General features: G+C 74.1%; 48 protein-coding genes, 1 tRNA gene and 1 pseudogene (1 of these 50 only partly in view). 23 read left to right on the top strand and 27 right to left on the bottom strand.

Going from position 1 to position 56883, the window contains the following annotated elements; genetic code table 11:
- Positions 1 to 919, top strand: partial view of an ArnT family glycosyltransferase gene (locus tag ACRWNP_RS13030; RefSeq protein ID WP_431961296.1) — the 3' portion only. Its footprint begins 797 nt before the window's first position; only the last 919 of its 1716 coding nucleotides appear in the window; its start codon lies beyond the left edge, outside the window; the stop codon is at positions 917 to 919.
- Between the two features lie 69 nt (positions 920 to 988).
- Here ACRWNP_RS13030 and rph read toward each other — a convergent pair whose 3' ends face one another.
- Positions 989 to 3589: a rifamycin-inactivating phosphotransferase gene (gene rph / locus ACRWNP_RS13025; protein ID WP_431961295.1), complete on the bottom strand. Its 2601-nt coding sequence runs from the start codon at positions 3587 to 3589 to the stop codon at positions 989 to 991.
- A gap of 542 nt (positions 3590 to 4131) precedes the next feature.
- Between rph and ACRWNP_RS13020 the strand changes: the two genes are divergently transcribed.
- Positions 4132 to 4257 (top strand): hypothetical protein, encoded by a 126-nt coding sequence (locus ACRWNP_RS13020; protein ID WP_431961294.1) that lies wholly within the window; start codon positions 4132 to 4134, stop codon positions 4255 to 4257.
- An 80-nt stretch (positions 4258 to 4337) separates the two neighbouring features.
- On the opposite strand, the gene ACRWNP_RS13015 is transcribed toward ACRWNP_RS13020, so the two are convergent.
- The 3 genes from ACRWNP_RS13015 to ACRWNP_RS13005 all read right to left on the bottom strand — a co-directional run bounded on the left by ACRWNP_RS13015 (position 4338) and on the right by ACRWNP_RS13005 (position 6129).
- Entirely contained in the window at positions 4338 to 4610 is a 273-nt protein-coding gene (locus ACRWNP_RS13015; protein ID WP_431961293.1) for a UBP-type zinc finger domain-containing protein, read from the bottom strand.
- Positions 4611 to 4696: 86 nt separating this feature from the next.
- Positions 4697 to 4870: a GNAT family N-acetyltransferase gene (locus tag ACRWNP_RS13010; protein WP_431961410.1), complete on the bottom strand. Its 174-nt coding sequence runs from the start codon at positions 4868 to 4870 to the stop codon at positions 4697 to 4699.
- 50 nt (positions 4871 to 4920) lie between these two features.
- The gene (locus ACRWNP_RS13005; protein WP_431961292.1) at positions 4921 to 6129 is read right to left on the bottom strand and encodes an RNA-guided endonuclease InsQ/TnpB family protein; all 1209 of its coding nucleotides are present in this window, start codon (positions 6127 to 6129) and stop codon (positions 4921 to 4923) included.
- A 25-nt stretch (positions 6130 to 6154) separates the two neighbouring features.
- Between ACRWNP_RS13005 and tnpA the strand changes: the two genes are divergently transcribed.
- Positions 6155 to 6571, top strand: coding sequence for an IS200/IS605 family transposase (gene tnpA / locus ACRWNP_RS13000; protein ID WP_431961291.1), 417 nt, complete (start codon positions 6155 to 6157; stop codon positions 6569 to 6571).
- Between the two features lie 120 nt (positions 6572 to 6691).
- On the opposite strand, the pseudogene ACRWNP_RS12995 reads toward tnpA, so the two are convergent.
- From ACRWNP_RS12995 to ACRWNP_RS12980, 4 genes and pseudogenes are all read right to left on the bottom strand, one after another.
- Positions 6692 to 6988 (bottom strand): annotated as a pseudogene (locus ACRWNP_RS12995) (GNAT family N-acetyltransferase); the annotation flags it as partial.
- 136 nt (positions 6989 to 7124) lie between these two features.
- On the bottom strand, positions 7125 to 7697 hold the full coding sequence (locus ACRWNP_RS12990; protein ID WP_431961289.1) for a Clp protease N-terminal domain-containing protein: 573 nt from the start codon (positions 7695 to 7697) through the stop codon (positions 7125 to 7127).
- A 2-nt stretch (positions 7698 to 7699) separates the two neighbouring features.
- Positions 7700 to 7909, bottom strand: a complete 210-nt coding sequence (locus tag ACRWNP_RS12985; RefSeq protein ID WP_018557908.1) for an HTH domain-containing protein — start codon at positions 7907 to 7909, stop codon at positions 7700 to 7702.
- Between the two features lie 67 nt (positions 7910 to 7976).
- On the bottom strand, positions 7977 to 8336 hold the full coding sequence (locus ACRWNP_RS12980) for a DUF6204 family protein (RefSeq protein ID WP_431961288.1): 360 nt from the start codon (positions 8334 to 8336) through the stop codon (positions 7977 to 7979).
- 203 nt (positions 8337 to 8539) lie between these two features.
- On the opposite strand from ACRWNP_RS12980, the gene ACRWNP_RS12975 reads away from it, so the two are divergent.
- The 9 genes from ACRWNP_RS12975 (at position 8540) to selB (ending at position 20714) form a co-directional block, all read left to right on the top strand.
- Positions 8540 to 8917: a DUF2255 family protein gene (locus tag ACRWNP_RS12975; RefSeq protein ID WP_431961287.1), complete on the top strand. Its 378-nt coding sequence runs from the start codon at positions 8540 to 8542 to the stop codon at positions 8915 to 8917.
- Positions 8918 to 8952: 35 nt separating this feature from the next.
- Positions 8953 to 9624: an SDR family NAD(P)-dependent oxidoreductase gene (locus ACRWNP_RS12970; protein WP_431961286.1), complete on the top strand. Its 672-nt coding sequence runs from the start codon at positions 8953 to 8955 to the stop codon at positions 9622 to 9624.
- 171 nt (positions 9625 to 9795) lie between these two features.
- Positions 9796 to 10536, top strand: a complete 741-nt coding sequence (locus ACRWNP_RS12965) for an SDR family NAD(P)-dependent oxidoreductase (protein ID WP_431961285.1) — start codon at positions 9796 to 9798, stop codon at positions 10534 to 10536.
- A gap of 68 nt (positions 10537 to 10604) precedes the next feature.
- Entirely contained in the window at positions 10605 to 11795 is a 1191-nt protein-coding gene (locus ACRWNP_RS12960; RefSeq protein WP_431961284.1) for a cysteine desulfurase family protein, read from the top strand.
- Between the two features lie 84 nt (positions 11796 to 11879).
- On the top strand, positions 11880 to 15173 hold the full coding sequence (gene fdh, locus ACRWNP_RS12955; protein WP_431961283.1) for a formate dehydrogenase: 3294 nt from the start codon (positions 11880 to 11882) through the stop codon (positions 15171 to 15173).
- Complete coding sequence (locus ACRWNP_RS12950) at positions 15170 to 16189, top strand: 4Fe-4S dicluster domain-containing protein (RefSeq protein WP_431961282.1); 1020 nt, start codon at positions 15170 to 15172, stop codon at positions 16187 to 16189. The genes fdh and ACRWNP_RS12950 overlap by 4 nt, the downstream gene beginning before the upstream one ends.
- Positions 16186 to 17205, top strand: coding sequence for an NrfD/PsrC family molybdoenzyme membrane anchor subunit (gene nrfD, locus ACRWNP_RS12945; protein ID WP_431961281.1), 1020 nt, complete (start codon positions 16186 to 16188; stop codon positions 17203 to 17205). The genes ACRWNP_RS12950 and nrfD overlap by 4 nt, the downstream gene beginning before the upstream one ends.
- Before the next feature lie 364 nt (positions 17206 to 17569).
- Positions 17570 to 18916 (top strand): L-seryl-tRNA(Sec) selenium transferase, encoded by a 1347-nt coding sequence (selA, locus tag ACRWNP_RS12940; protein ID WP_431961280.1) that lies wholly within the window; start codon positions 17570 to 17572, stop codon positions 18914 to 18916.
- Position 18917: 1 nt separating this feature from the next.
- Entirely contained in the window at positions 18918 to 20714 is a 1797-nt protein-coding gene (selB, locus tag ACRWNP_RS12935; protein ID WP_431961278.1) for a selenocysteine-specific translation elongation factor, read from the top strand.
- 22 nt (positions 20715 to 20736) lie between these two features.
- Here selB and ACRWNP_RS12930 read toward each other — a convergent pair.
- Positions 20737 to 20829, bottom strand: a tRNA-Sec gene (locus ACRWNP_RS12930).
- A 122-nt stretch (positions 20830 to 20951) separates the two neighbouring features.
- Here ACRWNP_RS12930 and selD point away from each other — a divergent pair.
- Together selD and ACRWNP_RS12920 are read left to right on the top strand one after the other, a co-directional pair.
- Positions 20952 to 21980, top strand: coding sequence for a selenide, water dikinase SelD (gene selD / locus ACRWNP_RS12925; RefSeq protein WP_431961277.1), 1029 nt, complete (start codon positions 20952 to 20954; stop codon positions 21978 to 21980).
- 453 nt (positions 21981 to 22433) lie between these two features.
- The gene (locus ACRWNP_RS12920) at positions 22434 to 22940 is read left to right on the top strand and encodes a hypothetical protein (protein WP_431961276.1); all 507 of its coding nucleotides are present in this window, start codon (positions 22434 to 22436) and stop codon (positions 22938 to 22940) included.
- Between the two features lie 198 nt (positions 22941 to 23138).
- Here ACRWNP_RS12920 and ACRWNP_RS12915 read toward each other — a convergent pair whose 3' ends face one another.
- The 5 genes from ACRWNP_RS12915 to ACRWNP_RS12895 form a co-directional block, all read right to left on the bottom strand.
- A complete protein-coding gene (locus ACRWNP_RS12915) occupies positions 23139 to 23645 on the bottom strand; it encodes a tetratricopeptide repeat protein (protein ID WP_431961275.1) in 507 nt (168 codons plus the stop codon).
- Between the two features lie 414 nt (positions 23646 to 24059).
- Positions 24060 to 25025 (bottom strand): RNA polymerase sigma factor, encoded by a 966-nt coding sequence (locus ACRWNP_RS12910; RefSeq protein WP_431961274.1) that lies wholly within the window; start codon positions 25023 to 25025, stop codon positions 24060 to 24062.
- 357 nt (positions 25026 to 25382) lie between these two features.
- Positions 25383 to 26042: a class I SAM-dependent methyltransferase gene (locus ACRWNP_RS12905; protein WP_431961273.1), complete on the bottom strand. Its 660-nt coding sequence runs from the start codon at positions 26040 to 26042 to the stop codon at positions 25383 to 25385.
- Positions 26043 to 26067: 25 nt separating this feature from the next.
- Positions 26068 to 26949, bottom strand: a complete 882-nt coding sequence (locus ACRWNP_RS12900; RefSeq protein ID WP_431961272.1) for a diacylglycerol kinase family protein — start codon at positions 26947 to 26949, stop codon at positions 26068 to 26070.
- Positions 26950 to 27027: 78 nt separating this feature from the next.
- Complete coding sequence (locus ACRWNP_RS12895; RefSeq protein WP_431961271.1) at positions 27028 to 28620, bottom strand: FAD-binding oxidoreductase; 1593 nt, start codon at positions 28618 to 28620, stop codon at positions 27028 to 27030.
- Positions 28621 to 28692: 72 nt separating this feature from the next.
- On the opposite strand from ACRWNP_RS12895, the gene ACRWNP_RS12890 reads away from it, so the two are divergent.
- The gene (locus ACRWNP_RS12890) at positions 28693 to 29292 is read left to right on the top strand and encodes a TetR/AcrR family transcriptional regulator (protein ID WP_431961270.1); all 600 of its coding nucleotides are present in this window, start codon (positions 28693 to 28695) and stop codon (positions 29290 to 29292) included.
- Complete coding sequence (locus ACRWNP_RS12885) at positions 29289 to 30851, top strand: glycerol-3-phosphate dehydrogenase/oxidase (protein WP_431961269.1); 1563 nt, start codon at positions 29289 to 29291, stop codon at positions 30849 to 30851. Before ACRWNP_RS12890 ends, ACRWNP_RS12885 begins: the two co-directional genes overlap by 4 nt.
- A 12-nt stretch (positions 30852 to 30863) precedes the next feature.
- On the opposite strand, the gene ACRWNP_RS12880 is transcribed toward ACRWNP_RS12885, so the two are convergent.
- From ACRWNP_RS12880 to ACRWNP_RS12870, 3 genes are all read right to left on the bottom strand, one after another.
- On the bottom strand, positions 30864 to 31028 hold the full coding sequence (locus tag ACRWNP_RS12880; protein ID WP_431961268.1) for a hypothetical protein: 165 nt from the start codon (positions 31026 to 31028) through the stop codon (positions 30864 to 30866).
- On the bottom strand, positions 31025 to 31210 hold the full coding sequence (locus ACRWNP_RS12875; protein ID WP_431961267.1) for a hypothetical protein: 186 nt from the start codon (positions 31208 to 31210) through the stop codon (positions 31025 to 31027). The genes ACRWNP_RS12880 and ACRWNP_RS12875 overlap by 4 nt, the downstream gene beginning before the upstream one ends.
- A 284-nt stretch (positions 31211 to 31494) precedes the next feature.
- Entirely contained in the window at positions 31495 to 32349 is an 855-nt protein-coding gene (locus ACRWNP_RS12870; protein ID WP_431961266.1) for a serine hydrolase, read from the bottom strand.
- 563 nt (positions 32350 to 32912) lie between these two features.
- Here ACRWNP_RS12870 and ACRWNP_RS12865 point away from each other — a divergent pair.
- Entirely contained in the window at positions 32913 to 33275 is a 363-nt protein-coding gene (locus ACRWNP_RS12865) for a DUF1330 domain-containing protein (RefSeq protein WP_431961264.1), read from the top strand.
- 299 nt (positions 33276 to 33574) lie between these two features.
- Here ACRWNP_RS12865 and ACRWNP_RS12860 read toward each other — a convergent pair whose 3' ends face one another.
- Together ACRWNP_RS12860 and ACRWNP_RS12855 are read right to left on the bottom strand one after the other, a co-directional pair.
- On the bottom strand, positions 33575 to 34144 hold the full coding sequence (locus ACRWNP_RS12860) for a DinB family protein (protein ID WP_431961403.1): 570 nt from the start codon (positions 34142 to 34144) through the stop codon (positions 33575 to 33577).
- A gap of 64 nt (positions 34145 to 34208) precedes the next feature.
- Entirely contained in the window at positions 34209 to 34388 is a 180-nt protein-coding gene (locus tag ACRWNP_RS12855) for a hypothetical protein (protein WP_431961263.1), read from the bottom strand.
- A gap of 1079 nt (positions 34389 to 35467) precedes the next feature.
- On the opposite strand from ACRWNP_RS12855, the gene ACRWNP_RS12850 reads away from it, so the two are divergent.
- Positions 35468 to 36442, top strand: coding sequence for a TAXI family TRAP transporter solute-binding subunit (locus ACRWNP_RS12850; protein ID WP_431961261.1), 975 nt, complete (start codon positions 35468 to 35470; stop codon positions 36440 to 36442).
- Here the strand turns inward: ACRWNP_RS12850 and ACRWNP_RS12845 are convergent.
- The 3 genes from ACRWNP_RS12845 to ACRWNP_RS12835 all read right to left on the bottom strand — a co-directional run bounded on the left by ACRWNP_RS12845 (position 36421) and on the right by ACRWNP_RS12835 (position 40267).
- Positions 36421 to 37800, bottom strand: coding sequence for an ATP-binding protein (locus ACRWNP_RS12845; RefSeq protein WP_431961259.1), 1380 nt, complete (start codon positions 37798 to 37800; stop codon positions 36421 to 36423). The genes ACRWNP_RS12850 and ACRWNP_RS12845 overlap by 22 nt on opposite strands.
- Positions 37797 to 38480 (bottom strand): winged helix-turn-helix domain-containing protein, encoded by a 684-nt coding sequence (locus ACRWNP_RS12840; protein WP_431961258.1) that lies wholly within the window; start codon positions 38478 to 38480, stop codon positions 37797 to 37799. The genes ACRWNP_RS12845 and ACRWNP_RS12840 overlap by 4 nt, the downstream gene beginning before the upstream one ends.
- Before the next feature lie 425 nt (positions 38481 to 38905).
- Complete coding sequence (locus ACRWNP_RS12835) at positions 38906 to 40267, bottom strand: MFS transporter (protein WP_431961401.1); 1362 nt, start codon at positions 40265 to 40267, stop codon at positions 38906 to 38908.
- 571 nt (positions 40268 to 40838) lie between these two features.
- On the opposite strand from ACRWNP_RS12835, the gene ACRWNP_RS12830 reads away from it, so the two are divergent.
- Together ACRWNP_RS12830 and ACRWNP_RS12825 are read left to right on the top strand one after the other, a co-directional pair.
- Positions 40839 to 41555: an STAS domain-containing protein gene (locus tag ACRWNP_RS12830; protein ID WP_431961257.1), complete on the top strand. Its 717-nt coding sequence runs from the start codon at positions 40839 to 40841 to the stop codon at positions 41553 to 41555.
- Positions 41556 to 41653: 98 nt separating this feature from the next.
- Positions 41654 to 42064, top strand: a complete 411-nt coding sequence (locus tag ACRWNP_RS12825; protein ID WP_431961255.1) for a DUF5133 domain-containing protein — start codon at positions 41654 to 41656, stop codon at positions 42062 to 42064.
- 10 nt (positions 42065 to 42074) lie between these two features.
- On the opposite strand, the gene exaC is transcribed toward ACRWNP_RS12825, so the two are convergent.
- Positions 42075 to 43598 carry an acetaldehyde dehydrogenase ExaC gene (exaC, locus tag ACRWNP_RS12820; protein ID WP_431961254.1) on the bottom strand — a complete coding sequence of 508 codons (1524 nt, stop codon included), beginning with the start codon at positions 43596 to 43598 and terminating at the stop codon, positions 42075 to 42077.
- A gap of 171 nt (positions 43599 to 43769) precedes the next feature.
- Between exaC and ACRWNP_RS12815 the strand changes: the two genes are divergently transcribed.
- The gene (locus tag ACRWNP_RS12815) at positions 43770 to 45062 is read left to right on the top strand and encodes a GAF domain-containing protein (protein WP_431961253.1); all 1293 of its coding nucleotides are present in this window, start codon (positions 43770 to 43772) and stop codon (positions 45060 to 45062) included.
- 111 nt (positions 45063 to 45173) lie between these two features.
- Positions 45174 to 46226 carry a sulfite oxidase gene (locus tag ACRWNP_RS12810; protein ID WP_431961399.1) on the top strand — a complete coding sequence of 351 codons (1053 nt, stop codon included), beginning with the start codon at positions 45174 to 45176 and terminating at the stop codon, positions 46224 to 46226.
- A gap of 18 nt (positions 46227 to 46244) precedes the next feature.
- Here the strand turns inward: ACRWNP_RS12810 and ACRWNP_RS12805 are convergent, their stop codons facing one another.
- Positions 46245 to 47369 carry a hypothetical protein gene (locus tag ACRWNP_RS12805; protein ID WP_431961252.1) on the bottom strand — a complete coding sequence of 375 codons (1125 nt, stop codon included), beginning with the start codon at positions 47367 to 47369 and terminating at the stop codon, positions 46245 to 46247.
- Positions 47370 to 47795: 426 nt separating this feature from the next.
- Positions 47796 to 48542, bottom strand: a complete 747-nt coding sequence (locus ACRWNP_RS12800; protein WP_431961251.1) for a GNAT family N-acetyltransferase — start codon at positions 48540 to 48542, stop codon at positions 47796 to 47798.
- A gap of 203 nt (positions 48543 to 48745) precedes the next feature.
- Between ACRWNP_RS12800 and ACRWNP_RS12795 the strand changes: the two genes are divergently transcribed.
- Positions 48746 to 50518 carry an MOSC domain-containing protein gene (locus ACRWNP_RS12795; RefSeq protein ID WP_431961250.1) on the top strand — a complete coding sequence of 591 codons (1773 nt, stop codon included), beginning with the start codon at positions 48746 to 48748 and terminating at the stop codon, positions 50516 to 50518.
- A 133-nt stretch (positions 50519 to 50651) separates the two neighbouring features.
- Here the strand turns inward: ACRWNP_RS12795 and ACRWNP_RS12790 are convergent, their stop codons facing one another.
- Together ACRWNP_RS12790 and ACRWNP_RS12785 are read right to left on the bottom strand one after the other, a co-directional pair.
- A complete protein-coding gene (locus ACRWNP_RS12790; protein WP_431961249.1) occupies positions 50652 to 53183 on the bottom strand; it encodes a right-handed parallel beta-helix repeat-containing protein in 2532 nt (843 codons plus the stop codon).
- 12 nt (positions 53184 to 53195) lie between these two features.
- Positions 53196 to 56883 (bottom strand): hypothetical protein (locus tag ACRWNP_RS12785; RefSeq protein ID WP_431961248.1); only part of this gene is annotated, 3688 nt, incomplete at its 5' end.

Raw genomic sequence — 56883 nt, 5'->3', positions numbered from 1 at the left:
GCGTGCCGCGGTCGCGGCGGGCGGGGTCGGGCTCGTCGCCGTCGCGGTGGTGTGGGCGGCCTACCTCGTCGTCGACCCGCGGCTGCGCTGGACGGCGCCTGACACCCTGCCGGCCCTGCACGGCCTGCGGGGGCTGGTCGTGGACGCGCTGCCGCTCCCCCGGGCGTACCGCGACGGGATGGCGGTCCAGTTCGGCTTCGAGAACGCGACCTTCGACGGCTTTCTCTTCGGCCGGCACTACCACGGGGCGCTCTGGTACTACCTGCCCGCCGCGGTGCTGGTGAAGACCCCGCTGGGCACGCTGGCCCTGTGGCTCGCCAGCACCGCGGCCCTGCTCGCCCTCCCCCGGCTGCGCGCGGCCGCCCCGTACCTGCTCGTCCCCGCGGCCGTGCTGACGGCCGCCGCCATGACCGGCTCGCGGGACTTCGGGGTCCGCTACGTGGTCTTCCTGCCGATGTTCGGGGCGGTCGCGGCGGCCTGCGTCGCCGCTCTGCGCAGGCGGTGGGCGGACGTGGGAGCGGCGGCGCTCGTCGCCTTCGTCGCCGTCAGTTCACTGCGGACCTTCCCGTACTACCTGCAGTACTCCAACGAGGCCTTCGGCGGCACGTCGAAGACCCATCTGCGCCTGCACGACTCCAACGTCGACTGGGGCCAGGACCTGGGCCGCCTCGCCGACCGGCTCCGCGAACGCTACCCCGGCGAGCGGGTCTGGCTGGTCTACAAGGGCAGCGGCGTGCCCGCCCACTACGGCATCCGCTCCGCCGACCCGCGCAAGGTCCCCGCGGACCGGGTCCACGGGCTGCTGGTGGTGTCGGACTCGTCGGTCGCCAAGGCGGAGGGCCGGCTGGCGGAGCTCATCGCCGGCAGCGAGCCGATCGACGAGGTGGGGCACTCCATCACGATCTACCGTCGCGGCTGACGCCCGCGCCGCCCCGTCGGAGGGGCGGCGCCGGGCCCGGCGATGGACAGGGCTTGCCGGTGTGGTCGGTCACGACAGGATCTCGACGTACCCGTCGGTTCCGTGCACACGGATCCGCTGCCCGTCCCGGATCAGCCCGGTGGCCCGCTCCACGCCCACGACGGCCGGCAATCCGTACTCCCGCGCGATCACCGCGCCATGGGTCATCAGGCCGCCCACCTCCGTCACCAGGCCCGCGATTCCGACGAACAGCGGCGACCAGCTGGGGTCGGTGAAGGGCGTGACCAGAATGTCGCCCGCTTCGAGATCCGCCTCCGCCATGTCAAGGACGACGCGGGCCCTTCCCTCCACGGTCCCGGCGGACACCGGTACGCCGATCAGCGCGCCGGCCAGTACGCCGTCGCGCCGGTACGCCCCGGTCAAGGCCTCGCCATCCGATGTGAGCACCCGGGGCGGTGTCAGCGCGTGATACGTCCGGAATGCGTCCTTGCGCTCCTGGATGAGCCGGCCGTCCACCCGGTGCGAGCGCACGACGTCGTGGAGTTCGCGGAACGTGAGGTAGAAGATGTCCTCCTTGTCGGGAAGCACGCCGGCCTGCACGAGGCGCCCGGCCTCCTCCAGCAGGGCCTGCTTGTAGACGAAGTAGCGGCTGACGATGCCGTACTTCGGGTACTCGCGGTACCCGATGAAGGCTCTGACCCGGTCGATCATCCGCTTGGCCTCGCCGGCCTTCCGGTCCCCGTCCGGCAGGGCCCGCAGGCGTGACAGCACGTCCCGTTCCTTCTGCCGCGCCTTCTGCCGCCCCTGCTCGAAGCGCCGCTCGGCGGCGCCCGGCCCGAAGTTCCTGACGTTGTCGAGGATCACGGGCACGAGCGTCGTGGGGCGCTCGCGCCAGCGTGGCCTCGTGATGTCGATCTCGCCGACGCAGCGCATGCCGTACCGGTCGAGGTAGGCCTCGATGGCGTCGCGCGCCTCGGTCCCGCCCGGCAGCTTCGCCAGTTCGTCCAGGAAGCCCTCGTCCTCGCCGACGCCCTGCAGGAACGCCACCACCTCCGGCCGCGGACGGATCACGTCCGCGACGTCGAGCAGCGCCAGCCCCATCTCCGACGTGACGTTGCCGGGGGCGGACAGCGTGAGCGTGTCGGCAGCGTTCTTCTCGCCCAGCCACTCCTCCAGCTTGTCGTTGAGCCACCACGTGGCCTGCATCCCCGCCGTGATGGCCTGGATGTTCAGCGGATCACCGAGGACCCGTTTGTGCTCCTCGAAGGCCTCCAGCAGGAAGTCGAACAGCGCCGGTCCGGTCTTCGTCCGGATGTCGCGCTCCAGGGCGGCGACGGACGCCCGGCTGCGCTCGACCAGCTCGGTGACGATGGCCGGATCGGTCGCGAGCGGAGCGGGCGGGCCGCCCGCCGGCGGCCCGCCGGGACCCGCGTCCGGGAGCGACGGGACGAAATCCCCGCGGTCGAGGACGGTCTCCAGGGCGTTCCTGATCAGCGGATCCCCCTTCCCCATGGCGTCCAGGAGGGCGGCGCGGCTCGCGGGCGAGGCCAGGCGCCGGGTGACATCGACGAACAGCCTCCCGCCTGCCTCGTGCATCGGCACCATGGCCGTCAGTTGCCACATGGAGAAGCCCAGGGGCTTCAAGGGGTCGGTCATCATCTGACCGTGACCGACGGAGACGTAGACGTGGTTCTCCTGGTCACCGCTCTCGGGGACGGGGAACAGCGTTGTGACCGGCCGGCTCTGAAGGATCCGGAAGTCGTCGCCGACCAGGCACCATTCGATGTCCTGCGGGCGGCCGAAGTGCGCTTCGATCCGCCGTCCCAGCCCCACGAGCCGCACGACCTGCGCATCGGTCAGCGCCGGCTGGCGCTGCCGCTGCGCGTCGATGGCCACTTCCCGCGTCCCGCCGCCCGGCAGGGCGTGAACGGTCCGCTTCTTGGCCGCGATCGACTTGGTGACGATTTCGCCGTGGCGCACCGTGAAGACGTCCGGGTTCACCAGGCCGGAGACCAGGGCCTCGCCGAGGCCGAAGCCGGCGTCCACGGTGGCGGTCTTCCGGTTGCCCGTGACGGGGTCGGCCGTGAACAGGATGCCGGCCGCGTGCGGGAAGGCCATCTGCTGCACGACCACGGCCATGTGGACCGTACGGTGATCGATGCCGTTCCGCCGCCGGTAGGTGACGGCCCGCTCGCTGAACAGCGAGGCCCAGCACCGGCTGACGTGCCGGAGGATCGCCGCCGTACCGACGACGTTCAGGTACGTGTCCTGCTGCCCGGCGAAGGACGCCGTCGGCAGGTCCTCCGCCGTCGCGCTGGAGCGGACGGCGTAGGCGGCCCGCTCGCCGAACCGGCCGAGCGCGCGGGTGATCGCCGCCGCGAGATCGTCCGGGATGGCGATCCCCTCGACGGTCCGGCGAATCCGCGCGCTGAGCGTGCGGATCGCCTCCCGGTCGTCCGGGTCCAGGCGCGACAACTCATCGAGCCGGTCGCCGATCGACGGCGCTTGCGCCATGATCCGCCGGAAGGCGTCCGTCGTCACACAGAAGCCGGCCGGTACGCGGACGCCCTCGATCCGCGACAGCGCGCCCAGGTGCGCTCCCTTGCCGCCGACGACCGGCCCCCGCGTCTCGTCGACCTCCTGGAGATCCAGCACGTACGGCCCGGTCATCGCGACACCTCCGGGGCAGCCGTGCTCCCTCGCACCGCGGCGGCGGATCGGATCGCCGGCGCCGCCGGCCCGGCCGGGCCTCCTGTCGAGCCTGGTTCGGAGTCACCGCTTCCCCCGCACACCGACAACAACACACGCACGTCATACCCTCGTTTCCGCAGGTTGTGGCATCGGCCGACGATTGTGCGCCGTGACCCGGGCCTTGCCGCAAGCCCCCTGGTGCGCTATAGCTTGGTAGTGGCAGGGAGAGCGATCTCCCTGCCTTTGTCGTGTCACCCGGCCGGCGTGAGCACCAGGGGCGGCGAGGGCGGCCCGGGGTCGGCTTCGTGCCGGGGATGTCGAAGACCACGAACCGGTCGCCCGAGGTGCGGGGCTCGCGGGACCGCCGGGGAAGAGTCTCGCGGTAGTGCGCGACGAGCCGCTCCTCCGCCGAGAAGGCGAGCGCCGTGCCGAACAGCCCACCGTCCGGGCCGCGTCGTGCCTGGGCGGCGCCCCGCTCGGGCAAGCGTCACGGGAGGGGGCCGGGGCACGGTGCACCTGCCATGGCCGTCGGCCTCGGCCAGCGCGCCCCCGGGGAGCGGCTGCCCGCCGCCGGGGAGATCGCCACGGCGCTGGACGTCGGGGAGGTCACCGCGCGCAGGAACGGCTCGTCGCCGACGACGTACTGAGCCACGTCATGCGCGGACCGGACCCGGAGGAGGCGGTGCTGCAGCGGCAGCAGCGGTGGGCGTGGGCCGCCGGACCGGCCTCAGCCCATGGACTCGTGGACGAAGCACCAGCGCCAGTTCTCGCCGGGCTGGTACGAGCGGATCACGGGGTGACCGGTGGCCTCGTAGTGCCCGGTGGCGTGCCGGCCCGGCGAGCTGTCGCAGCATCCGATGTGGCCGCAGGTCAGGCACAGCCGCAGATGGACCCAGTCGTGGTGCCCGGCGGCCAGGCAGTCCGCGCAGCCGTCGACCGGGGGCGTGGCCGTGACGTCGGCCGGGGCGTGTTCGAGCTCGGGACATGCTGCTGGTGTCACGCGGGGCCCCCTGCGTCGTCTGCGGATCACTGCGGTGGAGGCCCAGGCTACGTCAGCCCCGCGCTCGGCGCGGCCGGGCCCGCGGCTCAGTCGAGGAGTTCGCCCTCCAGGAGGCCCATGGTGAACATGTCGTACCACCGGCCGTCGCGCCGGAAGACCTGCCGCAGCCGCCCCTCCTCGACGAAGCCGACCTTCCGGTAGACGTGGTGGGCCGCCTCGTTCTCGGTCACGACGGTGAGCGAGATCTTGTGCAGGCGCATCTTCTCGAAGCCTTGACATCCTCGCCGCCCTGAGGGACGGCGATTCCCGCCTACCGCGCCGTTGAAGGCTGCGGTGCCGATTGGGTTCCTGCTTCGCCGCGCGGTGCCGGGACGAGTCCCGGTCTTACCCGCGCTCCACAGGCTGACACGGCCAGTCCGGCCGCCTTGGCAACGTTGACCGCCGCGTTGATGTCCCGGTCCAGGACGGCCCCGCATGCCCCGCAGGTCCACACACGGACGCGCAGGGGCTTGGGGCCGTCCTTGACGCCGCACTGCGAGCACACCTGAGATGTGGGCTCGAAGCGGCCGATCCGGACGAAGGTGCGCCCGTACCGGGCGGCCTTGTACTCCAGCATGCTCACGAACGCCGACCATCCGGCGTCGTGCACGGACTTGGCCAGGCGTGTACGCGCGAGTCCTTTCACCGCCAGGTCCTCCACGGCGACCGCTTGGTTCTCGCGGATCAGCTTCGTGGACAGCTGGTGATGGAACTCCCGGCGCGCGTCCGCGACCCGGGCGTGTGCCCGTGCGACGCCGACCCTGGCCTTGTCCCTGTTCTTGCTGCCCTGCTCCTTGCGCGCAAGGGCGCGCTGCGCCTTCTTCAGGCGCTTCTCTGCCCGGCGCAGGAAGCGCGGGCTGTCGACCTTCGTGCCGTCCGAGAGGACCGCGAAGTGCCCGAGGCCGAGGTCGATGCCCAGCTCGGGCGTTGTCTGCGGCCATGGTTTCCCGGGGCCGGTCTCCACGACGAAGCTCGCAAAGTACCGGCCCGCCGAGTCCTTGACCACCGTCACGGTGGCTGGTGTCGACGGCAGCGTCCGCGACCACTTCACCTTGACGTCGCCGATCTTCGGCAGGCGCAGCTTCCCGCCGGTCGTGATCGACCAGCGAGCGTTCGCGGTGAAGCGTACGGCCTGCCGGGTGTCCTTGCGTGACTTGTACCGGGGCGCACCCATGCGCGGGCGCTTGCCTTTCAGCCCGTCGAAGAAGTTCTTGTACGCGGTGTCCAGATCCCGAAGGGACTGCTGGAGGACGACCGCCGACACCTCGCCGAGCCAGGCCCGTTGCGGGGTGTTCTTCGCCTCGGTGATCAGCGCCTTGGACAGGTCGCCGGTCTTGGGGAACGGCAGCCCCTGACTGTGGGCGGTCTCCCGAGCGCGGAGCGCGTCGTTGTAGACCACCCGCGCGCACCCGAACGCCCTCGCCAACGCCATGCGCTGACCCGCGCTCGGGTACAGGCGGAAGCTGTACCGAAGCTGCACACGGACCACGATACGCAGTTGGTTTATGCGTATCGATGAGAACATTCGTACAGGTCGTCACCGCATCTTCCGCATGCATGCCCACGTGGTTTTCGTGACGAAGTACCGGCACTCCGTCTTCGACGACCGGCACCTGACGCGGTGCGAGGAGATCATGCGGGCCGTGTGCGAGGACTTCGAGGCCGAGCCGGCCGAGTTCAACGGCGAGGCCAACCACGTCCACCTCCTGGTCAACTTCCCGCCGAAGGTCGCCGTGTCCAGACTGGTGAACTCCCTCAAGGGCGTGTCCTCGCGCAGGCTCCGCCAGGAGTTCCCCGATATCGTCCGCCACTACTGGCGGGCACAACATCTGTGGTCCGGCTCGTACTTCGCCGGATCGGCCGGCGGTGCGCCGCTCAGCATCGTGAGGCAGTACATCGAGCAGCAGAACCGGCCGCTCTGACCCGGGCTGAGGCGAACAGCGCGGATCCGTGCACACAGCTGAGGCCAGAGCGGGCCAAAGATTCGCTTCACCACCGGGCTGAAGCCCGGTGCACTGCGAATAGACCCGGTAGCGGCACATCGTGCGCAGGGCGTCGGTGGCGTAGCCGCGGCCCCAGTACTCCTTCTCGCCCAGGTAGATGTCGAGTTCGGCGCAGCCGGTCTCGGGCTCGGCGTCGCGCAGCCGCACCAGGCCGATGAGCCGGCCGTCCTCCCGCGCCTCGATGCCGTAGAGCACGTCTGCGTAGGCGTTGCGGGGCCGCTCCTCCATGCGCTTCCTCACCTGCGCGAGGGGCTGGGCGTAGTCGTCGTCCATCCAGCGCATGACCTCGGGGTCGTGGTTCCAGCGCCACAGCGCCTCGGCGTCCGAGGGCTCCATCGGGCGCAGGTTCACCAGTCGTCCGGGCACCATGGGGCGGCCCCTCCTTCGGATCGGCATGATCGACGTCGCGGAACCCCGGCAAGGTTGGCACCGCCGCCGACGGCTCAACCGAATTGCCCGTCGCCGCGGGCGTTCAGCTCGCCTTGGCCCGGCCCTCGCCGTCCGCGGCGAGCACGCGCTCGACGTCGGCCCACGAGGCCCCGTGCTCGGCGAGGACGTCCGCGACCACTCCGGGGCCGATGGTGAGGGCGAGCAGGATGTGCTCGTCACCGATGTGGCGGTCGCCCCGCGCCACCGCGGCCCGCAGGGAGCGCTCCAGGACGCCCTTGGCCCCACGGGTGAACGGCCGTCGTCCCGCGGGCCGCCACCGCCGGGGTCCGCGGCCGGTGGCCAGGGCACCGTTGCCGTGGACATCCTCCACGCGGGCCACGATCTCGGCGACGTCGATGCCGAGACCCGCCAGCGCCTCGGCGTCGGCCCGTGAGACCCCGCCGCGCCGACGGGTCTGCGCCAGCGCCTCCTCCAGGGCCTCGCGGCGCCGGTCGACGCCCAGCGCGGCCAGCACGGAGGCGGCGCGGGTGCCCTCCCTGTCGAGCAGCGACAGCAACAGGTGGTCCTCGGTGATCGCCGGGGCCTGCGTCCGTCCGGCGTGCCCGACCGCGCCCTCGACGACCTCACGCGCGCTCTTGGTGAACCTCTCGAACATCCTCAATGCCTCCCGTACTTCTTGTGGACGGCCTGCCTGCTGACGCCGAGTTCGTGGGCGATCTCCTGCCACGACCACCCCTGCGCCCGCGCGCTCCTGACTTGTACGGTCTCCAGCTGCTCCAGCAGCCGCCGCAGCGCGGCGACGGCCCGCAGCCCGACCCTCGGGTCGCGGTCACCCGCCCGCTCGGCGAGATCGGTTGCCTCGGTCATGCCTGTCAATTTACGTTGACAGGCATCGAAGTGTCAACCCGAGTTGACAGACGGGAGGGCGGCGGCCTCAGGCATGACTTCGCGCGGCGGCGCGGCGCTGCCGCTTGCCCAGCGGCGCCAGGGAAAGATCCTCGGCCTGGGACCTGAGGTTCTTGTAGCCGTAGTCGCGCCCGTCCAGCCACGCCCTGGCCGCCTCCTCGGCGCGTTCGGTGGCGTCCAGGATGTCCTCCTCCGCCTCGCCGGAGTCCAGGAAGCGGAAGGTGAAGGCGGGACGCGCCGCGATGTCGTAGGTGAGGTGGCCCTCGGGGGTGAAGGCGGCGCGCAGGACGTCGTGCTCCGGTGCGCGGGCGAGGAGTTCGGCGCGCTGCTCGGCGGTGAGTCCGTCGAAGACGCCGCGGACGGTGACGCGGAAGGTGCGAGTGCTCATCCGCCGACCTTAAGCAGCGCCTTCCGTCCCGCTCCACCGCATTTCGCGGGGCGCGTGTCCGCGCGGTAGAAGCGGCCCGGCCGGTGGCCGGCGAGCCCGTGGACCCGTCTGGCCCCGCGCGGCTACAGGCCGGGGCCGAAATTGTCGATCATTGCATCAGGACGCACGGAACTGGTTCCCGACACCGCCGAGGAGTCGCGCCGATGACCACGTGGACGAAGGACGAACTGGACCGCATCGAGCACGCCGACGAGCTCGCCATCGCGCCGCGGCAAGACCCCGGCACTTTGGACCCGCCGACCACCATCCGGGTGGTCCGCGACGGCGCCGACCTGTACGTACGGGCCTACCGCGAGCGCGGCGGCGCCTGGTTCCGCGCCGCGCAGGCCCGGCACGAGGGCCGGATCAGCGCCGGCGGCGTCGAGCGCGACGTCACCTTCCTCGAGGTCGACGACCCGGACGTCAACGAGCGGCTCGACGTCGTCCATCGCGGCAAGCACGGCCGCCGCAGCGCGGAGTACGTCGAGTCCCTGGTGGCCGGGACCGCGCGCGCCGCCACGCTCAAGCTCGTGCCGCGCTGAGCGCCCGCGCAGCGGAACACGGACACGGGACAGACATGACGACCATGGTCATCGTCGGGGCGGGGCAGGGGCTCGGTGCCGCCGTGGCGCGCCAGTTCGGCCGCGACGGCTTCGACCTCGCCCTCGTCGCCCGCGACCAGGACCGGGTGGACACACTGGCGGCCGCCCTGGACAAGGACGGCGTGACCGCACAGGGGTTCGCGGCCGACGTCCGAGACCCGGCCGGCCTCGAAGCCGCGCTGGACGCCGCCGCGGCCGCGCTCGGGCCGATCGAGGTGCTGCAGTACAGTCCCGCGCCGCACGCGGACTTCATGAAACCCCTCCTGGAGACCTCGCCCGCCGACTTCACGGGACCGCTGGAGTTCTCCCTGTACGGCGCGGTCACGGCCGTCCTGGCGGTGCTGCCCGACATGCGCTTCCTGGGCCGCGGCACGATCCTCTTCGTCAACGGCGGCAGCGCGGTGCGGCCGCTGCCGGCCCGCGCGGGGACCTCCGTGGCGTACGCGGCCGAGAGCGCCTACGCCCGGATGCTGCACGAGACGCTGGCCACCGAGGACATCCACGTCGCGCAGCTGATCATCCCCGGGGTCATCACGCCCGGGCATCCCAGCAACGATCCCGCCACGCTGGCGGCGGCCCTGTGGGCGATGCATCAGGACCGGACGGGGTTCCGGCACTTCGCGGGCGTCCTGGAGGGCGAGGGCTGAGCACAGGGGCGTCGGCGCGGCGGCCGCGGGCGGGTGGGAGGACCGACCCGAACGGCCGCCCCGTCGGCGAGCCGACTTCGGGGGTGACGGTGCGTGAGGTAGACAACGAGCCCGGACACGGACGGTGTGTGTCCGCCGATCGCGCCGCGGCGCCGCCCCGAGGAGCCAGCCGTGACCCAGGAGTTCTCCGGATCCACCGCGCTGGTCACCGGGGCCACCGCCGGCATCGGACGGGGGGTCGCGCTGCGACTGGCGGCGCTGGGCGCCGAGGTCGTCGTCCACGGGCGGGACGCGGAACGGGGTGCGGAGGTCGTCGCGGAGGTGGGCGCCGCGGGAGGGCGGGCCCGGTTCGTCGCCGCCGACCTGTCCGATGCCGGTGACGTGCTGCGCCTGGCCGAGGCGGCGGGAGCGGTGGACGTGCTGGTCAACAATGCGGGCGTCTACCGGTTCGCGGGCGCCGCCGACTCCACGGCCGGGATGTTCGACCTGCACATGGCCGTCAACACCCGGGCGCCCATGCTGCTGGTCGGGGCCCTCGTGCCCGGCATGGCCGCGCGCGGCCGTGGGGCGGTCGTCAACCTGAGCACGCTGGCGGCGAGCGCCCCCGCGCGGGGGGCCGCCGTCTACGGAGCCTCCAAGGCGGCGCTGGAGATCATGACGCGCGTGTGGGCCGACGAGTTCGGGGCCCGCGGGGTGCGCGTGAACGCCGTGGCCTCCGGGCCGGTCCGCACTCCGGGAACCGTGGAGATGGGCGAGGACGTGCTCGCGGCTGTCGCCCGCAACACCGTCCTGGGCCGCGTCGCCGAGGTCGACGAGATCGTCGAGGCGATCGTCTTCCTGGCCTCGGACCGCGCGGGGTACGTCACCGGCGCCGTCCTCGACACGTACGGCGGTCGGCAGGCGATCGGCTGAGGGCGGGCCCCGCCCCGTCGCACCGGCCCCTGCCCCTGCCCCTGCCCTCCGGAACCGAAGGGACTCCCGTGAAGGTGCCGCCCCATCCGGGCCTCGACGGGGACACCGTCTACCTGGACCACAACGCCACCACGCCCGTCGACCCGAGGGTGATGGAGGCGCTGGTGCCCTGGCTCACCACCGGGTTCGGCAATCCCTCCAGCGGGCACGCGTGGGCCGACGGGCCGGCAGCGGCGCTCGCGCGGGCCCGCCGCCAGGTCGCGAGGCTCATCGGTGCGGCGGCCGAGGGAATCGTGTTCACCGGGTCGGGCTCGGAGGCGAACAACCTCGCGCTGCGAGGCGCGGTGCTGGCCGCGGGTGCCGACCGTCCGCAGGTGATCACCCAGGTCACCGAGCACCCGGCGGTGCTGGAGACCTGCCGCGCGCTGCGACGGCTGCACGGGACCCAGGTGACGTATCTGCCGGTGGACCGGGAGGGCCGCGTCGAGCCGGCCGCGCTGGCCGCTGCGCTCACCGGGCGCACCGTGCTGGTCTCCGTCATGGCCGCCAACAACGAGACCGGCACGCTGCAGCCCGTCGCGGAGCTCGCCCGGCTCGCCCGCTCGCGGGGCGCGCTGTTCCACTGCGACGCCGCCCAGGCCGCCGGGAAGGTCCCGCTGGACGCGGGCTCGCTGGGGGTGGACCTGCTGACAGTGGTGGGGCACAAGATGTACGCGCCGAAGGGGGTCGCCGCCCTGTACGTGCGCCCGGGGCTGCGCCTGGAGCCCCTGGTGTACGGGGGCGGCCAGGAGCACGGGCTGCGGGCCGGCACGGAGAACGTCGCCCTCGCGGTCGCCCTGGGGGCCGCCGCCGAGCTGGCCGCCGCGGAACTCGCCGACGGCGCCGACGGACGCGCCGAGGCGCTCCGCGACCGGCTGCACCGGGGCCTGACCCGTGCGTTGCCCGGCCGGGTCCACCTCAACGGGTCCGTCCGCCATCGCCTGCCCACCACGCTGAACGTCAGCATCGATGGTGTCCCGGGCCACGAGCTGCTCGCCGCGGTGCCGCGGATCGCGGCCTCCACCGGCTCGGCCTGCCACAGCGGCAGCCGCGCCGCGTCCCCCGTGCTACGGGCGATGGGCCTGAGCGACGACCGGGCCCTGACCGCCGTACGGCTGACGGTAGGGCGCTGGACCACCACCGGCGACATCGACCTGGCGGCACGGCTGCTCACCGCCGCCGTCACCGCCCTCCCCGCACGCGCCGGCTCCCCCACCTGAGACCCCCCACCACAGGACTTGCGAGCGGCCCACCGCCCGGTAGCGTCGGGAGGAGGTGGGACCACCGCACGGAGGAGCAGGCGGATGGGCGTGAAACGGTGGATCGACGCCTGGCCGGTGTACCGGCAGCTCACCGGGACGGACCCGCTGGGCCGGGGCAAGGCCGCGCAGTCGGCCCGCTCGGCCGGGCTCGGGGCCCGTACGGAGAGCGCCGACCGGGTGGCCGGTTCGGTGTGTCCCTACTGCGCCGTGGGCTGTGCGCAGCGCGTCTTCGTCAAGGACGGGAAGGTCGTCCAGATCGAGGGCAACCCGGACAGCCCCATCTCCCGCGGCCGGCTGTGCCCGAAAGGCTCGGCCAGCAAGCAACTGGTCACCGGGCCCCAGCGGGAGCAGCGGGTCCTCTACCGCCCGCCGTACGGCACCGCCTGGCAGGAGCTGGACCTGGACACGGCCATGGACATGGTGGCCGACCGCGTGCTCGACGCACGGCGCAAGGGCTGGCAGGACGCCGACGCGGACGGGAACAAGCTCCGCCGCACCATGGGTCTGGCCAGTCTCGGCGGGGCGACGCTGGACAACGAGGAGAACTACCTCATCAAGAAGCTGTTCACCGCCCTCGGCGCCCTGCAGATCGAGAACCAGGCCCGTATTTGACACTCCGCCACGGTTCCCGGTCTGGGAGCCTCGTTCGGACGTGGCGGCGCCACCGACTACCAGCAGGACCTGATCAACTCCGACTGCGTCATCATCATGGGCTCCAACATGGCCGAGGCCCATCCGGTCGGGTTCCAGTGGGTCATGGAGGCCAAGGCGCGCGGCGCCAAGGTCTTCCACATCGACCCGCGGTTCACGCGCACGAGCGCGCACGCGGACCAGCACGTCACCATCAGGGCGGGCACCGACATCGCCTTCCTCGGCGGCGTGATCAACCACATCCTCACGCACGACCTGTACTTCCGGGAGTACGTCGAGGCCTACACCAACGCGCCCTACCTGCTGAGCGAGCAGTACCAGGACACCGAGGACCTGGACGGGCTGTTCAGCGGCTACGACCCGCACACCGCGGCCTATGACGCGTCGAGCTGGTCGTACGCGAGCGTCCCCATGGACGCGCGGCCGGGCCACCACCTCAAGGAGGTGTCCGCCCCGTATCAGCACGGCGCGGGCGGCCCGTTCATCCAGGGTGCCGCGGGCGGCATCGAGTCCGACCCCACGCTGGAGCACCCGCGCTGCGTGTTCCAGGTGCTCAAGCGGCACTTCTCCCGCTACACCCCCGAGATGGTGGAGCGGATCTGCGGCGTGCCCCAGGATCTGTTCCTGGAGGTGTGCCGGGCCTGGACGGAGAACTCCGGGCGGGAGCGCACCGCCGCGCTGGTGTACAGCGTCGGCTGGACACAGCACTCGGTGGGCGTGCAGTTCATCCGGGCCGGGTCGATCATCCAGTTGCTGCTGGGCAACATCGGGCGCCCGGGCGGCGGGATCTTCGCGCTGCGCGGCCACGCCAGCATCCAGGGCTCCACGGACGTGCCGACCCTGTTCAACCTGCTGCCGGGCTACCTGCCGATGCCGGACGTGACGCACGAGGACCTGACCACCTACCTGGACGGGATCCGCGGCCGCGGGCAGAAGGGGTTCTGGGGCGCCGCCGACGCCTACATGGTGTCGCTGCTCAAGGAGTACTGGGGCGACGCCGCGACGGCGGAGAACGACTACTGCTTCGACTACCTGCCCCGGATCAACGGCGACCACGGCACCTACCGGACCGTGATGGACATGGTCGACGGCGGCAAGGTCTTCGGCTACTTCCTGCTCGGGCAGAACCCCGCGATCGGCTCGGCCCACGGCCGGCTGCAGCGCCTGGGCATGGCGAACCTCGACTGGCTGGTCGTCCGCGACCTCACCATGATCGAGAGTGCCACGTTCTGGAAGGACGCGCCGGAGGTCGAGACCGGGGAGATCGTCACCGAGCGGTGCGGCACCGAGGTGTTCTTCTTCCCCGCGGCCTCGCACGTGGAGAAGGCCGGCACCTTCACGCAGACGCAACGGATGCTCCAGTGGCGCGACCAGGCCGTCGAGCCGTCCGGGGACCAGCGGTCGGAGCTGTGGTTCTTCCACCAGCTCGGCGTACGGCTGAAGGAGAAGCTGGCCGGCTCGACCGACGAGCGCGACCGTCCCGTGCTGGACCTGGCCTGGGACTACGAGACGGAGGGCGACGAGCCCTCCGCCGCGGACGTGCTGCGCCACATCAACGGCATCGACCTGCGCACCGGGCGGACGGTCGACGGCTACCTCGACCTGAAGGCCGACGGCAGCACGATCTGCGGCTGCTGGATCTACAGCGGCGTCTACGCCGGCGAGACCAACCAGTCCCGGCGCCGCACCTCCCGCTTCGAGACCGGTCCGTACGACGCGGAGTGGGGCTGGACGTGGCCCCTCAACCGGCGTGTGCTGTACAACCGCGCCTCCGCCGACCCGCAGGGGCGGCCCTGGAGCGAGCGGAAGAAGCTGGTCTGGTGGGACGCGGAGGCGGGTGAGTGGACCGGCCACGACACCCCCGACTTCGAGAAGAACAAGCCGCCGGACTACAGGGCTCCGCACGGGGCGTCCGGCATCGAGGCCCTCGACGGCGACGACGCGTTCATCATGATGCGCGACGGCAAGGGCTGGCTGTTCGCCCCGGCCGGCCTGGCGGACGGCCCGCTGCCCACGCACTACGAGCCGCACGAGTCGCCGATGCGCAACCTGCTCTACGGCCAGCAGGGCAACCCGGTGCGCAAGGTCTACGGCCGGCCCGACAACCCGTCCAACCCCACGCCGCCCGAGGCGCACTCCGCGGTGTTCCCGTACGTGTTCACCGCGGCGCGGCTGACCGAGCACCACACGGCGGGTGCGATGAGCCGGCAGCTGCCCTACCTGGCGGAGCTCCAGCCGGAGTTGTTCGTGGAGGTCTCGCCGGAGCTGGCGGCCGAGCGGGGGCTGCGCCATCTGGACTGGGCCCACGTGGTCACCAGCAGGACCGCGGTCGACGCGCGCGTGGTGGTGACCGACCGGATGGCGCCGCTGCGGGTCGACGGACGGGTCGTGCACCAGGTCTGGATGCCGTACCACTGGGGCCAGACCGGCCTCACCAAGGGCGACGTGGTCAACGACCTCATCGGCGTGGTGGCCGACCCGAACGTGTTCATCCAGGAGAGCAAGGTGCTGACCTGCGACGTCCGGCCCGGGCGGCGCCCGAGGGGACCCGACCTGCTCGAGTACGTCGCGGACTACCGCCGGCGGGCCGGCATCACGGCGGAGACCGGCGCCCGGATAGCGACGGCGGGCGGCCGCGTCGAACGGGCGCACATCGAACCGGACCGGCCGGAGGAGCCGTCATGACGCAGGACAACAGCTTCTACGGGCCGCTCGCGGACCCCGCCGGGAACGCCGGCCACCGCGACCACCCGCCGCGGGTGGGCTTCTTCACCGATACCTCCGTGTGCATCGGCTGCAAGGCGTGCGAGGTGGCCTGCAAGGAGTGGAACGCCATCCCCGAGGACGGCATCGACCTGCTGGGCATGTCGTTCGACAATACCGGCATGCTGGGCGCGAGTTCGTGGCGGCACGTCGCCTTCGTCGAGCAGCAGCGCCCGCTCGGCCGCCAGGACGCGGGCCTGGCCGGCCTGCCCCTCGGCCCGTCCCGCACGGAGGAGACGGCCGAGGTGGTGGCCGACGCCCTGGAGGTCGCCAAGCGGGGCGGCGGCGACCTCGGCACGGCCCCGGTGGACCTGGGCTTCCCCTCCTTCGACCTGCCCGGCGCCGGGACGGGCGCGGAGGCCCGCACCGAGTTCCGCTGGCTGATGTCCTCCGACGTGTGCAAGCACTGCACGCACGCCGGCTGCCTGGACGTATGCCCCACCGGCGCGCTGTTCCGCACCGAGTTCGGCACGGTCGTCGTCCAGCCCGACATCTGCAACGGCTGCGGCTACTGCGTGTCCGGCTGCCCGTACGGCGTCATCGACCGGCGGCCCGACGACGGCCGGGCCTGGAAGTGCACGATGTGCTACGACCGGCTCCGCGACGACCTGGAACCTGCGTGCGCCAAGGCCTGTCCTACCGACTCCATCCAGTTCGGCCCGCTGGACGAGTTGCGCGAACGTGCCGACCGGCGCCTGGAGACACTGCACCAGGCCGGGGTGACCGAGGCACAGCTCTACGGCCGCGACCCCGACGACGGGGTCGGCGGGGACGGCGCGTTCTTCCTGCTGCTGGACGACCCGGAGGTGTACGGGCTGCCGCCGGACCCGGTCGTGCCGACCCGCGACCTGAAGTCGATGTGGAAGCACGCGGGCGTGGCGGCGTCGGCGCTGCTCGCGGCCTCGGCCGCGGTGTTCCTCGGCGGGGTGCGGAGGTGAGCGGCGACCGGACCGTGCGGCACGGCCGGGGCGGGCGCGACGACGACGGGAGCCGCGAGCGCTCCATGGTGCCGAAGGCGACGTTCCGCTCCTACTACGGGCGTCCGGTGCTCAAGCCGCCGGTGTGGGAGTGGAAGGTCCCCGCCTACCTGTTCACCGGCGGGCTGTCGGCCGGCGCCGCCCTGCTCGCGGCGGGCGCGGACCTGACGCGGCGTCCCGAACTGGCCCGGGCAAGCCGGGTCGGCGGCTTCGGTGCGCTGCTGGCGAGCGTGTACCTGCTGGTCGCGGACCTCGGGCGGCCGGAGCGCTTCCACCACATGCTGCGGGTCGCCAAGCCGAGTTCGCCCATGTCGGTGGGCACGTGGATCCTGGTCGCGTACGGGCCCGGCAGCGCGCTGGCGGCCGCGGCCGAGGTGCTGCCCGCGGGCGTGCGCGCCACACTGCCCGGGAAACTGCTGCGCGCCTCGGCTCGCCCGGCCGGGCTGTCGGCGGCCCTCTTCGCCCCCGGCGTCGCCTCGTACACGGCGGTGCTCCTGTCGCAGACGGCCGTACCGGCGTGGCACGACGCCCGCCGCGAACTGCCCTTCGTCTTCACCGGGTCGGCCGCGGCGAGCGGCGCGGGGCTGGGCATGCTGCTGGCCCCCGTGGCCGAGGCGGGGCCCGCCCGGCGACTGGGTGTGGCCGGCGCGGCGGCCGAAATCGTCGCCTCCCGGCTCATCGGCCGCCGACCGGGCCTGGTGACGGAGGCGTACACCATGGGCCGCCCGCACCGGCTGCGCAGGGCGTCGGAGTACCTCACCCTGGGCGGCGCGGTGACCGCGCTGACCCTGGCCCGGCGCAGCCGCGCCGCGGCGGCCGTGGGCGGGCTGGCCCTGCTGGCGGGCAGCGCGCTCCAGCGCTTCGGCACGTTCGAGGCGGGCGTCGTCTCCACGAAGGACCCCGCCTACGTGGTCAAGCCCCAGCGCGAACGCCTCGACGCCCGCACCGACGGCGACGGCGCCCCCGGCGGGGGGTGAGCCCCGGTCGTCCACCTTTCGCGGGCCCGTGGTCGGCGCGGCGGCCGAGATCGTGACCTTCCGGCTCGTCGACCCGCGAGCGGGCCTCGCTGACGAGACGACGCGCGCAAGGTGCCGGGGTGCGCGTCCACCCCCGCCTTGCCCCTGGTTACAGGCCCTCCCCGGGGGCTCCACCCGGGGTACGACCGCCTGCTCGGGCCGGTCCTTCCGGCCCCGATCGGGAGGGGAAAGGTGCCGCCGAGGCAACCGCGGGCCCCGGATCACCATCCCGCGGCCCTGGGCTCCGCGCCGGTGTGGCGGGAGCGCGCCACGGCATCAGGCGCCGTACGCTGGGCCGCAGCAAGGCCGGACGAAGGTGCTGCCGATGGACCGCGACCAGACCGCCACCGCTGCCTCCCCGTCGGCCGACGTGCGCCGCCGGGTGCCCCGCACCGACGCGCTGCTCGCCGACCCCCGGCTCGCCGCCGCCGCGGAGCGGCTCGGGCGGACCGTGGTCAAGGAGGTCGTGGCCGGGGTGCAGGAGCGGGCGCGTGCCGGAGAGGCGCCCGTCGACGAACTCGCCGAACTCGCCGTCGCGGCGCTCCCGGCGACCGCCGCCGGGCTGCGTCCGGTGCTCAACGCAACCGGGGTGCTGCTGCACACCAACCTCGGCCGCGCCCCGTTGTCGCGGGCGGCCCGCGACGCCGTGCTGGCCGCCGCCGGGACGACCGACGTGGAGCTGGACCTCGCCACCGGCGCGCGCTCACGGCGGGGGCGCTCCGCGCTGCGGGCGCTTCTGCGGCAGGTGCCGGACGCCGAGGCGGCGCATGTGGTCAACAACGGCGCCGCGGCGCTGGTGCTGGTGGCCACGGCGCTGGCCCGGGGCCGGGAGATCATCGTCAGCCGCGGAGAGCTGGTGGAGATCGGGGACGGCTTCCGGCTGCCCGACCTGCTGGTCTCCACCGGCGCCCGGCTGCGCGAGGTCGGGACGACCAATCGCACCGCGCCGGAGGATTACGCCGCGGCCGTGGGGCCGGACACCGGGTTCATCCTGAAGGTGCACCCCTCCAACTTCCGCATCACCGGCTTCACCCGCGACGTGCCCGTGGCGGAACTGGCGCGGCTCGGCGCGCCGGTGGTGGCCGACATCGGCTCCGGCCTGCTCGTCCCCGACCCGGTGCTGCCGGACGAACCCGACGCGACCGGGTGGCTGCGCGCGGGGGCGTCCCTGGTCACCGCCAGCGGTGACAAGCTGCTGGGCGGGCCGCAGTGCGGCCTCGTGCTGGGCCGCGCCGACCTGGTGCGGCGGCTGGCCCGCCATCCGCTGTCCCGCGCGCTGCGCGTGGACAAGCTGACCCTCGCGGCCCTGGAGGCGACCCTCCGCGGCCCCGCCACACCGACCCGGAGAGCACTGCACGCCGACCCCGCACGGCTGCGGGAGCGGGCCGGGCGTCTCGCCGCCGGGCTGCGCGCCCACGGGTTCGACAGCCACGCGGCCGACTCCCAAGCGGTGGTCGGCGGCGGCGGCGCGCCCGGCGTCACCCTGCCCAGCGCCGCCGTGTCGCTGCCCGCCGCGTACGCCGCCCTGCTGCGGCGGGCCGATCCCGCGGTGCTGGGCCGGGTGGAGGACGGCCGGTGCCTGCTCGACCTGCGGGCCGTGCCGGAGGAGGCGGACGAGGAACTGGCGACGGCCGTGCGCCGGACCGGCACCCTGCCGGGGACGGGGAGCTGAGATGCATGTCGTCGCCACCGCCGGCCACGTCGACCACGGCAAGTCGGCACTGCTGCGGGCCCTGACCGGAATGGAGCCCGACCGCTGGGCGGAGGAACGGCGGCGCGGCATGACGCTGGACCTCGGGTTCGTGTGGACGCGGCTCCCCGGCGCCGGCGACCTGGCCTTCGTGGACGTACCCGGACACGAACGCCTGGTGGGCAACATGCTCGCCGGCGTCGGCCCGGTTCCCGCGGTGCTCTTCGTGGTCGCCGCCGACCAGGGCTGGCAGCCGCAGTCCGAGGAGCACCTCGCCGTCCTGGACGCCCTCGGCGTACGCCATGGCGTCCTCGCCGTCTCGCGCCGCGACCTGGCCGACCCCGACGCCACCCGGAAGGAGGCCAGAGCCCGCATCGCGGAGTCCTCCCTCGGCGAGGTGGAGTGCGTGGCCGTCAGCCCCGTCACCGGCGCCGGGCTCGACGACGTGCGGGCGGCCCTGGTCCGGCTGGCGGGCGGCCTGCCCTCCCCTGATCCCGCGGCGGACGTGCGGCTGTGGGTCGACCGCTCCTTCACGGTGCGGGGCCGGGGCACGGTCGTCACCGGAACGCTGGCCGCGGGCACCGTCCGGGTCGGCGACCACCTCCACCTCGCCCGCGACGGACGGCCGTTGCGCGTGCGCGGCCTGGAGTCCCTGAAGGAGCCCCGGCAGGAGGTCGGCGCGGTCGCCCGGGTGGCGGTCAACGTGACCGGACCCGGCGCCGGGTCCGTGCGGCGCGGGGACGCGCTGCTGACCCCGGACCGCTGGCTGACCACCGACCTCGTCGACGTGCGGCTGCGCGGCGACGCCGCTGGCGACCTGCCCCGCGAGCTCATGCTGCACGCCGGTTCGGCCGCCGTGCCGGTGACGGTCCGTCCGCTCGGCGACGACAGCGCGCGGCTGCGACTGGCCACGGCGCTGCCCCTGCGGGTCGCCGACACCGCCCTGTTGCGCGACCCGGGACGTCACCGTATCCCCGCGGGGGTCACCGTCCTCGACGTCCGTCCGCCCCGGCTGACCCGCCGTGGCGCGGCGGCGGCACGGGCCGGTGAGCTGCGGGCCCGCCCCGAAGCCGCGGACGGGGCGGCGGAACTGCGCCGCCGAGGGCTGGTCCGGCGCGCGGACCTGCTCGCCATGGGCGTACGGCCACCGGGCGACCCGGTGACGGGCGACTGGCTGGCGGACCCCGGCCACTGGACGGCGCTGCGCGACCGGCTGCGCGCGACGGTCGAGGAGCACGCCGTACGCAACCCCCTGGAGCCGGGCATGCCCCTGGAGGCGGCCCGTCAGGCGCTCGGGCTGCCGGACCGTTCCCTGGTGGAGGCGCTCGCCGCGGCCGCGCCCGGCCTGCGCCAGGGCGACGGCCGGCTGTACGGGAGCCGCGCGCGCCCGAGGCTGCCTCCCGCGGCCCAGGCCGCCGTCGAGTCGGTGCGCGCCGACCTGGCGCGTACGCCGTTCCGCGCGCCCGAGGCCGATCGGCTGGAGCAACTCGGGCTGACCCCGAGGCTCCTCGCGGCGGCCGAATCCGCGGGGGCGCTGCTCAGGATCGGCGAGGGCATCGTGCTGCTGCCGGGCGCGGACGCGCGGGCGGCGGCCGTACTGGCGCGCCTGGGGCAGCCGTTCACCGCGAGCGAGGCACGCCGGGCGCTGGACACCACCCGGCGGGTCGTCATCCCGCTGCTGGAGCACCTCGACCGGCAGGGCCGCACCGTCCGCCTGGACGGTGCCCTGCGCCGCTGCGCGGGCTCCCCCGACGCGGGGCACGGGCGCGATGCGCGGTGACGCCCGGGGGCCGGCCGGCCGGCGGAGACGGACGGGAATCGAACCCGCCTGCCCGAGTTGCTCGGACACCTCGGTTTTGAAGACCGGGGGGGCCACCAGGCTCCCTGACGTCTCCCTGCCGGGCCGGACGCCCATCGAACCTCCGGCCCCCACCCAAGTCAACGCGCCACACGGCGGTGTCACCCGGGCACGGGCCACCGCGGTGCCGGTGCCCACCGCGAGAGGACCACGACGGTCATGACGGGAACCGGCGTCCGGCAGGACAGCGTGCGGCTGACGCAGTACGCCCACGGCGGCGGCTGCGCCTGCAAGATCCCCCCGGGGGAACTGGAGGAGATGGTGGCCGGGCTGACCCCCGGGGGCCCGGCGGACTCCCCCGGGAGGGACCTGCTCGTCGGACTGGACACCGGCGACGACGCGGCCGTGGTCCGGCTGCCCGGCGGTCCCGGCGCGCGGGCGGTGGTGACCACCGCGGACTTCTTCACGCCGGTGGTCGACGATCCCTACGACTGGGGCAGGATCGCCGCGGCCAACGCCCTCTCGGACGTCTACGCCATGGGCGGCACCCCGCTCGTGGCGGTGAACCTCCTGAGCTGGCCGCGGGACCTGCTGCCGCTGGAGCTGGCCCGGGAGGTGCTGCGCGGCGGGCTGGACGTCGCGACCCTGGCGGGCTGCGCCGTCGGGGGCGGCCACAGCGTCGACGACCCGGAGCCGAAGTACGGCATGGCCGTCACCGGCACCGCCGACCCGGACCGCCTGCTGCGCAACGACGCCGGCCGGCCCGGGGTGCCGCTGTCGCTCACCAAGCCCCTGGGACTGGGCGTGCTCAACAACCGCCACAAGACGACCGGCGAGGTCTTCCCGCAGGCCGTGGAGACCATGACCACGCTCAACCGGGACGCCGCCGAGCGGGCGCTGGCCGGGGGCGCGGTGTGCGCGACCGACGTGACGGGTTTCGGGCTCCTGGGCCACCTGTACAAGCTCGCCCGCGCCTCCGGGGTGACCGCGGTGGTGCACGCCTCGGCGGTCCCGTACCTCGACGGGGCCGGGGCGGCCGCGGCGGACGGCTACGTCAGCGGCGGCACCCGCCGCAACCTCGCCTGGGTCGCCCCGCACACCGACTTCGGCGGCGCGGACGAGGTGACCCGGCTGCTGCTGGCGGACGCCCAGACCTCCGGCGGCCTGCTGGTGGCCGGGGAGGTGCCCGGTGCCCCCGTCATCGGGGAGCTGGTACCCGCAGGTGAGCACCGGCTCGTCGTCCGCTGATCGCCGCACGGAAGGCCCGACGAGCCGGAACAGTGGGTTGCCACGCTGTTTCTCCGGACTCGCCCACCAGCCCGGAGCACATCGTGACCATCACCCACGCCGACGTACGGGCCGCGGCCGCCCGCATCGCCGGGCACACCCGCCCCGCCACGCGGCGTGCTCGCCGGGTGGACCCGGGTGCCGATCGGCTTGAAGGAGCGGGTGCCGGAGTGCTCGCTGCGCTCCCCCGGCTGGAGTGTGCGGGCCGTCAGCTTGTCACCTGCCCGGCTTCGACGAGCCCGATACGAGGGCCATTGGGCGGGGCGAGCCGCGACCCCGGACCACGCGGCGCGCAGGCCCCCGGTTCCGGTGGCGCGCTGCGGGGTCCGGCGCCTTACTGGGAGGTATGCAGGCGACGACCCGCACACCCTTCCCCCGGCGCGACGGCACACCTCCCCGTGGCACGGTGACCCCGTGACGGACCGTGACGGCTTCGGACGCGCGCACGGAGTACTGTGCGGGGCGGCCGCGGGCGCGGCGGGCACGACGGCGCTCAACACCGTGGGCTACCTGGACATGCTGCTGCGCGGCCGCTCCGCCAGCTCCGCCCCGGCGACCACCGTCGAGCGGCTCTCCGAGGCCACGCACGTGCCGATCCCCGGCGACGACGGCGCCCGCCGCAACCGCATCTCCTCCCTGGGCGCACTCACCGGCATCGCGGCCGGGGCGGGCATGGGCGCGACGCTCGGGCTGGCCCTGGGTTGCGGCTGGCGCCCGCCGGCCGCCGCACTGACGGCGACGGCGACCGTGGGCGCGCTGATCGGCACCAACGGCCCGATGACCGTGCTGCGCGTGACCGATCCGCGCACCTGGTCGCGGTCGGACTGGATCTCCGACATCGTGCCGCACATCGCGTACGCCCTGGTCACCACTGCCGTTCTCACGGGGCTCCGGGCGGGACGCGTACGCATGCCGCGATAGGCGCCGGCAGTGGTGGGCGCGGCGCCGGGCCGGCGGGCCGATGGGATCGGTGAGCTCCATCGCGATCCGGCGCGGGACGGGGCGCGCGAAGGGACGCCGTCCGAAAGTGACCAGGAGGCCTTCGACGACGTGCCGGCGACGGTCGTCCGCACCGACGTGCGGGGCGAGGCAGGACGCGGGACGCCCCCCGCCCCGGGTTCACAAGGTGGCGTCGAGATCCTCGGCGTAGTACGCCACGGCCCCCCGGTAGCGTGCGATGTCCGGGTCGGAGCTGCTGTCCGCCAGCAGCGTCAGCAGGATTCGCATGGCCTCGCGGTGTCCGCCGGTGTTGTACAGGGCCATCGCCAGGAAGGTCCGCAGCGCGCCGTCGTGGGGGAAGTCGATGAGGGCCACGCGCAGCAGGCGCACGGCCTCGTCGTACCGGCCGAGGACCCGGTAGGTGCTGCCCAGGCCCAGCAGCGCACCACGCCGGTCTTCCTCGGACAGCCCCGCCCCGCGCAGGGCCAGCTCGTAGAACGGCACCGCCTCCGCCTCCAGGCCGAGTACATCGTGCGCCCACGCCGCCTGGTAGGCCACCTCCGCGTCCCCCGGGAACCGCTCGGCGAGGGCGACCAGCCGCTGCCTCGCCGCCTCCGCCTCCCCGTGCTCACGCAGCGCCACCGCGGCCGCCAGCAGTTCGTCCCGCCCCTGATCGTTCTCGTTCATGAGCACATCCTGGCAGCTCCGCACCGGGGCGACACACGACCCCGGCAACAGTACGGACGTGAAGGAATACGCCCGCTGTCGACCGCTTGCTTCGCTTGGGACGCCATGCCACGGAAAGCCCGACTCCGCTTCACCTGGAGTGGTTTGACACCTCGCAAGACGCCGGCGGGGGCTGGGAACCCGGTATGGGTGGCAGAGCCGCGCATTGTCCGCGCGCACCGCGACGCCGGGGTCGACAGCGACCAGGCACCGGGCGAGCACGGCAGCACAACGAACTTCGGGGTGTCGGCCGCCCCCACGGCCACGGGAGCGGCGTCGTCTTCAGCGCGAGCCCCTCGCAGTCATCCGCTTCCACCGCTGAGACGCGGCCACTGGACGCGGCCACCCCGCCCCGGACACCCGTCCCGGCTCGGTTCACGCGGCCGCGGCGCCAGGGATCGGCACGGGGCGGGGGTGGTGGAGGCGCAGGCGCTCGACCCTGCCCGCGGGGTCGTGGGTCATCAGCCAGGCCACGGCGGGCGGGCAGTGGTCGGGGTTGTCCGGCGGGTTGGCGATGTCCATCTCCCAGACGGTCAGCGAGCGCCCGGCGACGGCGTGGGCGAGGCGCTGGCGGACACCGGCGGTCAGGTCACAGTCCATGCCTCGGATCAGCAGGTCCCTGCCTCCCACGCGCTCCTTTCCGCTGAGCAGGGCGACCTCGGGGGACCAGCGTTCCCGCAGGAGATCGGCGAAGTGGCCGCGTTCGGCCGCGGCGAGGGTCTCGTGCGCCTCGGTCCTGCTGGCCCGGGTGCGCCGCGCGGTGTCGTCGTGGGCGCCGTCCGCGGTGTCGGCGAGGGCCCGGGCGAGCTTGGCCCGGGCCTGGCTGAGCCGGCTGCGGACGGTACCGACGGGCAGCCCGCAGGCGGCGGCGATCTGCTCGTACGAGCTGACGCCGGCGGTGAAGTGGCGCAGCACGAGCGGAAGCCGCAGCGTTGGGGAGAGCTGCTCGATGGCCTCCCAGATCCAGTCCCGCAGCGCGTTGTGCTCCAGCCAGCGCTCGGGGCCGGAGTCCGCCGCGCGCACGACGAGGTCGTCGAGGGGACCGGTCGGGACCGTGCCGCGCAGCAGGGAACGGGCGCCGTTGCGGACGACCATCCGCAGCCACGGCCCTACCGCGGCGGGGTCGCGGACGTCGCCCACGCGGCGCAGCGCCGTCAGCGCGGCGTCCTGCAGCACGTCGTCCACGTCGGGCCCCGGGCCCAGGATGCTCAGGGCGACGGCGCGCATACCGGCCCGGTGCCGCTCCAGGAGCAGGCCGAGCGCGGCGACGTCACCGACCTGCGCTGCCCGGGTGAGCGCGACGTCCTCGGCGCCGGCGGCCACGGACTCGTCCAGACTCATTGCGTCCCTTCCGCTGTCGTCCCTCTCCGGCGGATGCTACGGCGCCGGCGCGACGACCCGGAAACGCCTCCGGCGCGGAAGGGCTCGACAGCCCGCCACGGGAAGCGCGGCCGCCGGCGGCGCACGGCCGACCGGATGGCCCGGGCGCGCGCCGCGCCCTGCGGCAGCCGGCGGGTCCGGGAGAGGAAGGTCACCGTGCGTCGTCGTTCCCGATCACGCCGACAACGCCATGACCTCACGTTACGGCCGGACAAGCCCGCCGCGCGGGTTCCGGCGGCTGGCGCGGTTCGGTGGCCGGGGTGTTCGGCTTCCCCGGCGAGCGCGTCGAGCTGAACCCCAACAAGCCGGCCCACCCCATCAGGGGCGTTCGGGCCGCTCCGCGAGGAGCGTGACGACACGGCGCTTCGCGCCCGCGGCGGGCTCCTGGACCAGGCGCGCCGTGACGGTGAGCCCGGCCTCCTCGAGCAGCGCGGCGAGCCTCGGTGCCGGCAGCATGTGGAGCCCGTACGAGACCGGGTGGCCGCCGTACGCGCGCTCCGGACGCAGGTGCTCGTCCTCGCCCACCCAGCCGGCGAGCATCAGATGGCCACCCGGCGCCAGGACCCGCCGGAACTCGGCGAACACGACGGGCAGCAGTTCGGGCGGCGTGTGGTGGGTGGAGTAGTAGGCGAGGACTGCGCCGAGTTCGCCGTCGCCGATGTCGAGCGCCGTCATGGACCCCACGGTGAAGCGCAGGTGCGGATGGGCCCGCCGGGCCACCTCGACCATCCGCGGCGACAGGTCGACGCCGTACGCGGGCACCCCCAGGCCGGCGAGGTGCGCCGTCACGTATCCCGGGCCGCACCCCAGGTCCGCCAGCGGTCCGCGGCCGGCGGTGCGGACGGTCTCGGCGAAGGCGGCCAGCATGGCGCGGGAGAGCGGATCCAGCCCGGCCGGGGTGCTGACCTGTGCGGCGTAGTCGGCGGCGACGGTGTCGTACGACTCCCGTACCGCGGCGAGGTAGGCGTGTTCGGGCACCGGGCGAGCCTAGCCGTCCCGGAGGTCAGCACAGGACCTGGAGTGCTCCGGGCCTGATCCGCGCGGTGACCGGGAGGGCGGCCTCCACCTCGCCGTCCGCGCCGTAGGGGACCGCGCGGTCGGCCTCGATGCGGATCTCCTTGCCGCGCACGATCTCGACCTGGGGGCGCGCGACGTGCGCGCCGGTCTTGAGTTCGTTCATCAGCGTGAAGAAGAGGCGGCGCGGCGCGTCGTGGATCACGACGACGTCGAGCAGGCCGTCGTCGACCCGGGCGCCGGGCGCGATGGCCCGGCCGGAGCCGTAGTAGCCGGAGTTGGCGGCGACGACGGTGTAGCCGCGGCGTTCGTGGACGACGCCGTCGACGGTGACGCGGTAGGCGGCGGCGCGCCAGCCGGCCACGGCGCGCAGGCCGCCGGCGTAGTAGGAGGCCGGACCGCGCAGCAACCGGGCGGTGTTGGCGTGGTGGTTGGCGACCGCGTCGACGCCGGCGTAGACGCTGCCGAGGACGACGCTCCGGTCGTGGACCGCCGACTCGACCTCGATGGTGTCGACGGCACGCGGCTCGTCGTGCAGCAGGATCCGGGCGAGTTCGGCGGGACCGCGGGGCAGGCCGAGGGCGCGCGCGAAGTCGTTGCCGCGGCCGGCGGGTACCAGGCCGAGGACGGTGCCGGTGCCGCTGAGGGCGCCGCCGATGCCGCCCACGATGCCGTCGCCGCCGACGGCGAGGACGACGTGACCGCGCTCGCCGGCCCGGCGCGCCAGTTCCTGCGCGTGCCGGAGGCTGTCGCTGTACGCGGTCTCCAGTTCCGCGCCCGCCTCCCGGAGCAGTTTCGCCAGCGGGAGGAGGGCCGCCGCCCCGGTGGAGCCCCCGGCGGTGGGGTTGACGACGGCCGTGAACTGTCGCATGGGCGTGCCTCCGGGGCGGGGACGGCGGATCGGCGGGCGGGTGCGGAGGTGAGGTCGGTCCGGGCCGGTGGTGGCCGGTCAGCGGGTGGGCAGCAGGATGCCGGGGTTGAGGAGTCCGTCGGGGTCGAGCGCGTCCTTGACGGCGCGCAGGGCCTCGATGCCGAGCGGGCCCGCTTCCCGGACGTACCAGTCGCGGTGGTCGGTGCCGACACCGTGATGGTGGGTGATGGTGCCGCCAGCGGCGAGGATGGCCTCGTTGGCGGCCTCCTTGGCGGGGGTCCAGTGCGCCACGGGGTCCTCGCCCTGCGCCGAGACGACGGTGAAGTAGAGCGAGGCGCCGTTCTCGTAGACGTGCGAGATGTGGCACATCACCAGCGGCGGGGTGCCCGCCGCGGACAGCGTCGCCGTGAGCGCCTCGCGCACGGAGTCGTACAACTCGGGGATCCGGGACCAGAAAGTGGCCGTCTCAAGTGTCTCGGCGAAGGCACCCGCGTCGAGGAGCGAGTCCCGCAGATAGGGGGCGGAGAAGCGGCCGTGCGCCCAGCGCTCGCCGGGCTCCTCCCCCAGGTACTCGCCGCCGCACGCGCGCAGTACGGCCGACGCCTGCTCCCGGCGCAGCGCGGTGTCCTCCGCGGTGCCCTCGTAGCCGGCGATCGCCGTGCAGCCGGCGGACGCCGGGGTGCCGGAGCCGATGGCCCCGGGCTGGGCGAGGCCGACCATCGTCTCGGTCTCGTCGGACAGGCGGAGCACCGTCGGGCGCGGCCCGTCCTGGGCGAGCCGGCGCAGGGCCGCGGTGCCGTCGGCGAAGGAGGCGAAGCGCCAGCCCTCGTAGACCTTGGCCTGGGGAAGCGGGCGGATCCGCACCGTCACGGAGGTGATGACGCCCAGCCCGCCCTCGGAGCCGAGGATCAGCTGGCGCAGGTCGGGGCCCGCCGCGGAGCGGGGGGCCCGGCCAGCGTCGAGGGTTCCCCGCGGGGTGGCGACGGTCAGGCCCAGCACCATCTCGTCGAAGCGGCCGTAGCCGGCGGAGGCCTGGCCGCTGGAGCGGGCGGCGGCGAATCCGCCGATGGTGGCCCACTCGTAGGACTGCGGGAAGTGGCCGAGGGTGAAGCCCTGTTCGGCCAGGAGCGCCTCGGCGTCGGGGGCGCGCAGGCCCGGCTGGAGGATCGCGGTCCGCGAGACGGGGTCCAGCGACAGCAGCCGGTTCATGCGGCGCAGGTCCAGGGCGAGGAAGGGGCGCCGCCGTTGCGGGGCGAGGCCGCCGACGACGGAGGTGCCGCCGCCGAAGGGGACGACGGCCAGGCCGTGTTCGGCGCAGACGGCGAGCACGGCGAGGACCTCGTCGTGGCCGGCGGGCAGCACGACGGCCGCCGGGGTGTCGTCGACGTCGCCGCCGCGGATGCGCAGCAGGTCGGGGGTGGACTTGCCGCGCGTGTGGCGGATCCGGGTCTCGGCGTCCGTGCGCACGTGGGCCGGGTCGCCCACGCAGTCGACGAGGTCCTGACGGGCCGCCTCGGTGAGCGGGGACCCGGGTACGGCGATGTCCTCCAGGGCGGCGGGTTCCGCGCCGCGGGGCTTGACGCCCAGCAGATCGCGCAGCAGGCCGATCACGGTGTCGGGCAGCGGGGCCGCTTCGGCCGGGTCGCCCCAGCCGCTCCACAACATGTCCACGGGCTCGTCCTCACCGGTCGTTTCCGGGGGTGCGGTCTCCTGCGGCCCCCGCTGGGCGTTACACTGTGACACATGACGCCTATTCGTCACAACCAGTCGGACAGCGACCCGGTGCTCGACGCGGTCCACGACTGCGTCCTGGCCGTCGGCGTCCGCCGCACGACCCTGACCGACGTGGCCCGCCGCGCCGGCGTCTCCCGCATGACGCTCTACCGGCGGTGGCCCGACGTACGCACCCTTGTCGGCGACCTGATGACCCGGGAGTGGGTCTCGGTCGCGGTGGAGGCGATGCCCGAGCGGCGCGCGGGCACCGGCACGCGGACGCGTCTGGTCGAGGGACTGGTGGCGGGGGTGCGCGCCTTCCGCGCCCACCCGCTGTTCGTCAAGATCCTCGACGTCGACCCCGAACTCCTCCTCCCCTACGTACTGGACCGCCGGGGCGCCAGCCAGGACGCGCTGCTGAAGCTGGTCTCCGGGGCGCTGGCGGAGGGCCACGCCGACGGTTCGGTCCGCGCCGACCACCTGGACCGGCAGGCCCGTTCCGTGCTGCTGGTCGTCCAGTCGTTCACGCTCTCGCTGCGCACGATGACCGACGAGGACGACCCCGACCTGAACTCCGCGGCCTTCCTCGGGGAGCTGCGGGACATCCTGGAGAGGACCCTCACCCCATGAGCCCCACGAGCAGCCCGGCCCCCTCCCCCGCGTCCTCGCTCACCGCCGCCCGGCGCGCCCGCGAACTGACCGGACTCGCCGCCGGCGAGCAGGTGGACGTCCTCGTCGTCGGCCTCGGCGCCACCGGCGCGGGCGCCGCCCTCGACGCGGCGTCCCGCGGGCTGTCGGTCGCCGCGATCGACGCCCACGACCTGGCCTTCGGCACCTCCCGGTGGAGCTCCAAGCTGATCCACGGCGGCCTGCGCTACCTGGCCTCCGGCCAGTTGGACGTCGCGTACGAGAGCGCGGTGGAGCGCGGCGTGCTGATGGAGCGCACCGCCCCCCACCTCGTCCGGGCCCAGCCCTTCGTGCTGCCGCTGACGCCACTGGTCTCGCGCGGCCAGGCCGCGCTGGCCTGGTCCGGTTTCCGGGCCGGCGACGCGCTGCGCCTGTCGGCACGGACGGCGCGGGCCACGCTCCCGGCGCCGCGCCGGCTGTCCGCGGTGGAGACCCGCCACCTCGCCCCGTCCCTGCGCACCGCGGGACTGCGTGGCGGCCTGCTGTCCTGGGACGGCCAACTCGCCGACGACGCCCGCCTGGTGACCGCGATAGCGCGCACCGCCGCGGCACACGGGGCGCGCGTCCTGACGCGGGTGCGCGCGCTCTCGCTCAGCGGCTCGGGCGCCCTCGTACGCGACGAGCTGACCGGCGAGGAACACACGATCCGGGCCCGCGCGGTGGTCAACGCCTCCGGCGTGTGGGCGGGCGGCCTGGTCGACGGCGTACGGCTGCGGCCGTCCCGGGGCACGCACCTGGTCCTGCGCTGCGAGGGCCTCGGCGGCCCGCCCGCGGGCCTGCACATCCCGGTCCCCGGCGAGTCCAACCGCTTCGTGCTCGTCCTGCCGCAGGGCGACGGCCGGGTGTACGTCGGGCTGACCGACGAGCCGGTCGACGGCGCCGTCCCCGATGTGCCGGAGGTGCCCGAGACGGACATCGGCTTCCTGCTCGACGTGCTCGGCACGGCGCTCGACGTCCCCGTCCACCGCGACGACGTCGTGGGGGCGTTCGCCGGGCTGCGCCCGCTGCTCGACACTTCCGCCGACGGCTCGGGCCGCACCGCCGACATCTCGCGCAAGCACGCGGTGCTCACCTCGGCCGAGGGGGTGGTGACCGTCGTCGGCGGCAAGCTCACCACCTACCGCCGCATGGCCCAGGACGCCGTCGACGCGGCCGTCACGGCCGGGGGGCTCGGCGCCGGCCCCTGCCGCACCACGTCGCTCCCGCTCGTGGGCGCCGCCGCGCCGCACGTGCTCACCGGCCTGCGGGCCCCGCGCCGCCTGGTCCAGCGCTACGGCACCGAGGCCCCCGCCGTGCACGCCCTCGGCGCCAAGGACCCCGCCCTGCGGGAACCGGTCGTCGCCGGCCACCCCGTCACGCGGGCCGAACTGGTGTGGGCGGTACGCCACGAAGGCGCGCTCGACGCCGGCGACCTCCTCGACCGGCGCACCCGTGTCGGGCTCGTCCCGGCCGACCGCGAGGCGGCGCTGAAGGCGGCCGAAGAGGCACTGTCCGGGGCGTGAACCCATCCGGGGTCACCGGAGGGCGGCGCCTCCGGGTGCGCGGTCCGCGGCGTCCCAGCCGGGTTCGAGGCGGTCGAGGAGCGTGCGCAACGCGGGGTCCGTATGCTCCTCGTCGCCTTCCATGAGGGGAGCGAGCAGCAGCAGACGGGCCTCGCCGCGTGCACGTTCCCCGCTCATGCCCAGCCCCTCGAACACAGGGATGAGGAGTCGCGCCCACTCGGCCACCTGTCGCGCGTGTACGGGCCGTGGCGATCGGGCTTCAGCGTGGCGGCCGCGATCAGCTCGAAGTACAGCGGCAGCAGCGGACGGCGCTCGGGCCTGCGGATCTCCTCCCACAGCGCCTCCGGCAGGCGGCGCATACCCGCCGCGTCCCGGGGGGTGCCCGTGGCGGCGAGGACCTGGCGAAGCGCAGCATCGGCCTGCTCGTGTCCCGGGCGAGCGCCTGGTCGACCCGGCGTTCCTTGCCGCCGAAGCAGTGGAGGAGCATCCGGTCGCTGGTCCCGCGCCCGGCACCGTCCCGGCCGCGGACCCCTGCGCCGCCGCGGAGCCCGCCGTACCCGGGCCCGGCTGGACCGCACGTCCGGACTGGACGGAATGTACAGGCCCCGCGTTCCGTCGCCGAGGCGGCGGGCCCGGCGCGTACTCAGGCCGCGTCGAGGTCCTGGTGGATCGCGCGGGAGACCGCCTCGACCGTCGCAACGCCGGAAGCCATCGTCGCGTCGTCGTCGGTGAGCACCGTGATGCTGTAGTCGTGGCCGCCGCCGGTGAAGGCGCCCAGGCTGTGCACCCGCCAGCCGTGGGTGGCGCGGGAGAGCCAGCCGTTCTTGACGTGGACGGCCACGGAGTCCGGGGCGCCCGCGGGGGTGCCCCAGCGCTGGGAGGGGACGACCTCGTTCATGAGCCTGAGCGCATAGGCGCGCGCGTCGTCGGCGAGCACGGGGTTCGGCGCCGTGAGCAGGTCCATCAGCTTCTGCTCGTCCCCGGCGGTGATCCGGGTGAGGCCCCAGGCCCCGCCGCCGGCCGCCACGGTGTGGCTCATGCCGGCGGCGGACAGGAAGTCGTTGACCTCGGCGACGCCGAGCTGCTTCCACAGCGCGGTCGTGGCGTCGTTGTCCGACTTCGTGATCATGGCGGTGGCGAGCCCGGCCTCGCGGGAGGTGAGGTGACGGTGGTGCTGCCGTACGTCCCGGAGGAGGGTCGCCAGGACGGTGACCTTGACCGTGCTGGCGGAGTCGAAGTGCTGGTCCGCACGCAGTGTGCACGACGTGCCGGTCGTGCGGTCGTGCAGGGAGAGGGCGGTGCGGGCGGTGCTGCCGGCCAGGGCCGTCGTGATGTCCCGCTGCAGCTTCGCGGCCAGTCCGGGCGCCGCCGAGCTGCAGCTCACCTGGGGCGTCGCGGCGACGGCCTGCGCCGTCGCGGCTCCCGCGGCCACGGGGACCGCCACACCTGCGACGACCGCGGCGGCCACGACGCGCCGGGATATTCGGGTATGACCCATGTCACTCCGTCCATCGGGTTGCTGCCGTCCGGCTGACTGCCCAGTGTGGGCGGACGGTTGGGCAGGACGGGATGTGATGTCGGCTACGCGAAAGGGGCGGCGAGGGCTGCCGAGGGCCCGTCGGCGCCGTGTCACCCGGTCGCCGGAGCGTTCACCGGGGTATGGCACAGGGGGGTCCGCGGGGCGGCGACAGGGCGGCGGCAGAACACCGTTGCGGGGCGGCCGCCTGGCGCCGCCTGCGCCCCAAGTCCGGCGCGGCGAGCCGTCGTTGAGCGGCGGGTGCTGCGCTGTAGCGGCGGGCGCTACGCGTCGCCACCGGCCGGGAGGGCGAGCAGCCACTCCGGCCGTCGGTCATCCTTCCGGGCGAGCCCCGCTCCACGCGTCGAACACTTGTCCGACCCGTGGCGATATGCCCCTGATGTGATGAAGCTCGCATCCCGCGCGGGCCACCCGCCCCGCGTCCGCGCATTACCTCCGGCGTAATCGACCGGCCCGCGAGGGCCCGGCAGGATCAGGGACATCCGGCAGGACGGACACCGGACACCACGACCCAGGGAGCAGCCATGACCGCCTACGCCGTCGGCCACCTTCGTCCCGGAAAGCCCCATGAGGAGGTCTTCACCTACATGGACCGCATCCAGGACACCATGGACCCCTTCGGCGGCCGCTTCCTCGTCCACGGCGCGGCCGTGGAGGCCGTCGAGGGGCAGTGGCCCGGGACCATCGTCCTGATCGGGTTCCCGGACATGGACCGGGCGCGCGCCTGGTACCGGTCGAGCGCCTACCAGGAAATCCTTCCGCTCCGCACCCGCCACCTGGAGGGCGAGGTCATCCTCGTCGACGGCGTCGGCGCCGGCTACGACGTCACCAGGACGGCCGCGCGGCTCAGGGAGGAGGCCAGGCGGACGGGCGCGCTGCCGGCGTGACCGGCCGCACCCCACGATGCCGCCGGCCTCGGTTCGGTCACGTCGAGGGGCGGGAAGTGCGCTCCGAGTTCGTCGGCCGCCGCCCGGCCGCGGCGCTCGTCGCGGCCGCCGACGTGCACGCTGCGCCCCAGCTCGATCAGCCGGCGGGCGGTCTCCCGGCCGAGAGCTCTCGTGCCTGTTCCTCACCCTCTTCCGCCCTGTACGGGTAGCCCGGCGCGTGAGCCCGCCTGATCACCTGAGGGGTGTGGACTCCCACGGATCGCGCGACGGCCCCGGGCCGGGAAGGGCTCAGGCCCCCGTCACTGGCCCACCCGGCCGTCGACGCACTCACGCAACAGGTCGGCGTGCCCGCAGTGCCGGGCGTACTCCTCGATCCGGTGCACCATCAACTCCCGGACGGTGATCCCGTCCTTGCCCACGTGCGCGCCCAGATCCGGATGCTCGGCGAGCGCCGCGTCGGTGGCTGCCTGCTCACGTTCCAGATCGCGGTACGCGGCCTCGACCACGGCCTGATCGGCGGCGGCGCCCTCGAAGTCCGCGTCGCGCCGGCCGTACAGCTTCGGCAGCGGCTCGGCGTCGCTGATCCAGTTGCGCCAGTCCCGTTCCACCTCGGCGAGGTGCCGCACCAGGCCGAGCAGCGACATCGTCGACGGCGGGACGGAACGACGGGCCATTTGCTCCGCGTCCAGGTCCTGGCACTTCATCCGCAGGGTCATGCGGTAGTTCGTCAGGAAGTCCTGGAGGGTGGCGAGCTCACCGTCCGGACTCGGGCCTTCGCTGTTGCGGGGGTCGTCGTCCGGGTCGACCCACATGTCGGGGTAGACGGTCGCCCTGGTCCAACGTGGCACTTGATCGCTCATGCCCCGCATGATGGTTCGTGACGCCACGGGTCCGCCACCGAGTTTGTGCGGCGGAGGACGCCAGGGCCTGTCGTCACACGCATGCCTGCCCCGCGCCGCCTGGCACGGCGCCTCGCGTAGCCGCCGGTCGGGCGCCGGCGCGGACGAGCGCCATGCGCGCGGTGACCTGCCCGCCCTGCTCGACCGTCTGGAAGCCGGTGTTGCCGTTCAGGCCGGTCTTCGTGAGGCCCGGTCCGCGCGTCCAGCACTTCATGGCGGAGTCTTTGTCCCTCCCCACGTCGAGGCCTCGCTGGACGTCACGGAACTGCTGACGCTCGTCCAGCGCGGCTGATCCCCGCCCGTCACCCTGGGCGATTCACCCGTTCGGCGGCCCCTCGGTCGCGGCTTCGGGGCCGTCGGCATCTCATGGGCGTGACCGCATCCGCGTTCGAGTGGGAGGTCGCCGATGTACGACATGCGCGCCGAACCCATAGCGACGGAAGCCGGATCCGCCCAGTTGTGGCACGTTCTCCGGCTTGACGGAAGCGCCCTGTGCGGCCGTGCCCTCGCCGGCCGGCCCGTTCCGGCACCCGACGACGACTGCCGAGACGAGTACTGCACCCCCTGCATGACCGCGGTAGCCGCAGCGGCGTCACGTCGCGGCAGGCTCCGCCCCCTGGTCTGAGTCCCCCTCATCCCCGGCCGGCGGGGTTGGACCTGTCGGCTCCCCACGCCGCAAGTGGTACCACCGCCCGGCGTACGGAGGCTGCCGCTGCCGTGTTCGATGAAGCGGCGGTCCGACGGACGGCCGCATGCCCCTTGGGGGAGACGGGGTCGATGCGCCGCAGCATGCGGATTCCGGCCGGCGGTACGGGCCGGAGCGCGCCAGCGGGGTGTGCGCGGGAGGGGAAGTCAAGGCCGTCCGGTACCGGGGCGCTGCCCACGCCCGCGGCTACCGGTTCGATGGCCAGGGGCCATTCGTCGGCCTCGCACACGGTGCGGCGTACGAGCCCGGCGTCCTGGCGGGCCTGGTCGGCCTGGACGCGGATCGCCCCGTCCGATGGGGGGTCCACGCAGCGCTCGACGGCCAACAGGCAGGTCGAGCGTGACCTCCTCCTCGGCCGCGAGCGGATGATCGGGCGCGCACCGCATCACGATCGGTTCGGCGACGAGGCGCACACGCCGCGCCGGCACCCGCCGTGATCGGCTTCGCCGCCGTCCTGTCGGTGGGCACCGTCCTCGCGTCGTGACCAGCCTGCGCGGCGGCACTGCCGGCCGCTGACCGGGGACCCGGCCCCGGACGCCGCGCGTCCGGGGCCTGACACCGCAACGGAAAGTGGCTAGCCTGCCCGGATGATCCGCGCCGATACGCCCACCACGACCCGCCGGAGCCTGCTCGCCGCGGGCGGCGGGGCGCTCGCGGCGCTGGTGACGGCGTGCCGAGGACAGTCGGGCCCGGTGACCCGGCTGAGAATCGCGACGGGGGCGGTGGGCGGCCCGTACAACGCCTTCGGGCAGGCCCTGGCACAGGCCGCGGGGACGGGCGGGCAACGCCTGGAGGTCGTACCGCTGGCGACCGCGGCGAGCGTGGACAACCTCCGGAAACTGGATGCCGGTTCCGCGGAGCTCGCACTCACGATGGCCGACGCGGCCGAGGACGCGGTACTGGGACGCGAGATGTTCCCGCGCCCGGTCGCGGTGACCGCGCTGGCCCGCGTGTACGTCAACTACACGCATGTCGTGGTGCCGGCCCGGGGGCCGGTGCGCACGCTGGCTCAGCTCGCCGGGCGGCCCGTGGCCGCGGGCGCGTCGGGCTCGGGCGCGCAGGTCGTCGCGGAGCGGCTGCTGCGTGCGGCCGGGCTGACCGGCGCGCGGGCGGTGCGGGCACGCCAGCTGGAGGCGGCGGAGTCCGCCGCGGCGCTGCGCGACGGCGAGGTCGACGCGCTGATCTGGTCGGGTGGGGTGCCGACGCCGCTTCTCGCCGACCTCGCCCGGGAGCTGCCGCTGCGCTTCCTGGCCCTGGACGGTCATGTGGCGGGGCTGCGCGCCGTCTACGGGCCGGTGTACTGCGCGGTCACGATCCCGGCGGGCGCCTACGGGCTGCGGGAGCCGGTCGGCACGATCGGGGTGAGCAACTACCTCACGGCCCGGGCCGATGTGCCGGACCACGCGGTGCGTGAGCTGCTGGCCGTGGTGTTCGACCGCCGGCGGGTGCTGTTGGCGGAGGTGACGGCGGGCGCGCGCCTGGAGCCGCGGTTCGCGATCTCCACCGGGAGCGTGCCGCTGCACCCGGGGGCGGCGGCGTACTACCGCTCGGTGTTCGGCTGAGGAGGCAGGCGGAGCTCGAAGCGCAGCCCGTGCGGGGCGGCACCGCGAACGGTGAGGCTGCCGCCGCTGCAGCGGGCGATCTCGTCGGCGATGGCGAGGCCCAAGCCGCTGCCGGGCACGTTCTGGTGCCCGGGGACCCGGGCGAAGCGCCGCAGCAGGACAGGCAGATGGTCGGGTGGAACGCCCGGCCCGTCGTCGCCGACACACACCAGCAGCCGGTCCTCGCGGCGGGCGGCGTGGACGTCCACCCGGCCCCCGGACGGCACGAACTTGACGGCGTTGTCGAGGAGCGCGTCGAGGACCCGGCCGACGGCGTCGGGCAGCGTGCGGGCCCGCAGCCCGTCCTGGACGTCCGCACTGAGGCGCAGCCCCGAGGCGCTGAACACCGGCTCCCAGGCGGCGACGCGTCGTCGTACCGCCGCGGTGACGTCCTCGTCGGCGAGGGGGGCGTCGCCCGCTTCGACGCGGGCCAGGGCCAGCAGCCCGTCGAGGAGTTCCCCGAGCCGCTCGGCCTCGTCCAGGGCGCGGGCGTGCTCGGCGCGACCGGGGCCCGGGGTCAGGTGGGGCTCGACGTTCTCCAGTTGCAGGACGAGGGTGGCCAGGGGGTTGCGGAGCTGGTGGGAGGCGTCCGCGACGAAGTCGCGCTGGCGGCCGATGGAGTCCGCCACGGCCTCGGCCATGGAGTTGAAGTGGCGCCGCAGACGCCGCAGTTCCGGCGGCCCGGAGTCGGAGACCGCGCGGGACTGGAGGCTGCCGGAGGCGAGCCCCTCGACGGCGCGGTCCAGGTCGCGGACGGGGCGCAGCAGCCAGCGCGCGATCCCGGCGGCCACGAGCGCCGCGGCGGTGAACGCGGCGAGGGCGCCGACGCCGATCAGCCACCAGCGGACGGCGACGTCACGCCGGGCGGCGGCGGTGGGCACGGTGAGCAGCACGGCGCCACTGACCCGTTCGTCGCGGCCCACCGGCTCGGCCACCACGACGCTGCGCGGCCCCCACGGGCGCAGCGTCGGCAGCCGTTCGGTGGACCGCCCGGTCAGGGCCCGGCCGCTCGCCTCGGTGAACGCGCCGGCGGGGCTGCGGGAGCCGGAGCGGGCCAGGGTGCGCCCGGCGGTGTCGACGACGGTGACGCCGGCCCCGTAGAGCTGCGCGTAGCGCCGGATCTCGGCGGCCAGTTCGGCGCGGTCCGCGGCGCTGCGCGCCCGCTCGGCGAGGTCGGCGAAGCGTACGGCCTCGGCGCGGCGCTGCAGCAGCAGGTGCTCGGTGCGTTCACGGGCGTAGGCGTCGGCGAGTGGCAGCGACAGCAGGAGAGCCGCGGCGCCCATCAGGGCGGTGAGGACGGCGAGGAGGCGGCGCGTCACCGGCCGTCCCCGAGCCGGTAGCCGAAGCCGCGGACGGTACGGATGAGGGCAGGACGGCCGGTCTTGGCCCGGATGCCCGCGACGTGGACGTCGAGCGAGCGGGACGCGGCGAGGAAGGCGTCGCCCCAGATCCGGTCGAGGATCTCCTCGCGGGAGTGGGCCTCACCCGGCCGGGCGGCGAGGTGGGCGAGGAGGTCGAACTCGCGCCGGGTGAGGCGTACTTCGTCGTCGGCCACGGTGACGGTACGGCCGACGGGGTCGATCTCGGTGTCGCCGACGGTGACGGGCGCACCGGGCGGCGCGGGCCGGTCGCGCCCGGCGGCGGCCGGGCAGGTGCGGCGGCGCACGGTGTCGATCCGGGCGATCAGTTCCGCCATGCGGAAGGGCTTGACCACGTAGTCGTCGGCCCCGGCGCGCAGCCCTTGGACGATGTCGCGTTCCCCGCAGCGGGCGGTGACGACGATGAGCGGGGCACCGCAGACGGCGCGCAGCCGCCGCAGCAGCTCCAGCCCGTCCAGGTCCGGGAGCCCGAGGTCGAGCAGGACGAACTCCGCCTCGTGCACGAACCGCAGGGCGTCCAGGGCCCGGCCGACGCGTCGCACGGTGTGCCCGCGCTGGGCGAGTGCCGTGCCGAGTGCGTGGGCCATGCGGTCGTCGTCCTCGACGAGAAGCGCGTGCATACGGGGTGTCCTTTGGCGGTGGTGGGGAGGTGGCGGTAGAGCCGACGGTGCGCCACCGCCGACTTGGGAAGGTCTGCGAACTCGGTCAACCGATCTTCGCGGACGACTGTTCGGAAGTGGAGGTGGAGGGGCACGTGGGCCCCCTGTGCGGTTGATCGTCAGTCTGCGAGGAGTCTCGTCCGGTGACCCGGATGAAGAAGCGGCGTGTCCGCCGACGGGTCCGGGCCGCCGAGCCCCCTTCCTCGCGCCCGTCCCGCCGGGTGGGGGACGGCCGCCGGGCCGGCCGCCATGCGGGGATCGCACGGCGGCCGGCCCGGCCGTGAGCACGGCGCGGTCAGGGATCTTGCGCGACGGCGCACGGGCTCTTGACCACCTACGCGGCCCTTGCCGGTTTCGCGGACCGCGCCGCCGGAGCTCCGCGAGGTTCAGGCCTGCGGCACCACGCCCTCGGCCGGCGACCGGGCGGGCCGCGGCGCCCGGTCGCCGGCCGCCTCCTCGGCGCGGCTGAGCGGGGCATTCCTGGTGTCGGGCATGAGGACGTAGGTGACGAGGGAGACCAGCGCGCACGCCGACACGTACCAGAAGAAGGCCGTCTCGTGACCGGCGTCCTTGAACCACAGGGCCACGTACTCCGCGGTGCCGCCGAACAGCGCGTTGGCGATCGCGTACGGCAGCGCCACGCCCAGTGCCCGGACGCGGGTCGGGAACAGTTCGGCCTTCACGGCGGCGTTGATCGAGGTGTAGCCGGTGACGATGACGAGGGCGAGCAGCGACAGCCCGAGCGCGGGCCAGTACGAGGAGGCCGAGCCGAGTGCCGTCATGATCGGGTAGGTGCCGAGGGTGCATCCCACGGCGAAGGTGATCAGCAGCGGCCGGCGGCCGATCCGGTCGGACAGCGCGCCGGCCAGGGGCTGGAGCAGCGCGAAGACGAACAGGGCGGTGAAGCTGACCAGCGTGGCGGTGTTCTTGGCCATTCCGGCGCTGCCGATGAGGTACTTGGTGAGGTAGGTGGTGTACGTGTAGTAGGCGACGGTGCCGCCCAGGGTGAGCGCCATGACCAGCAGCGCCTGGCGCCGGTGCCGCCACAGCAGCCGCAGCGAGCCCCGGGCGCCGTCCGGCTCGCCGTCCTCCTCGGCGAAGGCGTCGGTCTCCTCGAGCCTGCGCCGGATCCAGAAGACGACGACGGCGAAGACCGCGCCCAGCACGAACGGCACGCGCCAGCCCCAGTCGTGCAGCTGGTCCGTGGTCAGCACGTGCTGGAGGGTGATCAGGATCGCCAGGCCCAGCAGCTGGCCCGCCGTCATCGACACGTACTGGAAGGACGAGCCGAGTCCGCGCCGGTTGCGGGCCGACACCTCGGTGAGGTAGGTCGCGCTGGCCGCGTACTCGCCGCCGATGCTCATGCCCTGCAGCAGCCGGGCGAGCAGCAGGATGAGCGCGCCGGTGTAACCGGCCTGTCCGTACGTCGGTGCGATCGCGATCAATAGAGCGGCGACCGACATCATGGTGACGGTGAGGCTCAGCGCGCTCTTGCGGCCGTGCCGGTCGGCGGCGCGGCCGAGCACCCAGCCGCCGACGGGGCGCATGAGGAAGCCGACCGCGAAGATGCCGGCGGTGTTCATCAGCTGGGTGGTCGGATTGCCGCCGGGGAAGAAGGAGTCGGCGAAGTAGATGGCGAAGCTGGCGTAGACGAACCAGTCGTACCACTCGACGAGATTGCCGAGCGAGCCTCCCATGAGGGCGAGGCGGCGCTTGCCGCGTTCCTCGGCGGACGGCGGCGCGGGCATGGCGGAAGTCGGCGACATCGGCGGCTCCAGTGGGAAAGGCCCTGATGGGGACGGGGCGAAGTGCCCAGAGCATGTGGGCCCGCGCCTCGCCCGGACAAGGTCCGGCGCCGAGATCTAACGTTCCGCTAAGAAACCGGTCACGGGCTCCGCGCCGCCCGGCAGCCGCGGGGGACGCCGACGAGCCGGTTGTCAGTGGCGGCGCCTACCGTGGTGGGCGTCCCGATCCGTATGGCTTCTCGGAACCGGACTCCCGGAGGGCCGGCCCTGTGGCGGGGCCGGCCTCCCTCATGGACAGGAGGCTCGATGACCGCCGCGACGGACAGCGCCGCACTGCCGTGCGCCCTCATACCGGGCGGCCACCGACCGGGCGGGGCCCGTCGCCGCGACGCGCGGGCGGTCGTTCCCGGCACACCGGGCGCCAACCGGCCCTCCAGCACATATCATGCCGATGTCACCCCTTTGCCCGGAAATGTTCACGCGGGCCCCTGGGTGTCATTCACGTTTTCCCATCAGCACTCCACGCCGAGGTGACGCACGCACCGGCGAGCAGCGCAAGTGCAGGAGGTACGGCATGTCGGACCGCTCTCCCGATCTGCGGGTGCACTCCGTCCCCGCGGGACCCGAACTCGCCGGGCAGCACGAGTCCCATACGCGCCTGACCATCCTGCTCAGTCCCCAGGGCGCCGAGCGAACCGAGGCCGTCCTGATCGGCGAGCTCGACGCCGGGACCGCCGCGGAACTGCGCCGCGCCCTCTTCGCCGCCCTGGAGGCGGGGGACGGCCTCGACCTGGACCTGCGCGACGTCACCCGCTGCGACGGCGCGGGGCTCTACGCCCTGCTGGAGCTGCGCAACCGCGCCCTGGCGGCGCACCGGACGCTGACCGTGACCGCCGCCAGCGACACCGTCCTGCGGCTGCTCGACCTCACCGGCAACCGGGGGGCGCTGACCCCGTCCCGTCCGTCGGCCCACCGGCTCGGCGCGGACGTCCGGCGCCTGTACACGGCGGTGTGCCTGGCCCTGCTGGACGCGGGTCTGCCACTCGCGCAGCACGACGGCGGCGAGGACCGCCCCGTCGTGGAGGCGGGGCCCCGGGGCGTGGTCGTGCGCTGGGACACCCTGCTCGGCCCCGGTGCGACGGCGCCGCCCCATCCGGCCGGGACGTCCCGGCGCCCGCTCCACGCGGCGGTGCTGGACGCGCTGGCCCTCGCCGGGTTCCGCACGGTCGAGGACAGCACGGCGACCCGCGAGATCATCGTCACCGCGTTGCCGGAGCGGACCCGCCGCTGATGGATCCCCGTTCTCCCGCTGCGTGCCCGGACGAAGTGGGGGTAGGCGGCAGCCAGGTAAGCGGCTTGACCCCATGACACCGCCCCACAGGAGAAGACGTGCTGCTGGCGCACCCCGCCGTGCTCGACGACCTGGTCGACAGTCACCGGACGCTGAGGATGCTCGACCCCGGGGACCCCGAGGTGCGCCGCCGGATGGCGGACGTCTCGTACACGCTGTGCGTGGCGACCGGCACGCGGGATGTGGACGCGGCAGTGGCACTGGCCGGCGGGGTCCCGCAGTCCCTGGCGGCGAGCGTGTGGAGCCGGGACCTGACCCACGTGCCTGGACCTCGCCGGCCGCCTGGACGCCGGCGAGGTCTGGCTCAACTGCCACCTGGTGCGAACGGCCGAGCTCCCGCACGGCGGCCGGGGTACCCCTCGGGGCACGGCACGGACCTGAGCACGCCGGCCCTGCACGAGTACCAGCGCCCCAAAACCGTCACCGCCCGGCTGACCGGCGGGAGCTGACGGCGGCGGCCTAGAAGAAGCCGAGCCTCTTCGGCGAGTACGAGACCAGGAGGTTCTTGGTCTGCTGGTAGTGGTCGAGCATCATCTTGTGCGTCTCGCGGCCGATGCCCGACTGCTTGTAGCCGCCGAACGCGGCGTGCGCCGGGTAGGCGTGGTAGCAGTTGGTCCAGACGCGGCCCGCCTGGATCGCGCGGCCGGCGCGGTAGGCGGTGTTGCCGTCGCGGGTCCACACGCCGGCGCCGAGGCCGTACAGCGTGTCGTTGGCGGTGGCGATGGCGTCGTCGAAGTCGCCGAAGGAGGTGACGGCGACGACCGGGCCGAAGATCTCCTCCTGGAAGACGCGCATGCGGTTGTCGCCCTCCAGGATCGTCGGACGGACGTAGTAGCCACCGGCCAGTTCGCCGCCCATCTCGGCGCGTTCGCCACCGGTGAGGACCTTGGCGCCTTCCTGCTGGCCGATGTCGAAGTAGGAGAGGATCTTCTCCAGCTGGTCGTTGGAGGCCTGGGCGCCGATCATGGTGGAGGTGTCCAGCGGATGGCCCTGGACGATCTTCTCGGTGCGGGTGACGGCCGCCTCCAGGAAGGCGTTGTAGTGGCCGCCCTGGATCAGCGCGCGGGACGGGCAGGTGCAGACCTCGCCCTGGTTGAGGGCGAACATCGTGAAGCCCTCCAGCGCCTTGTCGTAGAAGTCGTCGTCGGCGCGGGAGACGTCGTCGAAGAAGATGTTGGGGCTCTTGCCTCCCAGCTCCAGGGTGACGGGCTTCAGGTTCTGCGAGGCGTACTGCATGATCAGCCGGCCGGTGGTGGTCTCGCCGGTGAAGGCCACCTTGGCGACGCGCGCGCTGGAGGCGAGCGGCTTGCCGGCCTCGACGCCGAAGCCGTTGACGATGTTGACCACGCCGGGCGGCAGCAGGTCGGCGATCAGGCTCATCCAGAAGTGGATGGAGGCCGGGGTCTGTTCGGCCGGCTTGATGACGACGGCGTTGCCCGCGGCCAGGGCCGGGGCGAGCTTCCAGGTCGCCATCAGGATCGGGAAGTTCCAGGGGATGATCTGCGCGACGACGCCCAGGGGCTCGTGGAAGTGGTAGGCGACGGTGTCGTCGTCGATCTCGGCGAGACTGCCCTCCTGGGCGCGGATGGCGCCCGCGAAGTAGCGGAAGTGGTCGATGGCCAGCGGGATGTCGGCGGCGAGGGTCTCCCGGACCGGCTTGCCGTTCTCCCAGCTCTCGGCGACCGCCAGCTCCTCCAGGTGCGCCTCCATACGGTCCGCGATCCTGTTCAGGACGCCCGCCCGCTCGGTCACCGACGTACGGCCCCACCCCGGCGCGGCCGCGTGGGCGGCGTCGAGGGCCCGCTCGACGTCCTCGGCGGTGCCGCGGGCGACCTCCGTGAAGATCTCGCCGGTGACCGGGGTCGGGTTGCCGAAGTACTCGCCGCGGGCGGGCGGCACGTACTCGCCGCCGATCCAGTGGTCGTAGCGTGACTGGTACTTCATGATCGCGTCGTCGGAACCGGGGTTGGCGTACCGGGTCATGGGGCGGCCTCCCATTGCGAGCCGCCCGCTCCGTCGCGGACGGCGGTTGGGGGGACCGTAGGACGCGCAAGGTTGCAACAGGGTTGCGGCGGAACGCCACCACGGAACTACACTCGGCAGCACCCCACCCGGTGCCGCCGGGCACCGGTCCGTGCCTACCCGGGGACGGCCATGACTGTCTCGTACGCGGCGTCCTACGCGGCCTGGCCGCCGGGGACCGATCCGGACCTCCTGCGGCGGGACGTGGCGCGTGCGCACGAGGAGTTCCTGTCGACGGGACGCCCGCCGCGGCCGGTGCGCGATGTCGTCCTCGGCTCCTGGCAGCGCTCGCTCAACCGCGGCGTGGACCCGGAGGCCGACGGCCCCCGTTCCCCCGGGCTCGGCGCGGCGGAGTTGCGGGACTACCGGCGGCAGCACCCGATGGCGGCGGTGCTGCCCGTCGTACGCAGCCTGCTCGTCGAACCCGCCCAGGACAGCGACCAGTTGGTCGCGGTCGGCGACGAGCGCGCCCGGCTGCTGTGGGTCGAGGGCACGCCGGGGCTGGCGGCACGGGCCGAGCGGATCGGCTTCGTCGAGGGCGCGGAGTGGGCGGAGGACGCGGCCGGTACCAACGCGCCCGGCACCGCGGTCGCGCTGGGGCGGCCCCTGCAGATCTACGCGGGCGAGCACTTCATCCGCCCGGTGCACCCGTGGAGCTGCTCGGCGGCCCCGGTCCGCGACCCGGACACCGGTGCGGTGATCGGCGTGATCGACCTGACGGGCGGCGACCACATCGCGGCGCCGCACGCGCTGGCCCTGGTGCGGGCCACCGTGGCGGCGGCCGAGGCCGAACTGCGGCTGCTGCGGCTGCGCGGCGTCCTGCCGGCCGTCGCTGCTCGGGGGACGACGCCCGCCGGGGCGCGGCTGGAGGTGCTGGCACGCGACCGGGCACTGCTGACCTCCCCGTACGGGACGGTCGAACTGAGCCCCCGCCATTCCGAGATCGTCTTCCTGCTGGCCCGGCATCCGCGGGGGCTGGGCGCCGACGCGCTCGCCGCCCGGCTGCACGAGCACGAGTCGGCGCGGGTCACCACGCGGGCCGAGATGTCGCGGCTGCGCCGGCTGCTCGGTCCCCAGGTGCTGGGCTCGCGCCCGTACCGGCTGCTGCTGCCGGCCACCACGGACGCGGACGAGGTCCGCGCCCTCCTGGCCCGCGGCGCCCACCGCCGGGCCCTGGCCCGCTATCCAGGGGCCCTGCTGCCCGGCTCCGACGCCCCCGCCATCGTCGACGCGCGCGAGGAACTCCACTGGGCGCTGCGCCGCGCCCTGCGCGATCGTGGCGACGCCAGGCTGCTGCTCGACTGGCTGGACCGGCCCGGCAACCACGACGACGTCGACCTGCTCCAGGCGGCACTGCGCGCGCTGCCCCCCGAGTCGCCGCGGCGTCCGGTGCTGCGGGCACGGCTGGACCATGCCCGGCTGTGACCTGGAGCGACCTGGCGGGACCTGCCGGGGCACACTGGTGGGGTGGATGATCCGAGCATCGCGCACGTGAGCGCCGCGTCCCGGCTGGCCGGCCCGGCCGAGGGCATCGGCATGGACGAACTGGGCCTGGCGGCCCGCAACCACGCGCTCCCGCTGGAGGCCCTGCGCTACGACGTCACACCACCCGGCCTGCACTACGTGCTGGTCCACTTCGACATCCCGGCGGCCGACGCCCGGACCTGGCGGCTCACCGTCGGCGGCAAGGTCCGCGCCCCGCTGGAACTGTCCCTGGACGACCTGCGCCGGTATCCGGCCGTCACGCACCGGGTCACCATGGAGTGCGCCGGCAACGGCCGCGCCGGGCTGACCCCGCGCCCGGTCAGCCAGCCCTGGCTGAACGAGGCGGTCGGCACGGCCGACTGGACGGGCGTGCCGCTGCGCACCCTGCTGCGGGAGGCGGGCGTGGAACCCGACGCCGTCGAGGCGGTCTTCACCGGCGCCGACCACGGCGTGGAGCGCGGGGTCGAGCAGGACTACCAGCGCTCGCTCACGGTCGACGCCGCCACCGCCGCGGATCCCGAGGTCCTGGTGGCGTACGCCATGAACGGCGCGCCCCTGCCGCCGCAGCACGGCCACCCCGTCCGCCTGGTGGTCCCCGGCTGGTACGGCATGGCGCACGTGAAGTGGCTGCGTGACATCACGCTCACGGACACCCCCTTCACCGGTTTCCAGCAGTCCGTCGCCTACCGTTTCCGTCAGGAACCCGGCGAACCCGGGGAGCCCGTGACCCGCATCGCGCCGCGCGCCCTCATGGTGCCGCCCGGCTTCCCCGACTTCATGACGCGCACTCGCGTGGTGCGGCCGGGCCCGCAGCGTCTGGAGGGCCGGGCGTGGTCCGGCCGCGCGCCGGTCGTCGGTGTAGAGACGAGCACGGACGGCGGCCACACCTGGCACGCGGCCGAACTCGACGACGAGGGCCACCCCTGGGCCTGGCGGCACTGGCACACCACCTGGGAGGCGACGCCCGGCCGGCACGTGCTCAGCGTCCGCGCCACCGACGCGGAGGGCCACACCCAGCCGCTGGAACAGCCCTGGAACCGCGGCGGCTTCGCCAACAACCTCGTCCAGCGCGTCCCGGTGGTGTGCCTGGCGCCCGGCGTCTGAGGCCCGCGCGGGGCGCGGTCACCCGTCGAATGCGAGCCAGCCGACGCCGTCGTGCGGCAGGAGGCCCAGGGCACCGCGGTCGGTGGCTCCGGCCTGTACGTTGAACCGGTCCTCGCTCCAGCCTTTCGAGACGCTCAGGACGAGTCCCGGTGCCACGTGGAAACGCGTGGCCGACCCGGGCTCGAAGGGCCGGAGGGGAACCGGGCGCAGTTCCCGGGTGAGCGGCTCGACCTCCGCTCCGGTGATTCCGTGTGCCACCGCCACGTAGTCGGCGCCCGTCGCGGCCTCGTCGAGCGCGAACTGGAGGAGGAAGCCGCTGAGCGGTTCGTTCTCGGCAACCGGCGGTTCGTCGTGCACCCGGTGCCAGACGGTGGGATCGTCCTCGGGCTCGCCGGGCGTCCACAGCGTGGACCAGCGGAACCCTCCTTGGTTCTCGACACCGATGACGCGCATGTCGCCGCAGCGGTCGGTCTCCCGGCCGAGGTCTTCGACCATGCGGTTCTGGACGCCCAGGACGCCCGGACGCCGCATGGCCAGTTCGTAGAGCTGAGCGAGCCCTGCGGGCAGGTCCACGTAGCCGCCCGGTACGACCGGTGGTTCCGCGTCGTCGGCGGTGGCCGGGTACCAGCCCGTGACGAACTGCTCCAGCGCGAGGGCACGGTCGCCGTTCACATGGTCCAGCCACTCCAGGCCGGGGCGGGTCGCGGCAGGGTGCGGCGGGCGGACCCGCTGGAGCAGCGCCCGGCTGAGGGGCGTCTGTGGTCGTACCTTGCAGTCGTCGAGTTCGTACTCGGTGCCGCCGGGAGGAAGGTGCGAACCGATCTCTCCCACGTGGCCCGTGCCGAGGTAGAGCAGGCCCTCGTCCACGCGGACGAGCAGATGGAGATCGGTCCACTCCCAGAGCCGCTCCAGCACCGGGGCGGGTGCGGGGCCGAGCAGACGGATCTCCTGGGCGTTCCACACACCACTGCGCCCCGGTACGTCCCCCGCCGGGACGGTGATCAGCGTCCCGGCAGTGCCGATGATCATCGTCGCACCACCCACGGGGAGGCACTCCGCAGTGGATGCGGCGCCGATCAGCGCCAGCGCAAGCCCTTCGTCGAGCATGTCGCCGCGGGCGAGGCCGGAGTTCCCGTCAACCATGCGGGCCATCCTCCCCGACGGTCACCGCCGGGCCGAGCCTGGGGGCGTCAGGGCCGGGCACGCGGGCGGGGGCGAACTGGCGTACGGCGCATGGAGGCTGGAATGCGATAGGCGACTTCCTGCGGGCCTGACAGAGCTGGTCCGGCCCGAGGACGCCGGCCTCGACGGCGGTGGGCTGCGGCGGGAGGAGGTCGCGCTGCTCGCGGGCAGCAGCCGGACCACTGCCTCCGCCTGGAGCAGGGGCCGGACCGCAATCCGTTCGTGCAGGTCCTGGACGCGCGGGCGGGGGTGCTGCGGCCGACCGCCGGCGCCACGGCGTCCCCGGTCAGGCCGGTCGGACCGCCGGCACCGCCGGCGCGGCCGCCCGCCCCGCGGCCCCGCCGGTGCGGGCGAGGACCGGGAGCGGACGGACAAGGTAACCCTGGTCTAACCCTGCGTCCGCGGCGCGCGGACCAGCAGGAACAGGGTCCGGCGGCGGTGGCTGAAGCCGATCGACTCGTACAGCCGGAGCGCGTTGGTGTTGCTCGCGGCGGCGTGCAGCAGCGGGGTGTCCCCGCGCTCCTTGATGCCCGCGGCCACGGCGCGCACCAGGCGGGTGGCCAGACCGCGGCCACGGTGGGCGGGGTCCGTGCAGACGGCGCTGATCTCCGTCCACCCGGGCGGCTGGATGCGTTCCCCGGCCATGGCGATCAGCCGGCCGTTCTCCCGGATGCCCAGGTACGTGCCGAGTTCGAGCGTCCTCGGCAGGAACGGCCCGGGCCGCGTGCGCTCCACCAGGTCCATGACGTCGTCGATGTCGCCGGGGCCGAGCCCTACGGCCTCGGGGGCGTGCTCGGCGCGGAGCGCGCTGTCGACCATCTGCACGCCCTCGCCGCCCTCGACCACCTCCCAGCCGTCGGGGACCACGGGTGAGCCCGTGACCAGGGCGGTGCCGCCGGGGCCGAGCAGCGCGGCCAGGTCGTCCCAGGCGGCCGGGTCGGCCGGGTCGGCGAGACCCGCGAAGAGGGACATGTCGGACCGGTAGCGGGCCGCACGGCCGCGGACCTCCGCGAAGCGGGCGTGCGGGCCGGCGAGGGCGGCCCACACGGGGTTGTCCAGGACGGGGGCGACGCCGGACGGCGCGGGCTCGCCGTCGGACTCCGCGGAGTGGGCGTGATCAACAGTGGTGGACATGGGTGGTGCGGGTCTCCGTCCGTGGAGGGGCCGGCGGCTGTCGGGATGGTCAACACCGCTGTGCCCGCCCGCAATCCCGGGCGGGGCCCGGGAATCCCGGCCCGGGCGGTGTCGATCGCTGGGCACCGGCCGGGTTGCGCGGCGCGAGCCGCGTAATACCGTGGCCGGGAGGTGGGGGGCTCGCGCTACGAGGGAGATGGCGCATGGCCACACTGGTCGCCGTCAGCGTCGGTATGCCGAAGAACGTTCCGTGGCAGGGCCGGACGACGTTCACGGGCGTCTGGAAGGAGCCGGTCTCGGGCCCGCGTATGGTCCGGCGGCTCAACATCGACGGCGACGGGCAGGGAGACGTCGGCGGGCACGGCGGCGAGCAGCGGGCGGTGCTGGTGTACCAGCTGGACTCGTACCGCCACTGGCGGAAGGAGCTCGGCCGGGACGACTTCACCTTCGGCCAGTTCGGCGAGAACTTCACCGTGGACGGGCTGCCCGACGACGAAGTGTGCATCGGGGACCGGTACCGCATCGGCGGAGCGGTCTTCGAGGTCACGCAGCCGCGGGTGACCTGCTACCGGGTCGGGATGCGCATGGCGGAGCCCAGGATGGCCGCGCTGCTGGTGGCCCACCGGCGCCCCGGCTTCTACTTCCGCGTGCTGGAGGAGGGCGAGGTCACCGCGGGCGACGAGATCGTCAAGCTCGCGACCGGTCCGGAGGCGATGACCGTCGCCGAGATCGACGCGCTGCTGTACCTGCCGGGGCACCCCAGGGAGCAGGTGGAGCGTGCCCTGCGCATCCCCGCGCTGAGTCCGGGGTGGCAGGCCTCGATGCGGGCCCTGCTCGACGCCCAGGTGGGGGACGGAGGCGGCACCGCGGGCAACCCGGGGCTGACGGGGGCGGCGGCCCCTCCACCGGCGTGGCCGGGCTTCCGCCCGCTGCGGGTGACCCGGGTCCGGGAGGAGAGCAGCAGCATCTTCTCGCTGACGCTGGCCGCGCAGGACGGCAGCCCGCTGCCGGCCGGAATGCCGGGCCAGTTCCTCACCGTCCGGATCCGGCGCGACCCCGACGGGCCACCGCTGATCCGCACCTACTCCCTGTCGGGGCGGCCCGGCGCGGCGGAGTACCGGATCAGCGTCAAGCACGAACCGCACGGCCTGGGCAGCGGCCATCTGCGGCGGCACGTACGGGAGGGCGATCTGCTGGAGGCCGCCGCGCCGCGCGGCACCTTCGTGCTCGCCGAGGGCGACACGCCGGTGGTGCTGCTGTCCGCGGGGGTGGGCGCCACGCCGGTGATGGCCATGCTGCACGCGCTGGCCGACGACTGCGCCCGGCGCGAGGTGTGGTGGCTGCACATGGCGCGCGACGGCGAGAACCATCCGTTCGCCGCGGAGTCCCGGGCGCTGATGGGGCGGCTGGCGGGCGCGCACGCCTACATCGCGTACAGCAGGCCGCGGGAGAGCGACCGCGTGGGCGCCGACTACACCAGGGCGGGCCGGCTCGACGCGGCGCGGATCGCCGCGCTGGAGCTGCCGCCGGACGCGGACGCCTACGTCTGCGGGCCGCAGGGCTTCATGGACGCCATGGCGGAGGCGCTGACCGCGGGAGGCCTGGCCGCGGACCATGTCCACACGGAGACCTTCGGCACGCTGTCCTCGGTCAACCCCGGAGTGGTCGGCGCGACGGCCCGCGCCCCGCACCCGCCCGCGGCCCCGCCCGGCGAGCCGACCGGGCCGTCGGTGTCCTTCGCCCGCAGCGGGATCAGCGTGCCGTGGCACCCCGCGTACGGCACGCTCCTCGAACTCGCGGAGGCCTGCGACGTGCCGACCCGCTGGTCGTGCCGCACCGGGGTCTGCCACACCTGTGAGACCCCGGTCCTGACCGGTGGTGTCGGGTACGCACCGGAGCCCGTGGACGAACCCGCCGAGGGCAACGCCCTCATCTGCTGCTCGCAGCCGCGCACGGACCTGGTGCTCGATCTGTAGGACGCCCCCGATCAGCCGGAGGAGCAGGGGGTGGCCCGGACGGAGGCGCGCCCGGCCCCCGCCGTGCCGCCCGTCCCCGGCGACTGAGCCCGCCGCGGCGCTGGGCTGTGGCGCTCGGCTGCGGGCCGGGCGGTCAGCCGCGGACCGCGGGCTGCGGGAGGTCCTGCGACTCCAGGGCCATGAGCTCGTCCGCGGTGGGGTCGTCCAGCTCGGCGACTCGCTGCGCCTGCCGCTCGGTCATCTCCTGGAACATCTGGCGCGCGGAACGGCCGTTGCCGAAGCCCTCGCCGCGCGGGAGCAGCTCGAACAGGCGGGTGAGCTCGGCGCGGGCGGCGGGGGTGAGCTCGTACTGGTGCTCCGCGGCCTGGTACTCGACGATCGAGACCAGCTCGTCGGCGGCGTAGTCCTCGAAGAGCAGCGTGCGGCCGAAGCGGGAGGACAGGCCCGGGTTGGAGCTGATGAAGCGGTCCATGTCGCCCGGGTAGCCGGCGGCGATCACGACGACGTCGTCGCGGTGGTCCTCCATCAGCTTGACCAGGGTGGCCACGGCCTCCGTGCCGAAGTCGTTGCCGGCTCCCACCGGGGCGAGGCTGTAGGCCTCGTCGATGAAGAGCACGCCGCCCAGGGCGCGGTTGAAGGCGGCGGTGGTCTTGGGCCCGGTGTGGCCGACGTACTCGCCGACCAGGGCCGTACGGTCGACCTCCACCAGGTGACCCTCGCGCAGCAGCCCGAGGGCCTTCAGGAGCCGCCCGTACAGGCGGGCCACGGTGGTCTTGCCGGTGCCGGGGTTGCCCGCGAAGATCAGGTGACGGCTGAGCGGCGGGGCGGGCAGCCCGGCCTCCTCGCGGCGCCGGACCGTCTGCATGAGCTTCACCAGCGAGCCGACGTCGTGCTTGACGCGGTCGAGGCCGACGAGGGCGTTCAGCTCACCCAGCAGGTCGTCGAGGGTCTCCTCGGGCTCTTCCCGGTCGTCGTCGGCGGTGGACTCCGGGCGCGTTCCCCCGGGCGGGCCGGCGGGTGCGCCCGGGGCGGGCGCCGCCGGGGCCGGCGCGGGTTCGCCGTACGTCAGGGGAGCGCCGTCGACGGTGCAGTCGTCGAGTACCGGGGCCGCGCCCCCGTCCGTGCCGAGCGCGTCCGCGCAGTCCCGGATCCGGCAGTGCCGGAAGACCGGGTCCGCCCCCGCGCCGACGTGGAGCGCGGGGAAGCCGGAGCCGGACACGTCGAGGGAGGTGAAGGTGCCGCCGGCGCCCTCGGCGAGGAAGACGCCGTTCTTCGCCGGCCGCTCGACGCGCAGGTCCGCGACGGTGGGCCGGGCCCCGGTCCACACCACGACACCAGAACCACCGCAGTCCTCCACCGAGCCGCCGCTGACGGTGGCTTCGGCGCCCTTGTCGACGACGACGCCCGCCGCGCCCGCCCCGGTGACCCGTATCCCGGTGAGGACCGCGACGCCGCCGGTCGCGACCTGCACCCCGATCTCCTTGGTCCCGGTCACCGTGGTGTTCTCGACCCGGCTCTCCGAGGCCGAGCCGACCCCGATGCCCGTCGCCACGTCGTCGATGCGGCAGCCGGTGACCGAAGCCACGGCCTGTTCGGCCACCGCGACGCCGGTCATGGCGACGTTCCTGATCCCGCAGTCCGCGAGTTCGAGCCGGGCCTCGCCCGCCGCGTGCACGCCGTGCTCGGCGCCGTCGCGGACGAGGCAGTCGGTCAGCCGCCCGGTGGCCGTGCCGGACAGGTGGACGGCGCTGAAGGCGCTGCGGTCGATCCGGCAGTCCGCGAGCCGGGCCTGCGCGGCGCCGGTGAGCAGGAGACCGTTGGCGCCCGCGTCGGCGACGGCGCAGCCCTGCGCGTTGAGCACGCCGTTGTCCTGGACGACGACCCCGCTGGCGGATGCGCCGCGGATCCGGCAGTCGGTGAGGTCGGCGCGCGCCGTGCCGGTGACGTGCACACCGGCCGCGCCGGGCGACTCGATCCGCAGTTCGCCGGCCGTGGCCTCGGCGGCCTCCTCCAGCAGCAGCCCGGCCCGGCCGGTGCCGGTCAGGACGGAGTCGGCGAGGCGGAGGCGGGCGCTGCCGCGCAGCCGAACGCCGGATCCCGTCGTACGGTCCAGACGCAGCCGGGCCGCCTCCAGCCGGGCCGTGCCCGACAGCACGACACCGGTGCCGTCCACGCCCGTGACGCTGGTGTCCTCGACCCGGGCGCGGACCGCCCCCGCCATGTGCAGCCCGGCCAGGCGGGCGCGCTCCAGGCGGCAGCGCCGCAGGATCAGGGCGGTCGTCCCGCTCTCCTCGTCCTCCGGGCCGCGGGCCTGGATGCGGCCGCCCTCGACGGCGCAGTCCTCCAGCACCAGGCCGGCGCCCGGGGACACGGCGATCGCGGGAGCACCGTCGTCGGCGCCCCAGACGGTGACGCCGTGCACGGCGCAGTCCGGGCCGTCGACGGTCAGCGCGGGCCGTTCCCCCGGCGGCGCGGCCAGCACGACGCTCCCCCGGCCGTGCTCCGCCGTGAGCACGACGGCGCGGTCCAGCACCACGGCCTCGGTCCAGGTGCCCGGGGCGATCACCACCACGTCGCCGGGGGCGGCGGCGCGCACCGCGTCGGCGATCCGGTGGAAGGCCCCCCGGCCGCCTTGTCCTTTCGGGGCCACGGTGTGACGCGTCATGTTCCGGATCCTCTACTGCTTCTGCTGGGTGCCGGCCGGTGGTGCCTGGTACCAGGACGGGTTGATGCTCGCACGGTACGCACCGGTCAGGTAAACCGACTGGATCGACTTCTCGAAGATCTTGAAGGGTAGCTGGATCCAGAAGTCCGCGAAGCCCTGTCGGTGGAAGAGCCGGCTGCCGCCGCCCAGCACCACCACGTTCTTCACCAGCGCGGTGGAGGCCGAGGTGGTGAGCGCCGCAGCGGCGTTGATGCCGCCGTCCAGGAAGGCGTCGGCGCCGCTGAGCTTGACCGTGTTCCCGTTGGCGTCGCTGACACCCCACACGGCGGCGTTCATGGCGCCGTTGACCCACCCCGAGATCGTGCTGGTGCCCGCGCTGAAGGCGAAGTCGTAGATGCCGCCGCGCCAGCGGGTCGGGGTCTCGTTCCCGGCCCACTCGTTGGCCCAGGTCTTCTCGTGGTTGAACGGCCTGCGCTGCGGGTGCTTGCCGCTGTCGATGTTGGCCAGGGTCGTCTTGAGGTCGCCGAGCTCGCGGAAACCGGCGGCCCGGTTCTCGTGCACGGCGATGCCGACTCCGGTCTTGACGCCCGAGGACACCGCGGCGTTGGCGAACGCCTTCAGCACGTCGTTCCCGTTGAACTGCTTGTGCTGGGCCGCGTCGACGATGGCATTCACCACCAGGTTGGCGGCGAACTCCAGAACGAACTCCTGCCCGAACTCCACGAGCGCCTTGCCCGCCACCACCTTCCAGTACGGCCGGTACCGGGCCTCCCGAAGCGCCGCACCGGCATTGCCGGGGAGCATCGTGCCCGACCACGGCATGCGCTGGGCCTCACGGATCCGGCGGCCCCAGCCGCGGATCTCGGTCAGCGGCCCGCGGTAGTCGTACTCGTTGCCGACCAGCCTCATCTGCCCGAACGGACCGCCGCGCTCCCAGACCAGGCCGCTGTCGGTGCGCTGGGCGACGAGTTCGCCGTCGGCGTCGTAGCGGTTCCACTGGCCGCGCCAGGCGTCGGTCTCCAGGTATCCGGTGACGGTGCCCTCGGCGCCCCTCACGGCCTTGCGCTCGCGGACCACGGAGTCGTGGTCGAACTCCTGCCAGACCGCGCGGGGCTCGTCGGCCGTGAGGTCGTACTCGCGGACGCGGACCGGGCCGTCCAGGTGCGGCGGGGTTTCGCGCAGGACGACCGTGGTGCCGTCGGCGGACCGCAGTTCGTCGCGGAAGTGGCGGGCGCCGGGGCGCCACTGGTCGTCCCAGGTGCCGGTGGCCCGGTTCCACCAGGTGCGGACCTGGACGCCCTGGCCGGGTGCGGTCGCGCGTGAGCCGTCGCGCTTGAACACGGCGGTCAGCCAGCGGTCGTCCGCGGCCGGGTCGCGCCAGGCCTCCACGTAGCGGCCCTTGTCGAGCATGCGGCGCTCGCGGACGAGCCCGCGGTTCGCGTCGAAGTCCCGGAAGGAGTCGTCCCACGACAGCTTCGGGTCGTTGGAGCCGCGGAAGAACTCCCTGGAGCCGGAGCGGCCGACGGGGGTGCCCTGGGCGTTCGCCTCCCGCCACGTCCACTTCGCGGAGTCCGCCCGTCCCACGCCCTCGATGAAGCTGTTCGCGGTCCCGTTGGGGTTCGGGTACCGCATGCCGGTCAGGTTGCCGTGCGCGTCACGGGTGACCCACGTTCCGCGGCCCGAGGGATGGCCGACGACCGGCGCGTCGACGTACTCGCGTACGACACCGTTCGGCAGGCCCTCGCGCGCGACCCTCAGGCGCCCGTCCTGCCCCTGGAAGCGGTCCTGCCACAGCGCGCCGTCGGGAGAGCCTTGCTGTGGCACGCGGTAGCCGTGCCGGCCGCCGGACTCCTCCCAGGGCACGTACGAGGCGTCGGCCGGGGCGTAGCCAGGACCGCGGGCGTGGTCGCCGACCTTCAGCGTGGTGCCATCGTGCAGCTTGGTCGTGAGGCGCGCGAAGTCGCCGTTCGCCTTCAGGTCCAGGACACCGCCGTCCAGACCGACGTACCGCACGCCCGACGTGCCGGTGCCAGTGCCGACCGGCCGCTTCTCCCAGGTGAACAGCTGGTACGCGTTGTCGCCGAGCACATGGGCGTACGCACCCTCCGCGTGCCCCGCACCGGGCAGGAAGCCCTTGCGGACCCAGACGGGCGGACGCTGCTCACGCCACCGCTCGGTGACCAGCAGGTGGCCGTCGACGACCTCGGCCTTACCGACCTCCTTGCCGTGCGGCGACTGCCGCTGCCAGGTCCCGTCGGTCCTCCACCCACCGGGCGCGGCGCCGTCCGGCACGATCTTGTGCTCCTCGTACTGCCCGGCGTGTTCGGGCAGGTGGCCCATGCCCCATTTGCGCTGGACGAGGGTCCGCCCGTCGTCGGCGAGGTCCGTCCAGCCGGAGCCGAACCGGTCCGGGGTCCGCGGACCCTCGGCGAGTTCCTCGGCGGCGCCGTCGTAGCGGTGCCAGCGCAGGTCGCCGTTCTCGTTGCGGAGCGCCAGTGTGTGGCCCGTGCCGTTGCCGTGCTTCTGCAGACCGGCCTGGTACTCGTGGACGACGTTGCCGCGCCCGTCGAGGTCGCGCCAGCCGGTGCCCGCGGTGTCGTACTCGCGGATCCCCGCGCCGGACAGGGTGGCGTCGTCACCCCAGCGCGCCCAGCTCGTACGGGGGTTCGTACGGCCGAAGTCGATGGTGTCGGTGCGGCGGAAGGAGTCGAGGAGTTCGCCGCCGGGCAGCACCCGGCGTTCGAAGACGGGGACCGGCGAGCCGGTCGCGCTGAGCAGCACCACCCTGCCGTTCGCGGCGCCCGTCAGGTCCGCCTTGCCGTGGTGGAACACCCCCGTACCGGTGCCGGTGCCGGCGGGGCCTGTGCGCGCCCACACGCCGTTCGGGTGGTCCAGGACGTACTGGTAGGGAGTGGGCCTGCCCTTGTCGAGGACGTTGAAGCCCTGCTTGACCAGGGTGCCGTCGGCGCCGATCTCGATGAACTCCCCGTCCCGGGGCCCGCCGGTGTCCACGTGGGTCACCCGCAGACCGCCGGCCGTGGAGGTGACCTCCTGGCCGCGAAAATGGGCGATGCGCGTACCGGTCGCGTCCTCCAGCCAGGCGGCACCCTGCGCCGGGGTGACCAGGTTCAGACCGTCCGGCACGCCCGGCAGCGCCGGGAGCGGCCGGCCGATGGCGACGGGAGCGCCGTGCTCGTCGTACCGGGTGAAGGTCCCGTCGGCCTCGTCGATCCGGCGCGGATGGGGCTCAGTGAGCTCCGAGAAGTATCCGTGTACCGGGGGGAGCGTCCCCGTGCCGGACACCGAGTCCGCGTCCCGCGGAGACGGGGCCGAGCCCGAACCGGAGGTCCCGTCGTGCGTGTGCGGCACCAGCGGTACGGGCGCGGGCGACGCGTGTTCGGCCGCCGCCACCCTCAGTTGGGCCGCCTCAGCCTCGGCGAGCCGCAGCTCCGCCGTCACGACCTGCTCGCGCGCCGCCTCCAGCCCGGTCCTGTTCGAGGATCCCGTTCCGACCAGTTCGAGCGCCTCAAGCCGCCTGAACTCCGCGTGCGCCCGGTTCATGTCGCGACGGGCGTCCTGCACGGCCGCCTCGGCGTCCGCCGTCGACAACGGGTCGTCGGCGCGCGGGGTCAGATCCGGCCCCTCGTCCAGCGACACGGCGTCGGCGTCGGCACGCCCCTTGCCGTTGCTGGGTGCGGGT

The organism is Actinacidiphila sp. bgisy160 (genome assembly GCF_965342435.1).
Classification (GTDB): Bacteria; Actinomycetota; Actinomycetes; order Streptomycetales; family Streptomycetaceae; genus Actinacidiphila.
Note: the sequence above shows the minus strand (reverse complement) of the source record. Positions and strands in the feature narration are given on the sequence as shown.

Bases quoted from the DNA above. Each gene is read 5' to 3' on its own strand.
- rph (WP_431961295.1), bottom strand. From the start codon at position 3,589: ATGACCGGGCCGTACGTGCTGGATCTCCAGGAGGTCGACGAGACGCGG.
- ACRWNP_RS13020 (WP_431961294.1), top strand. From the start codon at position 4,132: ATGGCCGTCGGCCTCGGCCAGCGCGCCCCCGGGGAGCGGCTGCCCGCC.
- ACRWNP_RS13010 (WP_431961410.1), bottom strand. From the start codon at position 4,870: ATGCGCCTGCACAAGATCTCGCTCACCGTCGTGACCGAGAACGAGGCG.
- tnpA (WP_431961291.1), top strand. From the start codon at position 6,155: ATGCGTATCGATGAGAACATTCGTACAGGTCGTCACCGCATCTTCCGC.
- ACRWNP_RS12990 (WP_431961289.1), bottom strand. From the start codon at position 7,697: ATGTTCGAGAGGTTCACCAAGAGCGCGCGTGAGGTCGTCGAGGGCGCG.
- ACRWNP_RS12985 (WP_018557908.1), bottom strand. From the start codon at position 7,909: ATGACCGAGGCAACCGATCTCGCCGAGCGGGCGGGTGACCGCGACCCG.
- ACRWNP_RS12980 (WP_431961288.1), bottom strand. From the start codon at position 8,336: ATGAGCACTCGCACCTTCCGCGTCACCGTCCGCGGCGTCTTCGACGGA.
- ACRWNP_RS12975 (WP_431961287.1), top strand. From the start codon at position 8,540: ATGACCACGTGGACGAAGGACGAACTGGACCGCATCGAGCACGCCGAC.
- ACRWNP_RS12970 (WP_431961286.1), top strand. From the start codon at position 8,953: ATGACGACCATGGTCATCGTCGGGGCGGGGCAGGGGCTCGGTGCCGCC.
- ACRWNP_RS12950 (WP_431961282.1), top strand. From the start codon at position 15,170: ATGACGCAGGACAACAGCTTCTACGGGCCGCTCGCGGACCCCGCCGGG.
- selA (WP_431961280.1), top strand. From the start codon at position 17,570: ATGGACCGCGACCAGACCGCCACCGCTGCCTCCCCGTCGGCCGACGTG.
- selB (WP_431961278.1), top strand. From the start codon at position 18,918: ATGCATGTCGTCGCCACCGCCGGCCACGTCGACCACGGCAAGTCGGCA.
- selD (WP_431961277.1), top strand. From the start codon at position 20,952: ATGACGGGAACCGGCGTCCGGCAGGACAGCGTGCGGCTGACGCAGTAC.
- ACRWNP_RS12915 (WP_431961275.1), bottom strand. From the start codon at position 23,645: ATGAACGAGAACGATCAGGGGCGGGACGAACTGCTGGCGGCCGCGGTG.
- ACRWNP_RS12910 (WP_431961274.1), bottom strand. From the start codon at position 25,025: ATGAGTCTGGACGAGTCCGTGGCCGCCGGCGCCGAGGACGTCGCGCTC.
- ACRWNP_RS12900 (WP_431961272.1), bottom strand. From the start codon at position 26,949: ATGCGACAGTTCACGGCCGTCGTCAACCCCACCGCCGGGGGCTCCACC.
- ACRWNP_RS12890 (WP_431961270.1), top strand. From the start codon at position 28,693: ATGACGCCTATTCGTCACAACCAGTCGGACAGCGACCCGGTGCTCGAC.
- ACRWNP_RS12885 (WP_431961269.1), top strand. From the start codon at position 29,289: ATGAGCCCCACGAGCAGCCCGGCCCCCTCCCCCGCGTCCTCGCTCACC.
- ACRWNP_RS12880 (WP_431961268.1), bottom strand. From the start codon at position 31,028: ATGAGCGGGGAACGTGCACGCGGCGAGGCCCGTCTGCTGCTGCTCGCT.
- ACRWNP_RS12875 (WP_431961267.1), bottom strand. From the start codon at position 31,210: ATGCGCCGCCTGCCGGAGGCGCTGTGGGAGGAGATCCGCAGGCCCGAG.
- ACRWNP_RS12870 (WP_431961266.1), bottom strand. From the start codon at position 32,349: ATGGGTCATACCCGAATATCCCGGCGCGTCGTGGCCGCCGCGGTCGTC.
- ACRWNP_RS12865 (WP_431961264.1), top strand. From the start codon at position 32,913: ATGACCGCCTACGCCGTCGGCCACCTTCGTCCCGGAAAGCCCCATGAG.
- ACRWNP_RS12860 (WP_431961403.1), bottom strand. From the start codon at position 34,144: ATGCGGGGCATGAGCGATCAAGTGCCACGTTGGACCAGGGCGACCGTC.
- ACRWNP_RS12855 (WP_431961263.1), bottom strand. From the start codon at position 34,388: ATGAAGTGCTGGACGCGCGGACCGGGCCTCACGAAGACCGGCCTGAAC.
- ACRWNP_RS12850 (WP_431961261.1), top strand. From the start codon at position 35,468: ATGATCCGCGCCGATACGCCCACCACGACCCGCCGGAGCCTGCTCGCC.
- ACRWNP_RS12840 (WP_431961258.1), bottom strand. From the start codon at position 38,480: ATGCACGCGCTTCTCGTCGAGGACGACGACCGCATGGCCCACGCACTC.
- ACRWNP_RS12835 (WP_431961401.1), bottom strand. From the start codon at position 40,267: ATGCCCGCGCCGCCGTCCGCCGAGGAACGCGGCAAGCGCCGCCTCGCC.
- ACRWNP_RS12830 (WP_431961257.1), top strand. From the start codon at position 40,839: ATGTCGGACCGCTCTCCCGATCTGCGGGTGCACTCCGTCCCCGCGGGA.
- exaC (WP_431961254.1), bottom strand. From the start codon at position 43,598: ATGACCCGGTACGCCAACCCCGGTTCCGACGACGCGATCATGAAGTAC.
- ACRWNP_RS12815 (WP_431961253.1), top strand. From the start codon at position 43,770: ATGACTGTCTCGTACGCGGCGTCCTACGCGGCCTGGCCGCCGGGGACC.
- ACRWNP_RS12810 (WP_431961399.1), top strand. From the start codon at position 45,174: ATGGACGAACTGGGCCTGGCGGCCCGCAACCACGCGCTCCCGCTGGAG.
- ACRWNP_RS12805 (WP_431961252.1), bottom strand. From the start codon at position 47,369: ATGGTTGACGGGAACTCCGGCCTCGCCCGCGGCGACATGCTCGACGAA.
- ACRWNP_RS12800 (WP_431961251.1), bottom strand. From the start codon at position 48,542: ATGTCCACCACTGTTGATCACGCCCACTCCGCGGAGTCCGACGGCGAG.
- ACRWNP_RS12795 (WP_431961250.1), top strand. From the start codon at position 48,746: ATGGCCACACTGGTCGCCGTCAGCGTCGGTATGCCGAAGAACGTTCCG.
- ACRWNP_RS12790 (WP_431961249.1), bottom strand. From the start codon at position 53,183: ATGACGCGTCACACCGTGGCCCCGAAAGGACAAGGCGGCCGGGGGGCC.